Source organism: Mycobacterium sp. 360MFTsu5.1, assembly GCF_000383495.1.
Classification (GTDB): Bacteria; Actinomycetota; Actinomycetes; order Mycobacteriales; family Mycobacteriaceae; genus Mycobacterium; species Mycobacterium mucogenicum_B.
The window spans coordinates 1-57,671 of sequence record NZ_KB911466.1; the positions used below are offsets into that span (position 1 = coordinate 1).

The following is a 57,671-nucleotide window of genomic DNA, read 5'->3' on the forward strand; positions in this document are numbered from 1 at the left end:
ACCACCAGGCCAGAAAAACCGTCGATCGCCCAGTACCGTTTTTCGATGTCGTCGTCGGGAGCGCGCAGCTCCCACAGGTCGCCGATCGCGGCCAGGCGCCGGGCGCCGGCGGCGTTCTCCTGGCGGGTGGCCAGGGTGATCGCGTCGACCGCCGCGGCCGCGGCGTGGGGATCACTCATAGTTTCGCTCATACGTTCGAATATAGACCTGCCCACCGACAAGATCAGCGACTGCTGACATCGCCTCATCGTCGACGGTTAGAGCACCTAAACAGAAGCGCCACAGCAGGATTGGGTTCCACCCCCAGGCGCATGGATCGTCGACGGTTAGGACAACTAGCCAACTCGGTCCGCGAACGCGGGACGCCAAGAGGCAAGCCACGCCACCGGCAACCTGCCAAGGCGCCGCGCCGGACGGCAGGACCGATTAGCCGACCTAACCGTCGGGGATCGACAGGCCGGAGCCGGAGCCCTTGGGGATGGGCCGGAACGATTGCGGAGCCGACCTAACCGCCGAGGGTCCCAGACCCGTCCAGAGAACTTCGGGCGAAGCGACCGGGGCCGCAGGAGCGTCAAAGGACAGCTAGGCCACCTAAGCGTCGACGATCCACCGGCACCGCCACGATGGGACGAGGTAGGACCAACAAACCCGCCCGATTTACCCAGCCCACCTAAGCGTCGACGGTCGCGGGCTCGCGCTCCGCGTTGGTCGTCGCGGCGTGCCCCTCGGCGGTGTGCGGCTTGCTCGGCCACCAGATGCGGTTACCGATCATGGCCATCGCGGCCGGCACCAGCACCGTACGCACCAGGGTGATGTCGATCAGCAGGCCGATGCCGATGGTGAACCCGATCTGCAGCAGGTTGATCACCCGGCCGGTCATGAGCGCGAACATGGTGAGCGCGAAGACGATTCCGGCGGTGGTGATGACGCTGCCGGTGCTGCCGAAGCTGCGCATGATGCCGCGGATCATGCCGTCACCGGACTCCTCACGGATGCGGGCGGCGAACAGCATGCTGTAGTCCGCGCCCACAGCGATGAGCGCCATGAAGGACACCGGGAACACCGACCAGTCGATGTCGACTCCGATGAGGTGCTGCCAGACCAGGACGCTGAATCCGGAGGCGGCGGCGAATGACAGCGTCACCACGGCGACCATGAACACCGGCGCGAGGATGCTACGGAGCAATGCGATCAGCACCAGCAGCACGCCCAGGATCGCGACGACGCCGTAGACCGCGAAGTCGTGCCACACCTGGTCGCGCATGTCGGCCGAGAGCGACGCCAGGCCGGTGCTGGCGAAACGTGCTGTCTGCAAAGAGGTTCCGGCTGCGGCCTCGGTCGCCGCCGGCGCCAGCGCGCGGGAGGCATCGAGGGCCTGGGCACTGTACGGGTTGATCTTCCAGATGACGAGCATTCGCGCGGTCTTGCCGTCGGGGGAGAACAGCAGGTCCTGTGCGGCCCGGAAGGCCGGATCGGAAAAGCCTTGCGGCGGAAGGTAGAAGCCCGAGGCCGGGCCGTCGCCGGTGTGGGTGCTCAAGGTCGTCAGGTAGTCCGTCGCCTGACCGAGCCCGTCGGTCAGCCGCCCGGACATGTTGACCACCTGGTCCACGCCGCCCTTGACCTGATCGAGCCCGAAGGCCAGCCGGGTCATCCCGGCGCTGAGCTGGTCCGCGCCACGTACGAGTTCGGTCAGCTGGGTGCGGGCCTGCGCCGGCGAACCACCGGGCAGGTTCGCGACCATTTTCTGCAACGTGGCCAACGCATCTCGGATGGCCGGCTCGGCGGCTCGCACCTTCTCGACGGTCACCTGCGGGACCGCGGAGAGCCGCTGCGCCTGCAGCAGTGCCCGGCTGACCGCACCATTGGAGATGGCGTCGAGGTCGGCGATGTCCGCGCGGGCCCGGCTGCACACCGGGTTCATCAGGCAGTCGGGGCCGGGTTGCGGGTCGAGTGCGGAGCCGAGAGCCGAACTCACCAGCCGACCGGCGTCGGCGACCTGCGCGTTGCCGTCGATGGCCTGCAGCGCCGCGTCGAGCAATCCGGTGGAGGAGCTGAGATCGGCCAGCGCAGAACGGACGTCAACCGTGCCGTCGGTGAGGGTGGACAACCCGGCGCCGGCGGCCTGGTACCCGTCGAGCACCTGATGGGCGAGCCCGGTGACTTGCCGGATGCCGGAAACCAATTGGGGAATCTGCGTGACGGCGGAGGCGGCACCGTCGCGCAGCTGAGCCGCGCCGGAGTCCAGCCGGTGGATGTCGGGGACGGCCTTGTTGACCTGGTTCTTGGCATCGCCGAGCCGGTTCGCGACGATTCCGGCCTGGTAGCCGATGGTGGTCTGCGGCAACTGTTTTCCGGCCGGCCGGGTCATCGAGCGGACATAGGCGATCTCGGGCATCCCCGACAGGCGACCCGCAACGCGGTCGAGCGCGGCCAGGTCGTCGGTGTTCCGCATGTCATGGTCGGCCGAGACGATCAGGTATTCCGGTGCCGCCTCGTTGACACCCCAATGCGCATAGGTCTTCTCGTATCCGACCGCGCTCTCGGTGTCGTCGAGCTGCATGGAATTTTCGTCGAAGTTCACCCGGAAGGTGGTGAGAACCGCTGCGGAACTGAGCAGCAGCACCAGCGATGCCGTCACCAGGACTCCGGACCGGCGGATCATGGTGGATCCGATGCGGCGCCAGCGTCGGTCGTTGAGGGGACGCGGTTCGGCCAGGCCGCGGCGTCCCAGGATCGACAGCAGGGCGTAGGGCAGGGACATCGACACCGCCAGTCCGACGACGATCGCGATGGCGATCGGTGGGCCGGCGGCCTTGAACATGCCGAGCTCGGTGAATCCCATCGCGGTGGCGGCCGCCGCGATGGTCAGCATCGAGGCGATCAGGATGCCCGAAACCCGCTGCCCGGCTTGCGCTATCGCATCGATGACGGGCACCTGGCTGCGCCGGGCCTCGTGATAGCCGGCGAGGATGAAGATCGCGTAGTCGGTGGCGGCGCCGAGCAGCATCGCCGTCATCAGCGAGATGGTGAAGTTCGAGACGGTGAGGGTGCCGCCCATGCCGAGCAACGACACGATGGGGCGGGCGACGCCGAGGGCGATGCCGATGGTGAGCAGCGGGACCATTGCCGTGGCCAGCGACCGATAGACCATGAGCAGCACCAGCGTGATCAGCAGGACGGACACCGCGGTGATGATCAGCAGGGAAAAGTCCATGGCGCTGAACAGGTCGGCCAATGTCGGCGACGGTCCGGTGAGATACACCCCGACCCCCGGGGGTTTGGGCAGGGCCTGGAGCTGATCGCGGATCGCGATGGTGTTCTTGTGTGCCTTGGTGGACCCGACGTCGCCGGTGCCGGCAAGGACGAGGTTGATCGCCTTGTGGTCGGGGCTGAGTGCGATATCCCGCAGTTGCGGATTGTCGTAGGTGTCGAGCACGTAGGCGACGTTGGTGGTGTCGCGCTGCAAGGTGGCGACGATGTTGCGGTAGAGGGCCTCGTCGGCCGCGTTGATGCCCTTCTCGTCGACCAGCACCACGCTGCCGACGGCCGAGGACCGCGGGACGCCGAAGGCGTCGGACATCTCGCGCAGCGTCTGTGCGGCTTTGATGTTCGCGGGCATGAACGGCGCCGAGTGCTCAGCGACGGTTTGCTCGAGTTGGGGGATGGCGACGTTGAGGATTCCGGCCAGCGCTACCCAGAAGCCGATGACGACCCATGCCCAATTGGCACAGAAACGGCTGGTGGCGGCGAAAAACCTGTTGTTGTGTCCCACCCCGGACCCCCTTGATTCGAGACCGGAACTACACCGTTCGGTCTACTATTGGAGGCAGACGCTAGTAGACCGACTGGTGTACAAACAATGCTGAAGGACAGGGAGTTACGTCACATGAGTGCCCGAGATCGGCTTGTCGTCACAGCCATCGATCTGATTCGGCGCCAGGGCGTTTCAGGTACCGGGCTCAGCCAACTGCTCGAACGCAGCGGAACGGCACGGCGCTCCCTCTACCTGAACTTCCCTGGTGGCAAGGCCGAACTCGTCGCCGACGCGACCGTTGCGGCGGGAAACATGCTGGGCGACGGCATCGACCGCCTGATCGGTGAAAAGGGTCCGGTCGGGGCGGTGCGCGCCTTTGTCGAGATGTGGATTTCGAACCTGACCAGCAGTGACTTCGAAGTCGGCTGCCCGATCATGGCTGCCGCCCTCGGCAGGTCGGAGGCACCTGCCGCGGCCGACGCCGCTGGTGAGGTCTTCCTCGACTGGGAAAGCCGCATCGCGGCCGGCCTGGAAGCGGCCGGCCTGTCACCCGACGATGCCGCACGGCAGGCGACGCTGACCGTCGCGGCGGTGGAGGGCGCCATCGTCATGGCGCAGGCAACCAAGTCGGACGTGCCGCTACGCCGTGTCGAGGCGGCGCTTGTCGAGTCGGTGGAGCAGTACCTGAATTAGGCGGACTTTGCCGGGGCTGTGCCGGACAGGCAGTCGGAAATGAAACCGGCCATGCGCGCGTATGCGCGGCGGCTCTCGGGCAGCCCGGGGAAGATGGCCGGGAACGCGTGGACCTGACTGGGCCACGCCGCGACCTCACACTTGCGCCCGGCCTGGATCAGCCTGTCTTGCATCCGCTCGGCGTCGCACAGCAGTGACTCCGTCTCGGAGGCGACGATCAGCGACGGCGGCATCGCGTCCATCGGACCGGAAACCGGCTCCAATTCGTCGAGATTGCCGGCGGGACAGATGCGTTCGGTGATGACCGGGAAGCCGGCGGCGATCCCGAAGACGTCCGTCGCCGCGGTCGAATGCGCAGTGCGTGCGGCGTTGTCCAATTCCAGCAGAGGCGAAATGCCGACCACCCCTGCGGGACTCGGGAGCCCGTGCTTCGGGGCCTGCTGCGCGGTGGCAAACGCCAGGAATCCGCCGGCCGAGTCGCCGGCGAGGATGACCTTGGCCGGATCGACGCCCTGGCTCAACAAGTGACGGTAAGCGCCCAGGCAGTCCTGGATGGTCGTCGCCAGATCGACCTCGGGGTACTGCCGATATTCGATGTGTACCAACGGCAATCGCGTGACGCGCGAGAGCGCGGCAACGGCGCGCAGGTGGGTGTTCAGGTCACCGAGGACGAACCCGCCGCCGTGGAAATACAGGATGACGCCGTCGGTGATGGGCGCGTCGAGGTCGGACGGCGACACCCATTCGACGGGCAGGCCGTTCCAGTTTTCGGCGACCAGCCGGAAGCCGCGCGGCGGCCGACGACGCTGCAGGCTGGCCAGCTTGTTGACGTTGCGTCCCACGCGCACGATCCGCTGTGACGTCGCCTCGTACTCCGCGGTGGTCAGCGCGCGAATCAGAATGCGGGCCAACAGCAATGACGCGAAGAAGTGAATGATGCGCGCGCGCAGGCTGGCCGGCTCGGCGGCGTGAATGACCGCGCTCACTGTGCCAACTCCACCAGCACCGGCGCGTGGTCGCTGGGCTGCTTGCCTTTTCGTTCCTCGCGGACGATCTCGCCGTGGGTGACGCGTGCCGCGAACTCCGGTGAGCCCAGCACGAAGTCGATGCGCATGCCCTGCTTCTTGGGGAACCGCAGCTGCGTGTAGTCCCAGTAGGTGTAGACGCCCGGACCCGGGGTGAACGGGCGGACCACGTCTGCGAAGCCGGCGTCGTTGATGGCGCGGAACGCCGCGCGTTCCGGCTCGGAGACGTGCGTCGAGTTGGCGAACACCGCCATGTCCCAGACGTCCTCGTCGGTCGGCGCGATGTTCCAGTCACCCATCAAGGCCAGTGGCAGCGACGGATCGTCGGCCAGCCATTTCGCGGAGGTGTCGCGAAGGGCGGCAAGCCAATTCAGCTTGTACGGCAGATGCGGGTCTTCCAATGTCCGGCCGTTGGGCACGTACAGACTCCACAGCCGGACCCCGCCGCAGGTGGCGCCGATGGCGCGGGCCTCGTCGGCGTCCTGCCACTGCGGCTGGCCGTCGAAACCGATCTGCACGTCTTCGAGTCCGACGCGGGATGCGATCGCCACGCCGTTCCACTGGCTGTGCCCGACGTGCGCCACCTCATAGCCGAGCGCCGCGAACGGCATGGTCGGGAACTGCTCGTCCTTGCACTTGGTCTCCTGCATGGCGAGCACGTCGACGTCCGCGCGGGACAGCCAGTCCGTGACCCGGTCGACCCGGGTGCGGATGGAGTTGACGTTCCAGGTGGCGATACGCATGACGCTCCGATCAGACAGGCTCGGGGACTTTCAGTTCCCGACGCAGGGCGGTGAAATCGGTGATGGTCTTGGTGGCGACGTTGGCGACCGGCCGGGCATTGCGGCCGGTGGCCTCGGACTTGGACACCATCACCACGCCGTCGATGTACGGCTGAATGGTGGTGGCGTTCTGCACCGTCGCGACGATCACCAGCTGGAAACCGAACTTGCGGAACGCCTGCAGCGCCTGCGAGGCGAACTGCGGGTCGGACTTGGAGAACGCCTCGTCGAGCATCAGCTGCGCGAAAACCGGCTTGTTGTCGCCGCTTTCGGGGTTGGCCAGGTTGAAGCTGAGCGCCCCGGCCAGGCAGAAGGCCATCAGCTTCTCCTGCTCGCCACCGGAGTTGTCACCGGCATTGCTGTGCGTGCGGATCAGTTCGCCGCTCGCGACGTCCCACTCGGCGCAGTCGAACGTGAACCGGTTTCGCACGTCGAGCGCATCGCGCGTCCAGGCACGGTCCTCGGGGTTGTTGCCGGCCAACCGGTTTCGCAACCGCAGGATGTCGGCGTACTGATCGAGGATCGCTTTCTTGTCGCCCAGCCCCACCTCGGCGATGCGCCGGGAGATCGCTTTGACGATGTCGGTCAGCTCGGAGACGGCGACCATGCTGCGCGGGTTGGCGCGCAGCGTCAGCCGGGTGCCGCGGTTGAATTCCACTGCACCCAAACCGGTGTTGACGCGGTCGATCTGCTCGCTGATACGCCGGGTCTCCTGCTCGGCGACGCGGTGCAGCGTCAGGATCGCATCGGGCGCCTGTTCGGTGATCAGTCGCATCATGCGGTCGTAGGCGTCGGGCAGCTCGCGCTCGTCGATGTGACGGCAGACCGCGACGTAGTCGTAGATGCGCTCGTCGAAGTCGTCCGAGTCGTTCGGAATCGCATCCGGGAACGAGGCGTCGAACGTCGCGACGATGCGGGACAACTCTTCGTAGGAGCGCCGACGGCTCTCGGTGAGCTGGTCGCGTTCGCGGCGGATGGCCGCGAACAGCGCCTCGCGGTGCGGCTCCGGGTTGAGCAGTTCCAGCGGCACCGGGACGTCAGCGGCGTAGCGGCGCAACAGATCTGTGGCCTGCTCCGACACCGCGGCGGGGGAGAGCCGGTCCTGCAGATCCATCAGCTTGGTCCGGCGGGCGTCGAGATCATCGCGCCGGGTCTGGATCGCGCCGCGCCGCGTCATCAGGGTTTGGATGTCGACCCAGCACTCCTCGGCGCGGGCCGACAGCGCCTCGATGTCGGGGTGGTCGGCCAGCAGCAGTTCGTACTGCTCGCGGAGCCGGTCGGCGTGGCCCTCGGCGGTGTCGGTGTCGATCTGGCTCCACTGCGGGAACTGCTCGTAGACGGCCTTGCACGCCGCGGCCCGGTCGCGCCACTGCTGACGTTGCGCCGCAATCTCATCCGCGGCGCGCCGGGCGGTGCTGAAGGCCTCCTCGGCCTCGGTCAGTTCGGCGTGCAACGCTTCCAGCTTGGCGCTGATATCGCCCTGGTAGATGTACTCGGATGGCTTGATCGGGCGCCGGTCGTCCTTGATGGCCAGCCGGTCGGAGTCCTTGTACAGACCCGTGTCGGTGACGGCCCGGCGGAACCGCACGAACACGTCGGGGGTGTCCACGCAGATGTGGTCGCCGGCCGCGGCGATCACGTCGGCGGCCTCGGCGGCACAGGGATGCTTGGGCTTGACCAGGAACAGCTTGCCCGCCAATGTGTTCGGCTCGGCCTCGCGTCCCGAGGCGCCGGCGCGGACGTGGTGCAGCGCCAGCCGTCCGCGCATGTTGGTCTCGTTGACGAACCGCAGCACCTTGGCATAGTGCTGATCGGGCACCAGCAACCGCAGGCCGACCCCGCGCAGCACCTTCTCGACCGCCAGCCGCCAGCGAGAGTGCTCGGGCTGCAGGTCGAAAAGCTCAGCGACATAGGGCAGTTCGGCGGGATCGATGCCGACGCCCGCGCAGATGTGGTCCCGCATCGTCACGGCGGACTCGGGCAGCGCCGAGCCGACGTGCTCGACGCGCTTGAGTTCCTTGGCCGCGTTGTCGCGCAGGATGCGTGCCGACTTCTGTGCGTACTCGGCGTCGGTGGACGCGTCGCGCCCCCACTCCAGCTTGCCCAGCATCTCGGTGGCCTGCCGGGTGAGTTCTTCGCGCAGGTTCCAGAATTCGTCGGCGGTGTCCGGCACTTCGACGCCGAGCGCCGCGACCATCTCCTCATAGGCCGCGCGCCGCCGCGCCACGTCGTCGGCCTGCGCCTCGGCGGCGTTGACCTGGGCCTGCAGCGGACCGACATTCGCCGACGCGCCGTTGATCTGGGCGTTGAGCGAATCACCTTCGGCCTTGGCCAGATTCAGCTGCCGCGTCAGGTCGGCGTTCTCGTTCTCCAGCTGGTCGATGGTCGCGTCGAGTGTCTCGATCTCGGCGGGGCAGTGCCGCAGCCGGACGTGATCGGTGTAGGCCCGCACCATCGGCAGGTCGACCAGGTCGATGATCCCGAGGTCGGTCGACTCGGAGGCATAGCGCACCTGGATGGCCTCGATATCACCGAGGATCTTGCGCTTGCGCTGCGCCACCGCGAGCAATTCGCGGGCCTCGACGAGGGGGTCGATCTGCTTGAGGGCCTCGGGCAGCCGCGCCAGGCTGTCCGGTTCGTCCAGCATGAACTCCCGGACGAACTGCTCAAGCCCACCAACACTTTTCAGTGACTTGGCCTTGCCGAGCAGCTGCTGTGCGGCGTCCGACGCGCGGATGCCGATCGAGGCATACAACTGTGCCAGATACTGCGACTCGACCTTGGTCGTGAACCGCCAGCCGTCGCCCTTGAACACCCCGGCGTCGAACCGGCCCGCGGCCCACCGGTTGCAGACGTCCTCGATGTCCAGGTCGCCGTCGCCGATGACGAACCGGCTCGAGGAATCCGAACGCGATTCTCCCGTCAGCCATTTGAGGACCAGGCCGGTGATGGTGCGGCCGGTGTTGCTGGTGTAGGTGACCGCGACCGCCGACCAGGTGGTGCCCTCGCCACGCAGGTACATGACCTGACTGGTGCCGGCTTCGCTGCGCTGGCCCCAGGCGCCGCGGACGTACTTGTCGACGGTGCGGCGGCCCGCGCTCGAGCCGGCCGCGGTGTTGTCGCCCGACGCGTTGAAGTTGCGCCGGTTGAACGGCAGGAAGCCGAGTGAAATCGCGTCCAGCAGTGATGATTTACCGCTGCCGGAGCCGCCCGCGACCAGTGAGCCGCCGGCGCTGAACGGAATGCTGTGATAACCGTCGAACACGCCCCAGTTGATGATCTGGAGCCGGGACAGGTGAAACTGCTCAGACATCGGCTTCAGTACCTCCGCCGGTGAGTTGTTCGAACTGCTGCTGCAGCTCGGTGATCACCGAGGCCGTCATCACGGCCGTGATGACGGGACTCACGGTGTAGCTGTCCTCGTCGTCACGGCTACGGCGCAGGATGTCCAGGCCCGTCAGCCTGGCGATCGCCGCATCGATGCGGGCGGTGAAAGTGACTGCGTCGCGGTCGGTTTCGTTCAGTACACCGCTGAACATGCCGTGCATCTCGTCGCGGGTGATCAGGAAGCTCTGGTCGCCGCCGGCGCGCATCAGCTGCGCCAGGTGCAGCGCCAGAATCGAGTCGTAGGTGCCCAGGGGCTCGCGGCGCAGCAGCTTGATGCCCTTGGCCGACTCGTAACGGGCCTGCTCGATGAACGCGATGTCCACGCTTTCGGAGATGCGCAACTGCAGGTCGAGTTCGGACAACCGCACCGACAATTCGTTGCGGTACTCCAAGATCCAGCTGTAGACGTCACGGTCGGACTCGCTGCTGATGTAGCGGCGGGTCAGCAGGTGTTGCAGTGCCCAGCAGGCGCGGTCCGGCATGGCGCTGACGTCGCCGTCGAACCGTGGACGGCGCTGCTGCGCCGCCCGGCTGGTGCTGTCGACCTCGGGGAGCGAGGCGAAATCGATGGGGCTGTCAGTCATGCATGGCTCCTGTACTCATGACCGGCTCGGTGAACATCAGAGAGGGCACCTCGATCTCGCGGTCCCGACCGTCGAGCGAGCGGAATCGCACCGACATGGTGTCGTCGCCCGCGTCACCCGGTCCTGCGGGTTGTTTGAGGGCCCACGACCACAACACGATGACGTGGCCCAGGTACGCCGAATCGAGCATCGAGACGGCCTCGGCCAGTGACACCGGGCGGCGCGCGACCGCGGCATTGAGCATCTCGGACATCGCCGGTGCATCGACCTGGGTGGTCAGTGCCGCGAAGGTGGACAGGTCGACGTCGCCCTGTGCCGCTTCGGCAGGTTTGGGTGCCGACAGGTCGCCGATCTTGAAGCTCAGCGCGCCGATCGAGCTGATCGCGTGCCGGGCCAAGGGGACTTCGATGTCCAGCCGGGAGTCGGTCAGCGACGACTTCAGCAGCGTCCGGGCCGCGCCGATGGCCTCGGTGAGCTGGCGGGCCACACCGCGGCTGGACTCCATGGTGCCGAACGCGGTGAATCGCTTGACCCGCTGCGCGCACCGCTGCTGGATGCGTTCGACCTCGTCGATCTGGTGGCCGATCAACTCGAAGAATCCCGCCATCACCTTGCGCAGCGCCGGGTCCAGCTCGGGCAGTGCCGACGCCACGGTGGCGATGTCGTTCTCGAATTCGGCGCGCTGGTCGGGGTCGTTGATCATCCGCAGGAACGCCCGGTGCGAATCGCGGCCCGCGGAATCCCATGCCGCCTGGTAGTCGGCGTACATCTGGCGCTGTCGGTCGCGGTACTCGATGTTCGTGTCGATCGGGTCGTCGAGCGCCTGCGTCGCCTGCTCGATCATGGTGCCGTAGAGGCCGATGTCGGTGATCAGCCGTTCCATCTGCAGCGCGATGGCGCGGGCTTCGTCGTACATGTCGGTGACGTCGGGCTCGGGGCGCAGCCCGGCTTCCAATTCGTCGAGCTCGCGGTGCAGCGCGGCGATCTCGGCTTCGATACCGGCCCGGATGCGGTCGGGGTCATTGCCGGCACGTGTGGCGATCTGACGCATGCGGGACGCGATGCCGGCGATCGAGCCGCCGGTGGCGATGCTGTCGCCACGGCGCATGCCGCGGACGAAGTCGAGGGCGCGACGGGCGTCCTGCGTCAGATAACAGACGTTGCGTTCGGCGCCCGCCCGGGTTTCGGCCACCCGGTGCACCCAGCCCTGGCTGGCCCACGACTTGATCAGGGCCAGGCCCGACTGTCCGAGCTGGTCATCGGTCTCGCCGAGCGTCGCCAGATCGCGCTCCAGCCGAACCACCAGATCGGTCTCGGCGATCATGCCTTCACTGAGGTGCCGCTCCATCAACGTGGCGTAGACGCCGAGGTTGTTGGTGGCCAGCAGTCGGACTGCGCGCGAGCCCTGAACGTCACGGTTGAGTTCGAGCAACTCGGCGGCCGACAGCGCCGCATTCTCTTGCACCCGCAACCCCTGACCAGCCTGACACTTCGGTGCGTTCCACCGACGGTCCAAGATACTTGGCGAAGCGCCGGCCGGCATCGGCGGTCGTGCCCCGCGGAGTCCCGGAAGACGATTGCTGGTATTGCCCGGGACGTCCGGTCCCACATGTTGTCTCACTATGTGGACGCCGGCCGGTGCCTCGGCAGGCCGCCGGACGGACGGCGGCAGCAATTGCGTCGACGCGCCGGTGCGGCCCCTGTCGGATTTGCCCCGAGCGGGTACGAGGCGTCCCGGTCGAGATCACATCGCCGCCTCGGCTCGTGTGAGATTCCCATCACGATCAACACGCGATGTGGTCCCGGTCACGACGTCGAAAATGCGCCTGAGCATTACTAATCGGAATATATCCGGCTGGTTCGCCCGTTGATCCCGGGTCGCGTCAAGGGCTCTGTCGGCGGCGTAAATGGGTTTGCCGACTGGCCATTTGCCGGGAAGGTTAGCGGGGCTATGAACAGCGCTTTACCGGCTAATACGCAAACAGGTTTGGAGTGGCCTGTGGGTCACATGTCGTCGCTACCGATTCGTTACGACTTCGTCAAAAACTCTGGATTAACTCGGTTACTCGTCGGTAAATTACTCGCCGGTAAGCAAGCCGACCCCGAGGAGTCACTTCATGAATGTTGCGGTTCGTCGCCATACCAAGGCGGGTATCTGCGCAGCGACCACGGCGGCCATCGTGGCCGGCCCACTGTTGCCGTCGGTGCCTGCCGCCGCCAAGCTGCCGACGCTTCCGTCGGTGAGCACAGCCGCGGTTCAGCTGACCGCGGCCTACAACCCGCTGCAGCCCTGGCTCGACGCGTTCAACACCGCGTCGGAGAACGCGCAGCGAATCGGCGCGGTCGTCTCCGAAGCGCCGGCGGTGTTGCTGCAGCAGTTCCTGGCGAACCAGATCAGCCATGTCGGGGCCATCCTGCAGAACCCCGGCAACATCGGCGCGGTGATCCAGGACGTCGGGCAGAACGTGAAGTCGGCGATCACCGCCGCCACGCTGCTGGGGACCAAGCCGGAGGACTGGACCATCGCCGGTTCGAACGACGTCTGGCACGGCCTGGTCGCGCAGATGCTCCCGAACATGCTTCCGACGGCCGGCAACCCGCAGGCGTCCGCGATCGTCACGCAGGTGGTCAACGTGCTGGCGTCACCGCTCAGTGGTGTGCTGATGGGTTTGGTTGGCCCCGGCATCAGCCCGGTGGTGGCGCTGGTCAACAGCATCACCAAGATCGCGACCTCGCTCGCCGCGGGTAATGCGATGGCCGCGGCGCAAGCTGCCATCAACATCCCGGCCGCCATGGTCAACGGCTTCCTCAACGGTGCCAATCTCAACCTGGATGTGCTGGCGCCGCTGATCACCAAGACCATGCCGGCCGGCAACGAGCTGCAGAAACTCAACATCCAGTTCGGTGGGCTGTTCACCGCCGGCGTGACGGGCATGGACATGACCGGCATCGGTGGCTCGATTCTGAACTCCCTGGGCCTGACTGCCGAAACGGTGCTCGCCCCGGGATTTCCGTTGGAGATCACCGGCCAGGGCATCGGGCCGATCGGTGCGCTCGTCAACCTCAGCCACCTGCTGGCCAAGGCCATCGGCTGGAGCGGCACCGGCAATCCGTTGGCCCCCAAGACCGCCGCCGATCCGGCTGCGGCAACCCAGGTTTCGGTGACCAAGGCGGCCACGGACAACTCGATCACCTCCATCCCGCAGACGTCGGTGGCGGTGACGCAGGTGAAGGCCACCGCGGCACAGGCACCGGAGACGGCCGAGAAGCCGGCTACGCCGGCCAAGTCGGAGACGTCTGCTACCCCGGCAACTCCGGCCACGCCGGCAACTCCGGCGACCCCCGCCACCCCGGCCACTGCGGAGACGCCGGCGACCCCGGCAACTCCGGCCACGCCCGCCACGCCGGCGACCCCGGCCACCCCGGCGAAGCCCGACAACCAGAAGCCGGATGACCACAAGACGGACTCGACCAAGTCGGACACCAAGTCGGAGACGAAGTCGGAGGCGACGAAGTCCGAATCGAAGAAGCCGAGCAAGCAGAAGTCGGAGAAGCCGAAGCCTGTGAAGAAGCCGGCACCGGCGAAATCCACTGCAGGCCAAGGTGGTTCGGCCCACGGCGCCGACGGCGGGGCCGGCTCGCACGCCTCGGGCGCGTCGAGCTAGTAGGTCAACGATCGGTGGGCCTCCCTGCTCGGGGGAGGCCCGCCGAGCGCTTCGTCCTGCCCACATCAATCCCAATCAACTCGGAAAGAGGGAGTCGTTCTCATGGATTCAGCAGTCCGTCGTCATACCAGGGCGGGTATCTGCGCAGCGACCACGGCGGCCATCGTGGCCGGCCCATTGCTGGTGCAGGCACCTGCCGCCACTCACCTGCCGGCGCTGCCGTCGGTCAGCACCGCTGCGGTGCAGTTGACCGCGGCATACAACCCGCTGCAGCCGTGGCAGGACGCGTTCAAGACCGCCGCGGCGAATGCGGGACGCCTCGGTGACGCCATCTCCGAGGCCCCGGCGGTACTGCTGCAGCAGTTCCTGGTCAACCAGATCAACCACGTCGGCGAGGTGCTGAAGAACCCCGGCAACATCGGCACGGTTTTGGGCCAGATCGGGCACAACGTGCAGTCGGCGATCACCGCCGCGACGCTGCTTGGCACCGACCCCGGCAACAACTCGCAGTCCGTCGACTCGAACGATGGTTTCCACTTCATCCTGCTTCAGGTGATTCCGAAGCTGCTTCCGACGGCCTCGAACGCCGTGGCCAACCGGGTCGTGCAGGAAGTGTTCAACTTTCTGGCATCGCCGCTGAGCGGGGTCCTGATCGGCCTGGCAGGACCCGCGATCAGCCCGGCGGTGGCACTGGCGAACAGTCTCACCAGCATCGGCGCGTCCCTGTCGCAAGGCGACGCGGCGAAAGCGCTGCAGACCGCGATCAACATCCCGGCTGCCATGGTCAACGGCGTCCTCAACGGCGCCAACCTCAACCTGGACCTCGTGGCCAAGCTGATCAACAAGACCATTCCCCTGAGTGACAATGCCGTCGTCAAGGCGCTCAACATCCAGTTCGGTGGACTGTTCACCGCCGGATCGACTGGCTGGGACCAGAAGGGCCTGGGTGGCTCGATCCTGAACTCACTCGGGCAGACCGTCTACGCCGACATCATCGGGACGGACCTGCAGATCGACGGTCTGGGCATCGGGCCCATCGGCGCCATGGTGTCGCTCGGCCGCATCCTCGCCAAGGCAATCGGCTGGAGTGGCACCGGTAATCCGTTGGCCCCCAAGGCTGCTGTCGATCCGGCTGCTGCGACGCAGGTATCGGTGACCAAGGCCGCCACGGACAACTCGATCACCTCGATCCCGCAGCCCGCGCTGGCCGTGACACCGGTGAAGACGACCGTCTCCGAGGCATCGGAGACGCCCGCGAAGCCTGCTGCGCCGGCCAAGTCGGAGACGACGCCCGCTATTCCGGCTACGCCTGCTACGCCGGCCACCGCCGAGACGCCGGCGACCCCGGCTACTCCGGCGACCCCGGCTACTCCGGCGACCCCGGCTACTCCGGCGACGCCCGCCACTCCGGCGACACCCGCCACCCCGACGAAGGCTGACAACCAGAAGTCGGACGATGCCAAGCCGGATACGACCAAGCCGGATTCGACCAAGCCGGATTCGACGAAGTTCGACTCGACCAAGTCCGAGACGAAGAAGCCCGAGAAGAAGCCGACGAAGCCGAAGGCCGAGAAGCCGAAGCCCGTGAAGAAGCCGGCCCCGGCGAAATCGACTGCAGGCCAGGGTGGTTCGGACCACAGCGGGGCTGACGCAGCCTAGCCGGTACCTGCCGAGGCCACGGTTTCCCGGGCGCCGACGATGTCGCGCGAGAAACCGTGGTCTTCGGCGTTACAGGAGCACGTACCGCGACCGGTGATGCAACCGGAAACCGATCGATTCGGCCAGCGCGATCGCCGGCGCGTTGTCGTCGGGAACCCGTATGTAGGCGTGCGTCGCACCGCGGCCGGCGGCCCAGGACATCAGCTCGGCGCAGACGGCGCGGCCCAGTCCGCGCCGGCGTTCCGACTCGAGCACGGCGATGTCCGACAACCCGGCCCACACCCTGCCGTCGGGTGCTGTGGTCACGGCGACGCGCCCGACCGCCGCGTCGGCCACCGTGGCGAACGCCACGTCGCCGTCGACGACGGCAGTGAGGACCTCGACAGGCACGTCCTGCGCGTGAATCTGCCGCCACCGGGCATCGGGGCGCGCGGGCAGTTCGGCAGCCGCGCCGCCCGGCAATTCAACGGTCAGAACGCGATTGGGCTCGACGCCCTCGGAACGGACCGGCAGCAGCCGCTCCGGCAGCGCCACCCACGGTTGTAGTCCGCGTGCGGCGTACCAGTCGGCGATCGCCGGCAGGGCCGTCAAGTCTGACGAAAAGAGCAGCGGCACAGCCGAGTTGGTTCGCATATCGGTGCCGCCGGCTCGCAGCAGCCAGCCGTCGACCCAGAGCTGCTCGGTACCCGGCCAGGCCAGCGCGGCGGCATGTTCGACCGCGCGTATCTCTGAATTGCGCACCGGGGCATGGGACAGCTCGCGCACCGACATCACCGCGGCGGGGCTGATCTCGACGCGCTCACCCGATTTGGTGCGTACGACGACGACCGGGGTGAGTGCCTCGAGGTGACCGACGACGTCGGTGACGGCCTCAGACCCGGGACCGGCCTCCGGTTCGGCCAACCGGTAGCGCAACGAGACGCGGCTACCGACCGAGGGCATCAGTGCCCGAACGGGTCGTCGACCTCGCCCGGCATCCAGCTCAGCCCCGGCACGCCCCACTTGTTCGACTTGATCATCCGCTTGGCGGCCCGCGCGTTGCGGCCGATCAGGCAGTCGAGGTACAGGAAGCCGTCGAGGTGGCCGGTCTCGTGCTGCAGCATGCGGGCGAACAGGCCGGTGCCTTCCAGCTCGACCGGCTTGCCGTCGGCGTCCAGGCCGGTGACCTTCGCCCACGTGGCGCGGCCGGTCGGGAACGACTCACCGGGAACCGACAGGCAGCCCTCGTCGTCGTAGTCCGGGTCGGGCATGGTCTCGGGGATTTCCGACGTCTCGAGGACCGGGTTGATCACCACGCCGCGACGCCGCGCGGTCTGGCCGCGGTCGTCGGCGCAGTCGTAGACGAACAACCGCAGCCCGACGCCGATCTGGTTTGCAGCCAGGCCCACGCCGTTGGCCTTGTCCATCGTTTCGTACATGTCGTCGATCAGCTCGGCGAGATCGGAAGGAAGCGACCCGTCGGCGCCGACGGCCACCGGAGTGGTCGCGGTGTGCAGGACAGGGTCACCGACGATGCAGATTGGACGGACAGCCATGACGAGCAATCTTAGTGACCCGACTCGCGGGTAACGATCACGGCTCAATACCGTCGGTCATGGTTGAATGTTCGCCGAACCACTTGCTGCGTCCCAGATCCGTTGTGACGCACGAAACAGGCTGGCATATACCGAGATCAGAGAAAGGGTCCAGGGGCGAAATGGACGGCGCTATGGCGCGTACTGAGCGATCCGGGGACGACTCTGAGCTCGCCGACGGGTTGACCCGCCGCGAACACGACATTCTTGGTTTCGAACGTCAGTGGTGGAAATTCGCGGGTTCCAAAGAGGACGCCATCAAGGAACTGTTCTCGATGTCGGCGACCCGGTACTACCAGGTGCTCAACGCACTGGTCGACCGGCCTGAGGCGCTGGCCGCGGACCCGATGCTGGTCAAGCGACTGCGCCGGCAGCGGGCCAGCCGACAGAAGGCCAAGGCCGCGCGTCGTCTCGGTTTCGAAATCACCTAGCTTTTCTGCCCTGAGGGTCTGCCTCGATAAGGTGGGGAGCAATGAATCAGCGAGAGTCCTCCGGACTGCCCCTGCGCGCCATGGTCATGGTGCTGTTGTTCCTTGGTGTCGTGTTCCTGCTGGTGGCGTTCCAGTCGCTGAGTTCGGACAGCAGCTCCGACTCGAACTCGTCGAGCAGCTCCGCCAGCGCGACATCGGCCACGGCCACCACGACGTCGACGACGCCCGCGCCGGCCAAGGCCGACGTCAAGGTCTTCAACATCTCCGAGGTTGCCGGCGCTGCGAAGGGCGTCGCTGACAAGCTGCACGAGGCGCAGTGGAACGTCACCGAGACCGACAACCTCAGCGTGGACGCCCCGCCGCCCGCGACGACCGTGTATTTCGGTGACGCCGCAGGGGAGAAGGAGGCCGCCGAAGCGGTCGGCAAAATCCTCGACGCACCCGTCGAACCACGCATCCCGGCGCTCAATGACAAGGGACCAGGCGTGATCGTTCTGGTGACCGGTTAGGCTCTCCGGCATGCCGATCTCAGCCCCGATTCGCTTCCTTGCCGCCGCTGCGGTCATCGCTCCTGTCGTCGCTGCATGTGCCCCTCCCGGACAGGTCCCCTCGTCCGTGCCCGGCACCACCCCCGCGGTGTGGACCGGCGTCGAGCACGCCCCGCAGGGCCACGGTGAAAAGGCCGGCGAGAAGGCGGCCCCGCAGGCCGCCCCGATCGGCGAGAAGCTGGTCACCGAGCTGAAGACCCCCGAGGGCACCACGGTCGCGACCGCCGAGTTCCTGTTCAACGGTGGCTTCGCCACGCTGACGGTCAAGACCACCTCCGGCGGCGTGCTGACCCCCGGATTCCACGGCCTGCACATCCACTCGGCCGGCAAGTGTGAGCCGAACTCGGTCGCGCCTGCCGGTGGCGCCCCCGGCGACTTCCTGTCCGCCGGTGGACACTTCCAGGCTCCGGGCCACACCGGCTACCCGATGAGTGGCGACCTCGCCTCCCTGCAGGTCAAGGCCGACGGCACCGGCTCGCTGGTGACCACCACCGACGCCTTCACCGCCGAGCAGCTGCTCGCCGGCAACAAGACCGCGCTGATCATCCACGAGAAGGCCGACAACTTCGGCAACATCCCGGCTGACCGGTACCAGCAGATCCAGGGCGCCGCTCCGGGTGCGGACGAGGCTTCGATGAACACCGGTGACTCCGGCAAGCGCGTGGCGTGCGGTGTCATCGCTGCCGGGTAGCGCGGACAGCCACACCCCACCGCGAATCGATTTCGCCGGGTCGCCTCGGCCGACCCTCGGCGTCGAATGGGAGTTCGCCCTCGTCGATGCCCGCACGCGTGACCTCAGCAACGAGGCCGCCGCGGTCATCGCCGAGATCGGCGAGACGCCGCATGTGCACAAGGAATTGCTGCGCAACACCGTTGAGGTCGTCACCGGCGTGTGCGACACCGTCGGCGAGGCCATGGACGATCTGCGGTCCACGCTCGGCCCGGTACGCCGGATCGTGCGCGACCGCGGCATGGAGCTGTTCTGCGCCGGCACCCACCCGTTCGCGGAGTGGGAGAGCCAGCAGCTCACCGAAGGCCAGCGCTACGCCGAGCTGATCAAACGGACCCAGTGGTGGGGCCGCCAGATGCTGATCTGGGGCGTGCACGTGCACGTCGGGATCTCGTCGGCGCACAAGGTGATGCCGATCATCACGTCGCTGCTCAACCAGTACCCGCATCTGCTGGCGCTGTCGGCGTCGTCGCCGTACTGGGACGGTGAGGACACCGGCTACGCCAGCAACCGGGCCATGATGTTCCAGCAACTGCCGACCGCGGGTCTGCCGTTCCACTTCCAGAAGTGGTCGCACTTCGAGCGCTTCGTCTACGACCAGCGCAAGACCGGCATCATCGACCACATGAACGAAATCCGTTGGGACATCCGGCCGTCGCCGCATCTCGGCACGATCGAGGTCCGGATTTTCGACGGCGTGTCGAACATCGCCGAACTCGGTGCGCTGGTTGCGCTGACACACTGCCTGATCGTCGACCTGGACCGCCGACTGGACGCCGGTGAGCAGCTGCCGACCATGCCGCCCTGGCATGTGCAGGAAAACAAGTGGCGCGCAGCGCGTTACGGCCTGGACGCCGAGATCATCCTGGATGCCGACAGCAACGAGCGGCTGGTCACCGAAGATCTCGACGACCTGCTGAACCGGCTGGAACCCGTTGCGGCATCGCTGAATTGCGCCGACGAGCTGGCCCGGGTCGCCGATATCTACACCCTCGGCGGCTCCTATCAACGGCAGCGCCGGGTCGCCGAGGAAACCGACGGGGACCTGCTGCAGGTCGTCGACGCGCTGGTCTCGGAGCTGGAGTTGTAGCCGTGCCCATCACGCCGATGTTCCCGCTGGAATCCGCGCTACTGCCCGGCGACGAACTGCCGCTGCGCATCTTCGAGCCGCGGTACGGCGAACTGGTGCGGGACTGCATGGCCGCCGCGGAGCAGGTGTTCGGCGTGGTGCTGATCTCGGCCGGCCGCGAGGTCGGCGGCGGCGACGCCCGGTGCTCGGTCGGCGCGCTCGCCCGCATCGACCGGTGCCAGCCGCAGGGCGTCGGTCGGTACATGCTGAGCTGCAGCGTGACCGACCGCATCCGAATCGTGCAGTGGCACAACGACGATCCGTACCCGCGGGCCGAGATCGAGCGGTGGCCCGACGAGCCGGGGCCCGTGGTCACGGAGGCGTCCATCGTGGCGGTCGAGGACCGGATCATCGCAGTGTTCGAACGCATCGCGTCGGCTCAGGGCGCGCGCCTGCGGGACCGGGACTCGATCCTGGCGCGAACCGTCAAACCCGACGTGGGACAACGGCTGTACGCGCTGGCCGCGTTACTGCCGATCGGCCAGGCCGACAAGTATTCGGTGCTGGCTGCGCCGAATGCCGCGGCCCGGCTGGACGCGCTCGAGGAAGCGGTCGAGAGCCTCAAGGCGATGGTGGAATTCCAGCTGTCCGAGGACTAGTACGGGCAGTTCCGTGCAGGCAGGGTGGTGCGGCACCGCTTATCCTGGACACAGCATGTTGTGCTACGGGGAGGGTTCACGATGACGGGTTGGCAGGGGAGCGGTTACAACGGTCCCAACCCAGGTGGGGGCGCGGGCAGGTCGTCCGACGAAGAAGAGACGGCGATTCACCAGACCACCCCACCGGCCGCGCCCGGATGGCCCCCGCAGACGCCGCCGCCGTTGAGTCAGCCGCCCGCAGGCCAGGCGCAGACACCAGCATGGGGCCAGCCCGCCGCGCCGCAGACCGGCGGCTGGGGCCAGGCGCCGAGCGCACCAACCGGGGCGCCGCAGGGGTGGGGGACCCCGCAGACAGCACCAGGTGCCGGCCAGGGGTGGCCGGGAGCGCCGGCCGGTGGCTACGGCGCGCAGCCGTTCGTCACCCCGCCGAAGAAGAACAAGGTGCCGCTGATCATCGCCGCCATCGTCGTGGTGCTCGTCGTGCTCGGTGGTGGCATCTACTACGTCTACGACTCATTCGGCTCGGGCGACAGCGGTGGCTCGAGTTCCGCCAGCGAGGTCGTCAAGGGCTACCTGGAAGCGCTGTCGAACGGTAACGCCGACATGGCACTGTCCTTCAGCAACGACCAACCGGCGTCGAAGGAGTTCCTCTCGAGCGACGTGCTGAAGAAACAGACTGCCGAATGGCCGATCAGTGACATCCGCATCCTGAACGAAGACAAGACCATGGAGTCGATCGGCCGCGCCGACGTCCACGTGGCAGCCAAGTTCGGCGACAAGAACTCCGACGCCACGATCCACGTCAAGAAGGAAGGCGGCAAGTGGCAGCTGGCCCACGCCGCCGTCAAGGTCGACCTGTCGTCGTTGAGCAGCTCCAACAATGCCGCAGACAAGACGATGACGGTGTTCGGCAAGGAGATCGGCGAGGAATCGGCGATCTACGTGTTTCCCGGCTTCCTGGAACTCGGCAGCACCAGTCCGTACGTGACGGTCACCAACAGCAAGCCGTTGCTGCTCGACGCCATTGAGGGATATTCGGCGAGCGCCTACCTGCAGCCGAAGTTCGCGCTCAACGATTCCGGCACCAAGACCATCGCCAAGCTGCTGGACGCGGCGTACGGCAGCTGCTCGTCGTCGCGTTCACTCGTCCCACCGGCACCCTGCCCGGTGAAGATCAGCGACCGGGAACTGGTCGACGGCACCGTGACCTGGAGCCAGCCCGACATGAGCGCCGTCAAGATCGGCGATCTGGACGAATACCGCATGGAAGTACGGATTTCCGGCGAGGTGCACTACGAGGTCAGCGGCCAGGGCCGCCGCGGCGGGACCACGCGTGGCACGGTGACCTCGTACGTCACCGGCACCACCGCGGACGTCAGCGGCGAGCAGGTGAAGATCAAGTTCAACTGAGCTTGGCGTCGACGAACTCGCTACCGATGTCCGGCATCTCGCTCGCGAGTTCGGGCTTGTAGCGGGCGGTGACCTCGGCGGAGGTCTCGACCGTGGTCTGCCAGCCGTGGCGCGTCAGCCAATCGGCGACGTCTTCGCGCGGCTCGATGTAGAACAGCTCGGAGACATCGGTGACCTGCTGACCGGCCTTGGCGGCCTCCTCGCGGATCGCATCCATCCGGGCTTTGCGGATGCGCTGGTTCTCGTCGCTGAAATAGTCCGTGCCGAAGCCTTCCACCGCGGCCCGACTGCCCGGCGCGCTGAGCTCGTGCAGTCTCGCGAACAACAGATCCTGGGCCTCGGCGGGCAGGTACGGCAGCAGCCCCTCGGCGAGCCAGGCCGTCGGCTCGCTGGGGTTGAAGCCGTTCTGCCGCAAGGCTTCTGGCCAATCCTGCCGGAGATCGACCGGGACCGCGACGTGCCGGGCGACCGGTTGAATGCCGTGGGCCGCCAGGGTTTCCTCCTTGAACGCCAACACTTTCGGCTGGTCGATCTCGAAAACCACGGTGCCGTCGGGCCAGGACAGTCGCCAGGCCCGTGCGTCCAGTCCCGCGGCCAGGATCACCACCTGGCGGATGCCGTCGGCGCCGGCCGAAGCGAAGAACTCGTCGAACCACTTGGTGCGGGCCGCGGCGTACGCCGACACCATGCGAATGCGCGTAGCCTGCGCGGGGCCGGGATCGGCGGCGGTGAACGGCGACGACCAGCCGCGCGCGACCGCCGCATCCACGAAGATCTGCGCGCACGGATCGTCGAACAACGGCTTGTCCGAACGGGATTCGGCGGCCCGGGCGGCGGCCACACCCAGCGCGGTGGCACCCACGCTCTCGGTGATGTCCCAGGAGTCGTCGTCAGTTCGCGCCATAGTCGTCCAATTCGTCGCGGATCAGCAGGTCGTCGCGGAAACTCTGCTCACGATAAGCCAGCTGGCCCACGCGGTTGGCGACCACCGGCGCGGTGATCAGGGTGAACAAGCCGGCCAGGATCAGCATGCCGACGTCGGCCTGCCCGCGCAGCCGCAGCGCGGCGCCGATCAGCACCAGCAGCAGTCCGAGCACCTGGGGTTTGGAGGCGGAGTGCATCCGCGTCAAGGTGTCGGGGAAGCGAACGACACCGATGGCGGCGGTCAGCGCCAGTGCCGAACCGAAGAGCACCAAAGCACCTGCGACAGCATCGAAGATGTTCATCGTGGCGGCTCGGCTTCGGTATCGGTATCGCGGACGCGGAACCGGGCCACGCTGACCGAGCCCACGAACGTGATCAGCGCCAGCGCCGTCAAGCTGTAGGTCGCCGTGGTGTCGAGGCTGTACGCCGCCCAGGTGCCGATGCCGCACATGGTGACGGCGACGAACGTGTCCAGCGCGACCAGCCGGTCCAGGGTGCCGGGACCGGCCAGCAGCCGGAACACCGTGATGGCCGCGGCCGCGACCAGCATCACGGCGGCGATGATCCAGATGGCGTTCATGCGGGGTCCACTTCCACCGGCTGCCAATGGGATTCACGTTCGAACGAGGCGATCATCAGCCGCTCCACCTCCGCGATCTGGCGGTAGAACTGCTGCACCGCACGTTCGGACCCCACGTCGAGCACGTGGACGTAGATCATCCGGCGGGCCTGATCGATCTCCAGCACGATCGACCCGGGGATGAGATTGATGACGTTGACCGCCATCGCGAGCACGAGATCCGACTTGAGGGCGAGCCGGGCCCGCAGCACCGCGGTCAGTGGCGGGGGACCGGGCCTGATCGCCAGCCACGCGACCTGTACCGAGGACAGCACCAGGTAGTAGGCGACCTTGAGCACCAGCCACGCCAGCGACAGCGGATGCAGCCGGCCCGCCACCGGCACCTGCGGCAACGGCAGCAGCACCGTGATCAGCAGGCCGACGGCGAGCCCGCCGAGGATGTTGGCGGCGGAGATGTTGCCCCACAACAGAATCCACACGGCCATCAGCCAGACCAGGATGCCCACGCGCGGTAACCACTGCCTCATGGCGTCAACACCACCGAGATGTACTGGCCACGGTCGGTGACCTGGTCGGCGGCGCGCTCCGCGAACCCGAAGATGGGCCCCGCGAACACCGTCAGGGCGAGCCCCACCGCGATGAGCACCGCGGTCGGCGCCAGCATGCTGACAGGCATCCGGCCGACGTCCGGCCGGTCGTCGACCGCCACGTTCGCCACCGGTTCCAACAGGCCGGCCGGGGCTGCCGTGGACAGCATGCCCTCCGGTGCGTCGGCGCGGGCGCGCCAGAACGCGAGCGTCCACACCCGCGCCATCACGTACAGCGTCAGCAGGCTGGTGACGACCGAACCGGCGACCAGTGCCCACGCGAGGACCGACGCGCTCGTCGCTCCCGCCTGCAGCAACGCCACCTTGCCGATGAACCCCGAGAACGGCGGAATGCCACCGAGATTCAGGGCCGGGATGATGAACACGAACGCCAGCAGCGGGCTGGCCGCCGCGAGTCCGCCGAGGCGCTGCAGCGTCGAGGCGCCGGCCTGCCGCTCGATCAGACCCACCACGAGGAAGAGCGTGGTCTGCACGACGATGTGGTGGGCCACGTAGTAGATGGCGCCGGCCATGCCGATCCGGTTGGACACCGCGATGCCGAACACCAGGTAACCGATATGGCTGACGAGGGTGAAGGACAGCAGCCGCTTGATGTCGCTCTGGGCCATGGCGCCGAAGATGCCGATCAGCATGGTCAGCAGTGCCGCGACCATCAGCACGCCGTCCAGTGCGCCGCCCGGGAACAGCAGGGTGTGGGCCCGGATGATCGCGTACACACCGACTTTGGTGAGCAGGCCGGCGAACACGGCGGTGACCGGTGCCGGTGCGGTGGGGTAGGAGTCGGGCAGCCACGCCGACAGCGGGAACACCGCCGCCTTGATGCCGAACGCCACCAGCAGCACCGCGAACAGCGCGGCGCGGGTGCCCGGCGTGATGCCGTCGAGCCGGTTCGCCAGCTCGGCCAGGTTCAGGGTGCCGGTGGCCGCGTAGATCAGGGCGATGCCGATCAGGAAGATCACCGACGACACCATCGACACCATGACGTAGCCGATGCCGGCGCGGACCCGCTCCTCGCTGGCGCCGACGGTCAGCAGCACGAAGCTCGCGGCCAGCAGCACCTCGAAGCCGACGAACAGGTTGAACAGATCGCCCGCGAGGAACGCGATGCACACGCCCGCCGACAGCACCAGGTAGGTCGGCAGGAAGATCGACACCGGCTGTTCGTCACCGCCGTCGCGGATCCCCTGCCCGATGGCGTACCAGACGACCGCCAGCAGCACGATCGCGGACACCACGAGCATGAGGGCCGAGAGCCGATCGACCACAAGGACGATGCCGAGCGGTCCCATCCCGGGTTCGGTCTGGCCCCAGCCGCCGACGTGGACGGCGACGGTACCGCTGTGGTCGACGACGTAGACCAGCGCCGCGCAGACCGCCGTCATCGCGGCGAGCGCCACGAGCGCGATGATCTGCTGCAGCCGGGGCCGGCGACCCGCGAACAACGTCGCGGCGGCACCGAGGATCGGGATCAGGGCGGGCAGCGGCGCCAGCACCGCACCCGTCGTCACGCCTGCTCCACCGGGTCGGCGGGCAGTGCGTCGAGTTCGGCGGGGGCGTCGGCGTCGGTGACGACGGCCGGCTCGCTCCGGTCCTCTTCGACCGCCGGGGCGTCGGTGGACGACAGCTGCACCAGGCGGCTGTCCTCGGGGTCGTTGCCCACCTCTTCGACCGTGGTCAGGCGGTAGGCCCGGTAGATCAGCGCCAGCACGAACGCGGCGACACCCATCGTGATGACGATGGAGGTCAGGACCATGCCCTGCGCCAGCGGATCGGCGATCCCCGTCTGGCCGTGGCTGGTGCGGCCGCGCACCGGCGGATTACCGGAGTCGCCACCCATCACCAGGATCAGCAGGTTCACCGCGTTGCCGATCAGCAACAGGCCCAACAGCATTCGGGTCAGGTTGCGCTCCAGCAGCAGGTACACCCCGGTGCCGGTGAGACCGCCGATGAGCACGAGCGGTACGAGATAGGTCGTCATCGGGCGGCCGCCTCACGTGGTGCGTACAACTCTTCGTCGACTTTCGCGCCGAGACTGCGCAGGATGTCCAGCACCAGGCCCACGACGATGAGGTACACGCCGAGGTCGAAGAACAGCGCCGTCACCACCTTCACCGAACCCAGCAGGGGCAGCGTGAATTTCACCACCGCGCTGGATAGCACGGGCGCACCCAGCAGCAGCGAGGCCGTCGCCGTCCCGGCGGACAGGGTCAGGCCGGCGCCCAGAATCTTCCCGGCGTCCAGCGGCAGCGTCTCGCCCAATTCGTAACGGCCGCCGGCCAGGTACCGCAGCACCAGCGCCAGACCGGCCGTCAGCCCGCCGGCGAAACCACCGCCGGGCGTGTTGTGTCCGGCGAAGAAGAAGTACACCGACAGCACCATGATGAGCGGGAAGATCATGCGGGTCGCGACTTCGAGCACCAGGGACCGGTGCCGAGGATCGCGTAGGTCGCTGCCCCGTAGCCACGTGATGTCGGGTGTCGGCCGGAAATCCTTGGGCACGCGCGGCGCCGATCCGAAACGCCTGTGCCGGAACACCATTGACGCCACACCCGTCGCGGCGACCAGCAGCACCGAGATTTCGCCGAGGGTGTCCCAGGCCCGGATGTCCACGAGCAGCACGTTGACGGTGTTGGCGCCGTGTCCGCGGTAGTACGCCGCGTCGGGCAGCAGCTCGGCCAGCGGCCGGGTGTGCCGGGCTGCCATGGCGTAGACCGCCAGCGCCGTCACCGATGTCCCGACCGCGGTGGCCAGCAGGGCGCGGGGGAGCCGGTGCCGCTTCATGTGGATGGCGTCGGATTCGGCGGGCAGGGTACGCAGCACCAGCAGGAAGACCACCAAAGTCAGTGTCTCGACCAGGAATTGGGTCAACGCCAGGTCCGGAGCCCCGTAGAAGATGTAGAGCGTGCCGCAGCCGTAGCCGGTGACACCGACGACCAGCACGGCCGCCAACCGGTTTCGCATCACCGTCGCGCTGATCGCCGCCGCCAGCACGATGAGGCCGACGACCACCTGCAGCGGCGAGTTCCACAACTTCAGATCGGGCTGGTCCCGCGGGCCCAGGAGCAGCACCGCGATGGGCAGCAGGGCGAGGGTGGACAGGATCATCGCCTGGGTCGTGGGGATCGAGCCGCGCTGGGTGAACGCCGTCAGCCGCACGGCGAAGCGGTCCGCGCCGCGGATGGCCGCGTCGTAGATCCGGTCGGCGTTGCCGAGCGGTAGATAGGGCACCCGGATTCGCTCGAGGCGGTGCCGCAGGACGAACGCCGCCGAGCCGGCCGCGACGATCACGGCTGACAGCAGCAGCGGCATGTTGACGCCGTGCCACAGCGCCAGGTGGTACCCGGTGCTGCCCGGCATGGTCGCGGTGTAGTCGGCGATGGCGTGGTCCAGTGCGTTCGGCAGCAGCCCGAACCCGAGGCCGACGACGGCCAGGATGCCCGGCGGCACCAGGAAACCGACGCTGGGCCGGTGCATCTCGGCGACACGAACCGTCGGCTCGTCCCTGCCCTTGCGGGCGAACGCCCCGTACAGGAACCGCAGGCTGTAGATCATGGTGAACACCGACCCGAACGCCACGGTCGCCAGCACGAACGGCGCCGAGGCCCCCAACGTCGGGCTGTGCCAGAGGGTTTCGAAATCGGCTTCCTTCGCGACGAAGCCGAGGAACGGCGGCAGCCCGGCCATGCTGGCGGCCGCGGCGACGGCGATGCCCAGCAACACGGGGCTGCGTCGGCCGAGCCAGGCCAGCTTCCGGATATCGCGGGTGCCGGTGGCGTGGTCGATGATGCCGACCACCATGAACAGCGCGGCCTTGAACATGGCGTGCGCGCACAGCATGGCGAGGCCGGCCAGCATCAGATCGCCACCGCCGGCCCCGACCATCACCGTGATCAACCCCAGCTGGCTCACCGTGCCGAAGGCCAGGATCAGCTTGAGGTCGTACTCGCGCACGGCGCGCCAACCGGCCAGCAGCAGCGTCGCCAGGCCCAGCGCGACGACCGTCGGCCGCCAGGGCTGGTGGTCGGCGAAACCGGGTGTCATGCGGGCGATGAGGTAGACGCCGGCCTTCACCATGGCCGCGGCGTGCAGATAGGCGCTGACGGGCGTCGGCGCCGCCATGGCGCCCGGCAGCCAGAAATGCATGGGCACGATGGCCGACTTGGACAGTGCGCCGATCAGCACCAGCACGACGGCGACGGACGAGGTGGTGCCCGTCGGCGCGTTGGCGACGAGGTCCGACAACCGGTAGGTGCCGGCGAGGGTGCCCAGCATGATGATGCCGGTCAGCATCGCCAGGCCGCCGAAGGTCGTGACCAGCAGGGCCTGGGTGGCGGCGCGCCGGCTGGCGGCGCGTTCGGCGTAGTGGCCGACGAGCAGGAACGACAGGACGGTCGTCAGCTCCCAGAACAGATACAGCAGCAGTGTGTTGTCGCTGCAGACCAGCCCGAACATGGCACCCGAGAACGCCACCAGCTCGGCGGCGAAGCTGGGCAGCCGCTTCTCGGTGTGCCCGTCGGCGTGGTGGAAGTACTCGGCGCAGTACAGGAGCACCAGCGTGCCGACCCCCAGCACCAGCACCGACATGATCGCCGCCAGGGAATCCAGCCGCAGCGTGATGTCCATGGACAGCTGCGGTACCCAGTCGATGTGCAGCGTCTGCTCGCCGGTCCCGGGCCAGTTCGACGCCAGCCAGATCAGTGAGCCCGCGGGCGCCAGTGCCAGCGGATAAAACGCCCGCCGTCCCCAGCGTCGTACCAACAGTGGAGCGAGCACGGTGGCGATCGCGTGTACGTACAGAACGGTGAGCATGGGCCTCCGGCAGGCGTCGGGGGGCGGTCCGTTGGGGGCGAGCGTAGCGACGGGAGAGGGTCCGGCCAGCTTACGGGGCGGCTGTGACTGCGGTGGTCCGACGGTTCTCGCAGGCCACAGCCCCGCCACCGGGTGCGCAATGCACCGACTCCTACACTTTTCACTTATGGTGACGAACGCGACGGGGCGCCGATGAGTCTTCCGGGAATCGGATCGGTGTCATTGTCGGGCTTCGCCCACCCCTGGTTGCTCCTGACCGCACTGCTGCCCATCGCGCTGGTGGCCGCGTATCTCGCGGCGCAGCGCAACCGCAGCGCCCGCCTTCGCAGCTATGCCGGCGACCAGCCGCGCACCGACGTCGTACCGCTGCAGCCGACCCGCTGGCGGCACCTGCCGATGGTGTTCTCGGTGGCCGCGCTGCTGTCCCTGACCGTCGCGCTGGCCGCGCCCACCCACGAGATCAAGACCCCGCGCAACCGCGCGGTGATCATGCTGGTGATGGACGTGTCGCGGTCCATGGAGGCCGACGATGTCTCGCCGAGCCGGCTGGCCGCGGCGAAAGATGCCGCCAAGCAGTTCGCGAAGAAGCTGACCCCCGGGGTGAACCTGGGTCTGGTCACGTTCTCCGGCAACACCAACCTGCTGGTGTCGCCGACCCCCGACCACAACGCGACCATCACCGCGCTGGACCACCTCACCGTCGACGACGGCACCGCGACGGGCGACGGCATCTTCGCGGCCCTGCGCGCGATCTCGACCCTGGCGGACGTGCTCGGTGGCAGTGGCAACACCGACAAGCCGCCGAAACGCATCGTGTTGCTGTCCGACGGCGCGGAGAACCGGCCGGGCAACCCGGACAGCCCGCACGGCGCCTACACCGCGGCGCGGACCGCCAAGGAGTCGGACACCCCGATCTCGACCATCGCGTTCGGGACCAAGGGCGGCAAGATCAAGGTCGACAACCAGAGCGTCAACGTCCCGGTCAACGACACCACGATGAAGCGGGTCGCCGAGCTGTCCGGCGGGCAGATGTACACGGCCGCCAAGATCGAGGACCTGAACAAGAGCTACGACGCCATTCAGCAGCAGATCGGCTACGAGATCATCCGCGGACCCGGTGGGACCGCATGGTTGCGCCTCGGCGTGTTCGCCCTGACGTGTGCGGTGATCTCCGCGCTGGTGATCAACCGGCGGCTGCCGACGTAACCGCTCGCGCGTAGCGGGTCCGTCCGGTTGAATACGACTCGTGGACAACGAAATTCGGATCGTCAGCGCCAGCCGTGACATCGCCGCCCCGGCGGCGCGGATCTTCGAGCTGATCGCCGACCCCGCACAGCAGCCGCGCTGGGACGGCAACGACAACCTGGCGGAGGCGGCCGCCGGCCAACGCGTCCGCGCCGTGGGGGACGTTTTCGTCATGGGCCTGACGGTCGGCGCCATCCGGGAGAACCACGTCGTCGAATTCGACGAGGGCCGGCGCATCGCGTGGAAGCCGTCCGAACCGGGACTGCCGCAGCCGGGGCACCTGTGGCGCTGGGAGCTCGAGCCCATCGACGACGGGCACACCCGCGTCACCCACACCTACGACTGGACCGCACTGACCGACGAGAAGCGGCTCAACCGCGCCCGGCAGACGTCGCCCGACTGGCTGCAGGCGTCATTGGCGCGGCTCGCCGCGCTGGCCGAGGAGCAGTGACTACTGCTTGGGCGTGATGGTGGCCTTGAAGGTGCCGTCACCCTGGTTCAGCCAAGTGATGGTGCCCTTCTGGAACTCGCTGATCCAGCCACCCTTGGGCGCGTCCGGGCCGCCCGCGGTCTGGCTCTCGTCTGTCGTGGGGAACCCCAGCTCGCCGGCGGCGCCCCCCTTCTCGGTGTACTCGCGGAGGATCTCGCCCTGCACCAGGTGGGTCCCGGTCGTCGGCGAGGAGAAGATGGTGCCCTTCGCGAACGCCTGCACCGTCCCGTCACCGACCTTCTGCGGCTGGGCGGTCGGCTGGCCGAGGGCAGCTTCGCCGCCGGCTTTCTGATAGGCCTCGGCGATGGGGCCGTCGAGGGTGACTTCGCCCACGCCCGGCACGTTCGTGGTCGTCGGCGAGCCGGCGATCGCCGACGACACGGCGCTCGAGGCGGAACTGGCCGCAGAACTGGCTGCGGACGATCCCGCGCTGGCTCCGGAGCTGGCGGCCGACGTAGCGTTGGATCCGATCTCCTTGGCCTGTGAGCAGGCAATCAGGGCAGCGCTGCTGACGGCAGCGATGCCGATGGTGGCGGCGGTACGGCGTAAGAGTTGTTCGGTGTTCACGAGGACCTCGTTCCCCGTGTAACGGCTTGCGAAAACGATTATTTGCCAGCGGTAACGGAATCCCAGCGTTGGGCCAGATGTCCCAGCAATGAAATGGCCCGATCGGTATGCTGTGAATAGCGAATCGGCATTACGATCGCGATGCCCGTTTCTTCGTAGCTACGGCTGTCGGGGCGAACGGAATGGACAAAAGGAGAATCGGTATGACCACCGTTCGGAACTCGACCCGCAAGAAGATGGTGGCCGGCCTCGCCGTGACCGCCGGACTCGCGATGGGCCTGCTGTCTTCCTGTGGCGAGAAGGCCAAGGAAGAGCCGACCACCACCACGAGCACCACCACCACGACGTCGGCACCCGCCTCGTCGTCGCCGGTGACGCCGAGCGAGAAGGGCGGGCCCACCAAGGGTGGCAACTCGTTCTCCCCGTCGGTCAAGGCCCCGGGACCGCAGACCGCGTTGCCGGGCAACGTCATCACAGCTCCCCACTAGAACGGGAGTTCCATCCCAGTAAGTCGCCGATGCGCCGTACGGCGCATCGGCGCAGTACTGGTGGCAGCCGGGCTGACGGCGCTGGCGTCGGCCGGCCCGCCTGCTGAACGGGGTGGCCGACTGGCCCTGTCCGGTCCGCTGGCCCATCTGCTCTCGGCGTCGGTCGACCTCGGCCCGTCGGCAGCATCCCACGTCGAACTCACCGCTGCGCTGACACGTGCCACGCGGCCCGATGGGCTGATCCAATGGGCAAGTGCCGCAGGGCTTTCGGTGCAATGGCGGCCCGGCGACGACTGGGCCACGGTCGAAGGCGACGCCCGTGCCATGGCGCGGGCGTTGCGCGTCGATGTCCGCGACTACCGCGGGCGCCGCGGGCAGACCTTCTACGCCGCGACCAGTCAGCCTGAGCTGCCGCCGTCGCTGGTGCCCGAGTTGAGCGGATTCGGCAGGCTCCTCGGCTTCACGCCATTTCGGGAGTCGCGGCCGCTGATCATGCCGCGCGACGTCCCCGCCGGTGGTCTCACGGCCCAGGATCTGCGCCGCGCCTACAACGTCTTTCCGCTGTCCGATCAGGGATATACGGGCAAGGGCCGCACCATCGTCATCTTCGGTTTCGACGGTTTCGATCAATCCGATCTCGACATGTTTGCCGACCTGAGCCAGTTGCCGCGCTTCACCCCCATCGTGGTGGGTGACATGCCATCCGAACGCACCGGCGAAACCACGATGGATCTGCAGATGGCCCACGCCATCGCGCCCGATGCCCAAACCGTCTACGTCAATGCCCGGCCGACGGTGTCCGGCGACGGCGCCTACCGCAAGATCGGCGAGATGATGGCCGACGCCGACCGGCGCTTCCCCGGCGCCGAGTGGAGCCTGTCGATCGGCTGGGGCTGCGACAAGATGCTCACGGCTGCCGATCTGGCGCCGGTGCGCTCGGCGCTGGCGCGGGCGCACCGCAGCGGCACCACCGCCTTCGACGCCAGTGGCGACCTGGCGGGCCTGGAATGCAAAGGCGGGCAGGACTGGTCGGCACCGCCGAGCATCGACGACATCGGACTGGACTCGGTGGCGTCGGTACCCGAGATGACGGCCGTCGGCGGCACCACGCTGTCCACCGATGAACACGGCCAGTGGCTGGGTGAACTGGCCTGGTTCGACGTGCCGCTGACGCACGGCAGTGGGGGCGGGGTGTCCGCGCTGTTCGACCGGCCGGCATGGCAACGGGGTGTGCCATCGGACCGCGGCCGCAACAAGCGGCTCGTCCCCGACGTCTCGGCGGTCGCGGATTTCTTCACCGGAGCCCGCATGGTGTTCGGCGGCGAGACGGTGCTGGCCGGTGGCACGTCCATGTCCGCGCCGATCTGGGCCGGGATGGCCGCGGTGATCGACCAGTACCTGCTGGATCATGGCGGACGACTGCTCGGCGACCTGAACCCGTTGTTGTACCGCCTCGAGCGGGCCGGCCGACTCCCGGCGTTCCACGATGTCACCGTCGGGGGTAACGCGATAGCGATGGCCGGCCCCGGCTTCGACTCCGTCACCGGCCTGGGCACGCCCGATGTCGACAAGCTGGCGCGCAGCCTGCTCGTGGCGCAGGGGACGACCGGATGAGCGGCATCGGACTGGTGAGCACACTGTTCCCACAGCTGCCGGCACGTACCCACCGGTCGTTCCAGATCGGGGTGGTCGCCTTCGTCGCCTGGCTCGCGGGCGCCGCGGCGCTGCGACTTCCGGGTTTGTTCATCTCGACTGTGGCCGTCGGGATTCCGCTGCTGTTCGCGCTGTACGTCCGACAGCTGGACTACCGGGGTCCGGCGAAGGTCCGGTTGCTCGTGAGCGCGGGCCTGGGCATGGCGTTCGGCGTGGCGTTCGCCTTCGGGTCCGGGGCTGTCGTCGCACGCGCCTACGGCGTCCCGCTCGAAAGTGGCGTTGCCGCAGTGCATCTGCGGACGTTGGAGGCCGGGCTCTCGGCGGTGGAGGCCCTGGTCGTCATCGCGCCCACCCTGCTCCTCCGGGTATTCAGTCCCGGTGACCGAAAGGCGTTGTACGGCTACGTCATCGGCGCGGCCGGCGCGCTCGGCGTGACGGCCGCGACGACCATGGTCCGGATGTTCGCCCAGCTGGATTCGGGGCTCGTCGACCATGACCAGCCGTTGGCGGATTTCCTCATCGAGGCCGTGATCCGTGGCATCGCCATGCCCGCCACCGCGGCCGCCGCTGCCGGCATGCTCGGTGCCGCACTGTGGTTCCGGCCCCGCGGCAACCGGATCTGGTGGCGGGTACTGCTGATCGCGGTCGTGCCGGTACTGGCGCACGTGTGGCTCGGCGACGAGGATTCGGCCGACATCTCGCAGTGGGCGAAGCTGGCCTGGCACGTCGCGTTCGCGGTGCTGGGGGTGCTGCTGCTCCGGCTGGTCCTGCGGATGACATTGCGGCACGAAGAATCCGGCGACGACGCGGTCCACACCGAGCGAGCGCTGTCCGCGCCGCGGCTGGTCGGGATCTGGACCGCGGTCGTCGTCGTGCTCGCCCTCGGGCTGGTCGGCGTCGCCGCCGCGACGACCCAACCGGTGGCGCGGTATCAGTGCCCGCCCAATTGCGGTCACCCGCTGATGGGGAAGCCCGTGGTGATCAACCCGCGATTCACCGCTCCAGACGGCGCATTCAGCGTCTCCTATCCGGCGCCGGGTACCGCCTACTCGGTGACGATGGACGATGTCGGCGTGACGGCCCAATACACCGGTGGCACCGGCGGGATCATGCGGCTGTGGGGGGAACCGGCGCGCGGCCGTGACGCCAAGGACATCACCATGACGTTGCTGTTGGACAAGTTCCCGGACTCCCGGGTGGCCTACGAGATACCCAACACGTTGGTGGGATACCACCCGGGTTACGGCGTCGCGGCCGACGACTGGCCGGACGGACAGAACGTCGTCGCGTCACGGACCCGCATCCTGGTCATGGTGGCCGTGAAGGACGACCTCGCATTGGTCGCCGCCGCGGCCGGACCGTTCAGCGAATTCGGTCCCGGGTCCGGCCCGCCGACCGGGGCCAGCCTGGAGCTGGCCGCGGATATGGGCAAGTACGTCAACAGTTTTCGGTGGCGGGGCGAACCGCCGCGCTGACGGCGACCGGCTCGCGCGCCGGCCGCTGGACCAGATGATCCCTCGGAGTGAAGCGGTTGGTTCGACGGCGGAAATCGGCAGTGCCGCGCGGCCGGAAGCCGGCATAGTTCTGTTGGGCCGCGGGGGTCGGTTCGACCGCGGCGAAGCCGAAGTCGCGGGCGTAGGACACTGCCGCGGCGACGTAGTCCGCCTGCGACTCCCGCATCTGTTCGACCGAGTTGTGGCGCAGGCCGATGTCAGGGCCGTGCACCAGGTAGCAGTTCGGGAAGCCGTGGACGGATGTCCCCAGATAGGCGCCGGGCTCGCCGTCCCAGCTCTCGGCCATGGAAACGCCCTCGGTGCCGAACACTCGGTCCGCCAGGGCGTCGGTGTCGACGACGACGTGGGTTGCCGTCTGTTCGCCGCTCGCGGTCGTGATGTGCCAGCGTTGCCGGTCCGTCTGCCAGTGCAATGCCATCGCGTCGTCGATGTCGTGTTCGACCAGAACGACGTCGTCGACCGCGGCCTGGTGCAGCCGAACCACCGCCGCGAGGGCTCCTGGGCCGGTGCCCACGATCGCGACGTGGTGGTGGGGTAGAGGCTGGTTCATCGGTGGTCGGCTGCCTTCGGTCGATATGATGTAAACGCTGCTCACATTTATATGGGGCAATGTAAACAGTGTCAACATTTGTGAGACGGGACGCATGATGACGTCGAAAGTGACGTACCACCACGGCGATCTGCGGACCGCGCTGGTGCAGTCGGCGCTGGCGCTGCTGGAAGAGGAGGGCGCCGCGGCGTTGTCGATGCGCGCCGTCGCCCGGCACGCCGGGGTCACCGCGGCCGCCCCCTACCGGCATTACCAGGACCGTGACGCGCTGATGTCCGCCGTCGCGGCCGTCGGTTATCGCGAACTGGCTCAGGACCTCGTGGCCGTCAGCCCGTCACCGTCGACGGCCGACGAGATCGCCGACGTCGCCATCGCCTACGTCCAGTTCGCGCTGCGGCGTCCCGCCCTCTTCCGGACGATGTTCAGCGAGCAGGGCGATGCCGGCAGCTCCGAGCGGACCGACGCCGTCGCGGCGATCTCGGCCTACCTGCACGCGAACGTCGCCCGCGTGTTCCCGGATGCCGACGCCGACGCGTTGAGCGACGCCGTCTGGGCGCTGGTGCACGGCCTGGCGTTCCTGTTCCTGGACGGCAAGTTCGACAGCACCGACTCCGGTGAGCTGGAACGCCGCGTCCGGGCCGCGATGCGCGCCGTCGTGGGTCTGGCAGGGTCCTAGCGGCCCTCGGCGAACTCCCGAAGTGATTGCACCTGAACGGGATCCAGTGACGGCCGCACCGTCTCACGGGCCTTGGCCACGTCGGCCGCGGTGACATCGGCGGCGTCGATGGACCGGCGCATCGCGGTCAGCGCCGCCTCGCGCAGCAGGGCGACGCAATCGGCGGCGCTGTAGCCGTCGAGCTCACCCGCCAGCTCGCCGAGGTCGACCTCGGGCGTCAGGGGGATGGATTTGCTTGCGGTACGCAGGATGTCGCGACGGGCGTCGGCGTCGGGCGGCTCGACGAACACCAGCTTCTCCAGTCGGCCCGGTCTCAGCAGCGCGGGATCGATCAGATCCGGCCGGTTGGTGGCACCCACCACCACGACGTCGCGCAGCGGGTTGATGCCGTCCAGCTCGGTGAGCAATGCGGCCACCACGCGGTCGGTGACGCCGGAATCGAAGCTCTGCCCGCGGCGCGGCGCCAGCGCGTCCATCTCGTCAAGGAACACCAGTGACGGCGCGGAATCGCGTGCGCGCTGGAACAATTCGCGCACCGCACGCTCCGACGAGCCGACCCATTTGTCCATCAACTCGGCGCCCTTGACGGCATGCACCGACAACCGGCCCGAGCTGGCCAATGCCCGCACCAGGAACGTCTTGCCGCACCCGGGCGGCCCGTAGAGCAGCACCCCGCGCGGCGGTTCCACGCCCAACCGCTCGAAGGTGTCCGGGTGCTGCAGCGGCCACAGGACCGCTTCGGTCAGCGCCTGTTTCGTCGCCACCATGTCGCCGACGTCGTCGAGGGTCACCGACCCGACCGCGACCTCCTCGGTCGCCGACCGCGACAGCGGCCGGATCACCGACAGCGCGCCGGTCAGATCATCCTGGGTCAGCGCCGGTTCGGCACCGTCGGCGCTGGCTCGGGCGGCCGCCCGCAGCGCGGCCTCACGCACCAGGGCCGCCAGATCGGCGACGACGAATCCCGGTGTGCGCTGGGCGATCTCATCGAGATTGAGCTCCTTGGCGGGAACCGACCGCAGCAGGACCTCCAGCAGCGCCTTGCGGGTGGCCGCGTCGGGCAGGGTGAGTCCCAGCTCGCGGTCGCAGAGATCGGGCGCGCGCAGGCGCGCGTCCACACCGTCGGGCACAGCCGATGTCGCGATGAATGCCACACCGCGGCTGGCGACGGCCTTGCGGAGCTCGGTGAGGATCAGCGTGGCCACGGGCTCGGCGACGGCGGGCAGCAGTGCGTCGATGTCGGTGATGAGCAGGACGCCACCGCCGTCGCGCACTGAACTCACCGCAGCCGCGACACCGGCCAGCCGGTCCTCCGCACGCAGTGCCCCGACCTCCGGCCCGTCGAGCTCGACAAGTCGACGCGATGCGCACACCGTGCGCACCATGGCGGCCTTCCCGACGCCCGCGGGCCCGGTCACCAGGACGCCCAGATTGGCGGTGGCGCCCAACGTTTCGAGCAACTTGGGCTCGTCCAGGGCCAGCTTGAGCCACTCGGTCAGGCGGGTCACCTGGGCGGTCATGCCCTTGAGATCGTCGATCGAAAAAGCTTGGGCATCAACGGTTTCAGCGGGGGAGATCACCGGCTGTGCGGCTGCGGTGGCCGCGACGACGGTCGCGTCGCTCCAGCTGACCACCGAATTCGGTTGCACACTGACCGGGCCGGCGGGGTCGACGCCCGTCACGGTGAGCAGTTCCGAGGTCCAGGTGATGCCGACCTGGGTGGCCAGCGCCGCGGTCGCCGCGGACGTCGAGGTGCCCGGCCCGAGATCGCGCGGCAGCAGCGACACCGTGTCGCCGACCGTCATCACCTTGCCCAGCAATGCCATTCGCAACGTCGCCGGCGATATCGAGCTGCTGGCCAGCCGCGAACCGCTGACGGTCACGGAGCGGGCGCCGTACACCCTCGCGGGACACACCAGCACCGGCGCGTCGGCCCGGATGCCGGCATTGGACAGCGTCACGTCGTCGAGCAGTGCGGTGCCCGGGGGCGTCCCGGCGGCGGCCACGCCGACCACCGCGCAGGTGGTGCGCGTGCCGGTCAGCGACACCGCATCCCACTCGCGGATGCCCAGGGCGGCAATCGCTTCCGGGTGCAGCATCACCACGCCGCGACGGGCGTCGAGTGCGGAAGTGTTGAGCCGTGCGGTGAGCCGCAATTGGCCCGGTGGGGGTTCAGGTGACGCCGCGTCCCGCACGCCCTGCGTCATCGACGCGGACCCGGCCTACGCAACCGCAGTCGGGCCGTGGACCGGCGCTGTCCGCGGTCGGTGCGACGCGGCTGCGCACGACGGATGGCGCGGCGTGCCTGTCGCTGTTCCTTGGGTTTGTCATCCCAGACTTCGGGGTGCGCACGCAGCCAGGCCTTGGTCCGGATGGCGAACGGGATGTGCAGCACGTAGGCGACGATGATCACCAGGATCACGATGTAGCCGTACATCACCGACGCGGCCACCAGGATGGCCAGCAGCGCCAACAGCGGCAACGCCATGTTCGGCGGGATGGCGAAGGTGTGCACCTTGCGCATCGGCACGGTGCTGACCACCAGCAGCGAGACACCGATCAGCCAGATGCAGATGAACACCTGACCCCAGTGCGAATCCCACCACGGGCCGGGGAACTGCATCTTGGCCGCCAGTGGGCCGATGGCGCCGATCGCGCCGGCCGGGGCCGGCATACCGGTGAAGAACTCCTTCTCGAACGCCGGGCCCTCCACGTCGAGCATGGCGTTGAAGCGGGCCAGGCGCAGCACGATGCACACCGCGTACAGCAGCACCACGATCCAGGCCAGCGGCGAGGTGTTGTGCTCCAGCAGCGTCGCGTACACGATGAACGCCGGTGCCACACCGAAGTTCACGGCGTCGGCCAGCGAGTCGATCTCGGCGCCCATCTTGGACGTGGCGTTGAGCATCCGGGCCGCGCGGCCGTCGAGCGCGTCGAGGATCGCGGCACCGGCCAGCAGCGCCATGGCCTCGGTGGGCCGGTGGTCGAGCGCGTACTTGACCGCCGTCAGACCCAGGCAGATGGCCGCGACCGTCAGGGCGCTGGGGACCAGCTTCCGCAGGCTCACCTGCGGAGTCTTGATCCGGGGTTTCATGCCGGCGATCCGGTGGTCGGGAGTTCTGCCAGCACGGTCTCGCCGCCGATGGCGCGCTGCCCGATCTCGACGCCGATCACCGAGCCCTTGGGCAGGTAGGTGTCCAGGCGGGAGCCGAACCGGATCAGGCCGTACGTCTCGCCGAGCGCCAGGTGCGCACCCGGGTGCGTGTTGCACACGATGCGGCGGGCCAGCAGACCGGCGAGCTGCACCGCGACGACGTCATGGCCGTCGGCGGTGCGCAGCCAGATGCTGTTGCGCTCGTTGTCCTCGCTGGCCTCGGCCTTGTCGGCGGACAGGAACTGGCCCGGCTTGTGCTTGACGGTGATCACCTCACCGGCCACCGGCGCGCGCTGCACATGCGCGTCGAACAGGGACAGGAAGATGCTGATCCGCGGCAGCGGCTCGTCGGACAGGTTCAGCTCGGCGGGCGGGACGGCCTCGTCGATCAGCGTCACCTGGCCGTCGGCCGGCGCGACGACGACGCCGGGCCGGCTCGGTGGTGTCCGCGGCGGATGCCGGAAGAACCCGGCGCACGCGGCGGCCGCGGTGAGACCGGCCGCCCGGACCCAGCGCTTGCGGTGGCCGATGGCGGCGACACCGAGGGCACCGCCGACGAACGGCAGCCCGGCCGGGTGGATCGGGGGAACGGTGGAACGGACCAGGTCGACGAAACGTGACAGTTCGGACTCTGGAGTGTCAGCTGGGGGACGCGCAGGTCTGGCCATGGGGACTCGATTCTACGGTTTGCGGGGCTCTAACTGAGATCCCAGACGGGCACGGGCGATCCAGCCGGTAATTCGACCACGTCCTCGCCGATGTCCAGCAGGCAGTTTGCCGTCGCCAGCCACCGCAGGTGGTGCGACGCCGGCGGGCCGTAGCTGCTCACCTGCTCATCGGTGCCGAGCACGCCGCGGCGGAACTGGCGTTTCCCGGCGGGGGAGGTCAGCTTCTCGGTGAGGGTCGCCGAGCGGCGCGGCCTCTCGGATGGCAGCCCCATCGCGGCGCGCAGTGGCGGCCGGATGAACACCTCGAACGACACCAGCGCCGAGACCGGGTTGCCCGGCAGCGTCACGATTGCGGTGCCGTTCGCAGTGCCTCCCAAGCGGCCGGCTCCTTGCGGCATGCCGGGCTGCATGGCGACCTTGACGAACTCGACACCGCCGGCGGTGCCGGCAATCGGGTCGACGTCGGAGAGCGCCTCTTTCACCACCTCGTAGGCGCCGGCGCTGACGCCGCCGGTGGTGACGATCAGGTCGACGTCTCTGGCGTGACCGGCCAGGGTCTCCCGGAACAGCGCGACGTCATCGGAGGTCGCCGGGGCGGTCGTGACGTCGGCTCCGGCGTCACGCAGCGCGGCGGCCAGCATCACGGCGTTGGACTCGTAGATCTGGCCCGGCTGCAGCGGTGTGCCCGGTTTGACCAGCTCCGTTCCGGTGGACAGCACCAGGACCCGTTGCCGCGGAATCACTTTCAGCTCGGCCAGGCCCAGGGCGGCGGCCAGGCCCAGGGCCGCGGGCGACAGCACCTCGCCGGCGGGCAACACCGTCATCCCGGCGGTGACGTCCTCGCCGGCGCGGCGGATGCTCCGGCCTTCGGGGACCGCCGAGTAGATCGACACGACGTCGGTCGCCCCGTCGGTGGCCTCGACCTGGACCACCGCGGTGGCCCCGGCCGGCAGCATGGCGCCGGTCATGATGCGGTGCGCGGTGCCGGGCGCCAAGGTCAGCAGGTCGGTGCGGCCGGCCGGAATATCTTCGGCGACAGGCAGTTTCACCGGGTTGTCGGCGGAGGCGGTGGCCACGTCGGCGGCCAGGACGGCGTAACCGTCCATCGCCGAGTTGTCGAAACCGGGCAGCGACAGCGGCGCCACCACGTCCTCGGCAAGGGCGAGCCCGAGGGCGTCGGCCAGCGGTACGGCGACGGCCGGCCGGGTGCTGATCAACCCGGCGACGACCTGCTGATGTTCCTCGACGGTCCGCATAGCGCTAGATGGTGAAGGTGACGCCGGTGAGCTCTTCGGACACCGTCCACAACCGCCGCTGGATGCCGGCGTCGTGCGACTGGGCACTCGACTGCACCAGCACCGGGTGGCCGACCAGCTGCCGGATACCGGACGGGCCGTAATACTCGCCGCCCCGCGCGTCGGGGTCGACGGCAGCCCGCAGCGTGGCCAGCGCGCCGACCTCGGGGCTGTTGGCGACCAGTCCGCTGATCTGGTTGAAGCCGGGCAGGCCGGAGCCGGGGATGTGGCGCATCAGCTCGGTGTTGGAGATGCCCGGATGGGCCGCGACCGAGATGGTTTCGGCGTTCGTGGCCACGAGCCGGCGTTGCAGCTCATAGGCGAACATCAGGTTGGCCAGCTTCGACTGACCGTAGGCGGCGACCCGGTTGTAGCGGCGCTTCTCCCACTGCAGGTCGGTGAAGTCGATCTTCCCGAGGATGCGGTGCGCGATGCTGCCGAGCGTCACCACCCGCGAGCCCGGGACGGACAGCAGGTTCTCGATCAGCAGGCCCGTGAGCGCGAAGGCGCCGAGATGGTTGGTGCCGAACTGCAATTCGAAGCCGTCGGCCGTGGTCTGCTTGGGCGGATACATCACGCCGGCGTTGTTGATCAGCAGGTCGATCCGCGGATAGGCCGCGCGCAGGTCGTCGGCCGCCGCGCGGACCGAGGCCAGGGAACCCAGGTCCAGCTTCTGCACGACGACGTCCGCGTTCGGGGTGCTCGCCCGCAGCCGCACGGCGGCGTCGTCACCCTTGGCGGTGTCGCGCACCGCCATCACCACGCGAGCGCCCTTGCCCGCCAATACCCGTGCCGTCTCGTAACCCAGCCCGGTGTTGGAGCCGGTGACGATCGCCACCCGCCCTGTCTGGTCCGGCACATCGTTGGCGGTCCATTTGGTGGTCATGGCCGAAGACACTACCGAGCGGACCGCCTGAGTTGCGCGGGAGCGGCGGGCGTTTACTGTCGGCACCATGGCAATCGGCGGGGTCCTCTTCGACATCGATGGTGTCCTGGTGACCTCGTGGCGTCCGATCGACGGTGCGGCCGAGACCTTGCGGGCGCTGGAGGAGCACCAGATCGCCCGCTCGTTCCTGACCAACACCACCACGCGGACCCGGGAGCAGATTGCCGAATTGCTTTGTGCGGCAGGCATTGACGTCGCCGCCGACGAGGTCGTCACCGCCGCGGTGCTGACGGCCGACTACGTGCGCGACCGCTATCCCGGCGCCCGATGTTTCCTGGTGAACAGCGGCCAGATCGGTGCCGACATGCCCGGTGTCGATCTGGTGTACGCCTCCGACTTCGCTGGATCGCAGCAGCCCGACACGCCCGATGTGGTGCTGCTCGGTGGCGCGGGACCCGAATACACGCATCTGACCCTCAGCTGGGTCTATGACTGGATGGCCCGCGGCGTCCCCGTGGTCGCCATGCACCGCAGCAACGCGTGGAACACCGCCGACGGCCTGCGGGTGGACACCGGGCTCTATCTGGCCGGGCTGGAACAGACCACCGGCTATCAGGGCACCGCCGTCGGCAAGCCCGCACCCGCTGGGTTCTTCACCGCGGCCGCGCGGCTCGGCGTCGAACCCGAAGAGATGTACATGGTCGGCGACGACCTCAACAACGACGTGCTCGCAGCCCAGGTCGTCGGCATGACGGGCGTGCTGGTGCGCACCGGCAAGTTCCGCCAGGACACGCTGGACCGTTGGGCCGCAGACGAATTCGCGATGCAGCCGAACTACGTGGTGGACTCCGTCGCTGATCTGCCGGAGCTGCTCGGGCTTTAGGGGTCAGGCCGTCAGCTCGCGCTGCATGTTGCGGATCGCGGCGATGCGGTCCTGCAGCTGTTCGCGGGTCGCGGCCGCCACCGGGGGACCGGGGTGCCGGCGCCGCAGCTCGTTGTGAATCCAGCCGTGCGGCCGGCCCGTGCGGTGATGGAACGCAGCAACCAGCAGGTTCAGCTCCTTGCGGAGCTCGCGGAGCTGGCCGTGCGTGGTCATGGGGGGAGGCGGTGCGCCCGTGGCGGCGGCCTTGGCGCTGCGCTTCTGGAGCTGCTCGTCCTGGCGCTTGCTCAGCAGATCCCGCATCTGACTGGGGTCGAGCAGACCCGGGATGCCCAGGTAGTCGGCTTCCTCGTCACTGCCGGTCTCCGTCGCGGTACCGAACGACGAGCCGTCGAAGATCACCTGATCCAGCTCGGCGTCCGACCCGAGCATCTCGAAGCCGTTCTCCAGCTCCGACTTCTCGTCTTCCTTCTTCTGCGCCTGCTCGAGCAGTTCGTCGTCGAGCCCGTCGGACACGCGGTGCGGCTTACCGAGCACGTGGTTGCGCTCACGCTCGAGCTCGCTGGCCAGCTCCAGCAGATTCGGCACCGACGGCAGGAAGATGCTGGCCGTCTCACCCTTGCGGCGCAGGCGCACGAACCGGCCGATGGCCTGCGCGAAGAACAGGGGAGTCGACGCACTCGTGGCGTACACGCCGACCGCGAGCCGTGGCACGTCGACACCCTCGGACACCATGCGGACCGCGACGAGCCAGCGGCTGGTGCCCTCGGAGAACTGTGAGATGCGGGCCGACGCCGTCGGGTCATCCGACAGGATGACCGTCGCCTCCTCACCGGTGATGGTGTGCAGCAACTTGGCGTAGGCGCGGGCCGTCGTCTGGTCGGTGGCGATGATCATGCCGCCGGCGTCCGGGATGCTCTGCCGCAACTGGCCCAGCCGCTTGTTGGCCGCCGCGATCACCGCGGGCATCCATTCACCCTCGGGGTTCAGTGCGGTGCGCCAGGCCCGGGCGGTCTGCTCGGCGGTGAGCGGTTCGCCGAGTCGAGCCGCGTGCTCCTCGCCGGCACTGTCGCGCCAGCGGGCCTCACCGGAGTAGGCCATGAACACCACCGGGCGCACCACGCCGTCGGCGAGCGCGTCGGAGTAGCCGTAGGTGTGGTCGGCCACCGACTGCTGATGGCCGCTGCCGTCGGGCTCGTACTGCACGAACGGGATGGGGCTGTCGTCCGACCGGAACGGGGTCCCGGTCAGGCAGAGGCGCCGCGTCGCGTCGTCGTAGGCCTCGCGGATGGCCTCGCCCCAGCTCTTCGCGTCGCCGCCGTGGTGGACCTCGTCGAAGATCACCAGCGTCTTGTGGTTCTCGGTGCGCACCCGGTGCTTGGTCGGGTGGCTCGCGACCTGGGCGTAGGTGACGACGATGCCGTGGTAGTCCGAGGACGTCTGGCCCGTCGAGTTGCTGAACTTGGGGTCCAGCGCCATGCCGACGCGCGCGGCGGCTTCCGCCCACTGCGTCTTGAGGTGCTCGGTCGGGACGACGACCACAACCTGGTCGACGGTGCGCTCCGTCAGCAACTCGCCGGCGATCCGCAGGGCGAAGGTCGTTTTGCCTGCGCCCGGCGTTGCGACCGCCAGAAAATCACGTGGCTTGGCGGTCAGATACCGCACCAAAGCCCGACGCTGCCAGCCCCGCAAAGCCTGGGTGCTGGGCGCTGCATAAGCCCGCACCCGAAGACTCCTCCTTGGTCGAAGGGCAGTCTAGGGCAACGGGTTTGGCGGATGCACATTTGCCCGGCGTGTCCTGGCGCTCGGCTCGTCGGTGTCGCCGGCCGACGTGGTGATCAGGCGCGTCACCGCGTCGCAGACGATCGCCTTGCGCTGGGCGTGGTCGTCGATGCCGATCACGGCGAGCAGTGTGGGGCTGAGGTTGTGCCACATCGACGCGATGGTGAGGACCAGGGTGAACAGCACCGGCGCGGGAAGTTCACCGGTGAGCTTGCCCTCGGCCTGGGCGGCGGCGATGGACGCGATCTGCTCGTGCATCGTCTCGCCGGGAAAGCCCGCGGCGGAGTCGTCGGCCCGTTCGAGTCGGTGCCAGGCGATCAGCCGGCCGACTTCGGGCTGGCCGGCGTAGACGTCGATCAGGTGCGCGGCATAGCCGGGCAGGTCGTCGGCGACCACCGGGCTGTCGGCGAAGAACCGCTGTGTCATCGAAGCCCAGACGGCGTCGAACAGCTGATCTTTGCTGCCGAAGTAGTGATAGATCTGCGCCTTGTTGGCGCCGGCGTTGGCGGCGATGCGATCAACCCGGGCCCCGGCGATGCCGTACTGGGCGAATTCGGTGGTCGCCGCGCAGAGCAGCCGCGCGCGAGTGGCGTCGGAATCCCGCGGGTGGCCCATTTCGGGGATTTTAGCTTCTTGGTCGGCGTTTGCTAACTAACTAATTAGTTGACAGTGGAGTGAGGCCTGCCTAACGTTCGGCATCGGGTGGGATGTGGATCACAGGAGGTGGTGTGGTCGCTGAGCCCTGTCAGCAGCGGTTGGCCGTGCCGCCACCGGAGCTCGTCGGTCGCGGCGAACAGCTTTCGAGGTTGATGGCCGCGATCAGCGATACCCCGCGCGGGCGCACCGTAGTGGTCTCCGGTGCCGCCGGGTCCGGCAAGACCGCGCTGCTCGACGCCGCCTGCCGCCACGCCTGCGAGGTCGGTTTCCGGGTGCTGTCGATCGCCGGGACGCCGGGTGAATCCGACACCCCGTTCGCCGGTGTGCACCAGCTCATCCACGCGCTCGGGTGTTGGGGCGGCGAGGCCGAGCAGTACCACCGCATCATCGACGAGGCGCTGCGATCGCCGAGCGGGGAGCAACTCGACACCGTCCGGGTCGCCATGGCCCTGCTCGAACTTCTCGGCGCCGTCGAGCGGCAGCAATCGGTCCTGGTCTGCATCGATGACGGGCAGTGGCTCGACGCACCGTCGCGCACCGCGATGATGTTCGCGGCCCGCCGCAGCGCAGGGCGGTCCCTGACCGTCGTGCTGGCGATCCCGGCCACGGCCGGAAAGATCCTCAGCGGTGGCGGCCGCGCTGTCGAGATCGAACTGTCGCCGCTCGAGCGCGCCGATGCCGCGGTGCTGCTCGACCGGCAGCCGGTCGTACCGCGCGGGTTGCGGCGCGAGCAGGTGCTGACCGCGGCCGCGGGTAACCCGGCGGCCGTCATCGCCTTCGCCGAGACCGCCGCGGCCGACGACGTCACGGTGGGTCCCGCCGCCGAACCCTTGGCGCTGCCCGCCGCCAGCCTCGGTATCTACAGCCGCCGCCTGGCGCTGCTGCCCGGGACGACGCGGGCCGCGCTGCTGGTGCTCGCGGCGGCATCCGACCAGGATCTGCGGCAGCTGATGCCCGCGGCGCTGGCGGACCCCGAGATTCTCGCGCCGGCCGAGGTCGCCGGGATCGTCCGCGTGACGTCGAGCGGGGTGCGGTTTCTGGACCCGCTGATCCGGTCGGCGGCGTATCACCGGGCGCCGGCGACGGCCCGCTCGGCGGCGCATCTCCGACTGGCCGACGCCCTGACGGCGCTGCCGCACCGGCAGGTCTGGCATCGCGCGCACGCGGCGCTCAAACCCGACGATGCGCTGGCGGCGCAGCTGGCCGACACCTGCGACGAGGTGCTGCGCCGGGACGGCTATCTGGCCGCCGCGGTGACCATGCAGCGCGCCGCGATGCTGACCACCGATGCCGGTGAGCACGCCCGGCATCTGGTCCGGGCGGCGCCGCTGGCCCGCAACGCCGGTGACCCGCACTGGGCCGCGGCGCTCAGCCGGTGTGCGCTCGACGGCGTCGATGACGTCATCTCCCGGGTGCGTGCCCACACCGAGTTGGGGTCGGCGCGGTGCTGGCATGCCGACAATCAGCGGGTTCTGGACATGCTGCTCGAGTCGGCCGGACTGGCGATCGATATCGCCCCCGCGATCGCCTGGGAGTCGCTCCGGGTGGCCGCGACAGTGAGTTTCATCGCCGACGACGCCGCGGGGCGATGCGGCGTCACCCGTCTGCTACGGCAGTTGGAGGACGGCGCGCCACCGGGGAATGTGTCTGCGCTCGCCGACCGGCTGTGGATCCGCACCGCCACCGATCCGCACCTGGCCCATCTGCAGTTGCCGGAGATCATCGCGCTGTCCGGTCGGGTCGGCGACGCCGTCGGGCTCACCGCCGTCGGTGCGTCGGCCTGGCTCGCCGGGGAACCCGACCTCGCGGTGCGCTGCCTGCGCGGCGCACACACCGGAGCGCTGGCACCGCGCTTCGGCGGCTTGGCGTCGACCGCCCTGTGCTGGGCTTTCGTGGAGTCGGGCCGCTGGGACGAGGCCGTCGACGCGGCGGCCACCATGAGCTCGTCGGCGGTCGTCGCCGGCGTTCCCGTCGTCGCCCGCATCGCGGATCTGGTGATCGCCACGGTCGCGGCCCGACGCGGTCAGATCGCCACCAGCCGCGAGCGACTCAAGTCGGCCGCCGCGTTGGCCGACTTCCGGGACCGGCCCGCGCTGGCGGCGTGGATACACCACGTCGCGGGGTCGATCGCGCTGGCCGAGAACCAGGACACGACCGCGTACGCCGAATTGGCGGAACTGTTCGACGAATCCGGATTGCCGGTGCACGCGTATGCGTCGTATCTGGCGCTGCCGGACTACGCCGAGGCCGCGGTGTCGACGGGCCGGATCGGCCAAGCCCGCGATCAACTGGCCCGAATCCTGAGTCATCTGCCCAGGTCCGTGTCACCGCGGTTGACCCAGCTGGTCGCGCACGCGGACGCCGTCCTCAATCCGGACACCGCCGGGGCGCGCTATTTCGAGGCCCTCGCCGATCCGGCCGGCAACCGCTGGCCGTTCGAGCGGGCGCGGCTGCGGATCAGCTACGCCGGCTGGCTGCGCCGGCACCGACGCCGCCGGGACTGCCAGCATCAGTTGGCCGCGGCCCTGACCGTCATGCAGGACCTCGGCGCGGCGCCGTGGGTCGACCTGTGTACCCGGGAACTGCGGGCGGCCGGGGTGCGTCCGCAGTCGTCATCGGTGCAGACCGGCGCATTGAGCTCGCAGGAACACAACGTGGTCTACCTCGTGAGCGAGGGGTACACCAATCCGCAGATCGCGACGATCTTGAACCTGTCGGTGCGAACGGTGTCCAACCACCTGTATCGATCGTTTCCCAAGCTCGGTGTCACGAGCCGTCATCAGATCCATGATGTGGCGCGCCCCGCGACCTGGACGAGCGATCGTCCCTGACGGCCGCAAATGAAAAGTCGGCGGCGACGGAAAATCCGCCGCCGCCGACCGGTGTTACTCGTCAGGCCGCGCTGTGCGACTTCGACTTGGTCTTCGAGCCGGTGTGAGAGCCCTTGTCACTGCCGCCCTTGGTGCTGCCACCCTTGGCGCCCGAGTCCGATCCGGAGGCCGAACCCGAGGTTGAACCCGAGCCCGAGGTCGAACCCGCACCTGCACTCGAACCCGAGTCGGAGCCCGCCTTGCCCTGATTGCCCTTGCGACCGGGGGTGGTCGTCTTGGTGCCATCGCTGCCCGAGGACGAGGACGAGGACGACGACGAGGACGAACCGGAGCCCGAGCTGTTGGAGCTGGAGCTGGAGCTGGAACCCGTCTTGGTGTCACCGGCCTTGGTGTCACCCGACTTGCTGTCGCCGGACTTGCCGTCACCGGCCGAGGTCGAGCCCGTCGTGCCGTCGGTGCTCGAGCCCGTCGACGTGCCGGTCTTGGTGGTGCCCTCGGTGTTCGAGCTGCCGGCCGTGCCGTCGCTCGATGTTCCGGTGGTATCGCCCGTCGGGCTGCCGGCCTTGGTGGTGCCCTCGGTTGCCGAACCGGTCGACTCGCTCGTCGACCCGGCCGTCTTGGTCTTGTCGGTGCTCGCGGTGTCGGTCGTCACGGCCTTGGTCGTCGCGGCGGTGCTCAGCGTCACCGTCGCGGCCGTGGTGGAGGGCAGGGCGGTGATGTCGGAGGCGGCCTTGGTGGTGGTCGTCGCGGCCGTCGCAGCCGGCTTGGCCGGGGTGATGTCGTTGAGGATCGACTTCACGACGGCGACGATCGCCTGCACCGTGCCGGCGATCGTGGTGCCGCCGGGGACGGTTGCCCCGCCGCCGAACAGGCCGCCGCCATAGATGTTGAAGCCGGGGATGTTGATTCCCAGCAGCGCACCGAGGTTGGGTCCGTAGCCACCGTTGAGCAGGCCGTCGATGACGGTGGCCGGCGCCTGGATGACGGCGGTCGCCAGCTTGCCGAGGTCGCCGGCCTTCACCGCGTTGATGACGTTCTGGGTGGCGGTGCCCATCGCGCCCAGGGTGCTGGCGACCGGTCCGATGAGGCCGACGCCGAGCTCGAGCAGGATGTTCGGCAGATCGTTGGCGATGTTGATGACGCTCTTCAGCGGCTGCGAAATCAGGTTGCCCAGGGCCTTCGGCAGGGGCCCGATCGGGTTGATCGCGGCGAAGATGGGCAGCACGATCGCCAGCTGGAGGTTGTTGAGCGCGCCCTCGACGTTGGCCTTGCCGAGGTCGTTGAAGGCGGCCCCGAGGTAGCCGGGCACCTCTTTGGTCAGCGCCGTGACCACGGCCTTGCCGCTCTCGCCGAGGGCGTTGACCAGACCGCCGATGGTGCCGACCTGGTTGGTCAGCACCTGGCGCAGGATCGGGAACAGGCCCAGCTCCATATAGGACTTGAGGTCGGCCTGCAGGTTTGCGGTGGCCGTCCCCAACACCTGGCCGTACAGGTCGAACGGACTGCTGGTCAGGTTGACGGCGGCGGTCGACATCGCGTGACTGATGGACGGGAGCGACGGCATGTGCGCCAGTGGTTGGACGGGAGTGACTGCGATGGCTCCTGCCGTCAGCAGTGTGGCTCCGGAAAGGACGGACGATCGAACGGCGGCGTGCAAGATGGGTTTCCTCTCATTCGCTGCGGCCGGACGGTGGCGGCAGCGTCTACCTGACTTTTCCGTCGGTTCGATCACGGATCGAACAAATATTGACGGCAACGCACATCATGGGATGTTTGTGTTACTGGCCGGTAGAGACAAATGACTCAATGTGCACGGCTCGAGAGGAACGCCGGTCCCAGCCCGATCGCCGGGCGCTATTCCACGAAGAAGTTGTCGTGCTTGATGAACCACTCACGACGTTCGTCGTCGGTCATGTCGGCGAGTTGGCCGAACCCTTCGAAATAGGCCTCCCGGGGAGCGCCCGGGGCGAACAACATCAGAACCGACGCGGACTCGTCGGCCTCGTTGCGGAAACCGTGGATGCCGCCCGGCGGGACGTAGAGGAAGTCGTTGGGGCCGGCCTCGACCCAGTCGGTGCCGTCGTAGAGCGTCATGGTGCCGGACAGCACGAAGAACGCCTCGGACATGGCGCGGTGGAAATGCGGGCCCGGGCCGCCGCCGTGCGGCGCGATGTCGACGCGGTACAGGCCGTAGTCGCCCGCGGTCTTCTTGTGGTTCGCCAGGTAGTGGTACTGGATCACGCCGTGCGCGTCGTAATCGGGCGGCTCGTCACCGCGTCGCAGCGTGGCGCTGACTTCCGGCTGATCGGATGTGTACCGGGCCGGGGGATAAGGCGGTACTACCAACGACATGATCGACTCCTGGTGGCCATCGAGCATCGGCTCCTCGACTCTCAACCATAGGGTGGCCCGCCGTTCACGTGGTTCGCGGCGAACTCACAGGCTCCGGACACTCGGTGTTCAGAGTTCCGGCCTAGCGTCCGTCCGGTGATAACCAGACGCGCCTTCCTGGCTGCTGGGGCGGCGGCCGCCGGTTCGCTGGCATTGGCCGCGCCGAGCGCCGCAGCGCAGGATCCGAGCGCCGTCGCCGGCCAGTACGCGCGCCGGGTACCGACCCAGTGGGGGATGGCGCTGCCCGGGATCGTCACCTCGGTCCCCGCGGGCGGGCGCCAGATCGCCCTGACGTTCGACGCCTGCCGCGGCGGTGTCGACGAGGCGCTGCTCGACACGTTGCAGCGCAACAACGTGCCCGCGGTGCTCTTCTTCAACTCCCGGTGGATCGACCAGCACCCGGACCGGGCCGCGCAGCTGGCCGCCAACCCGCTGTTCGAGATCGGCAACCACGGCACCCGTCATGTGCCGCTGTCGGTGACCGGTCGTGCCGCTTATGGCATCGCCGGCACACGGTCGGCCGCCGAGGTCGTCGACGAGGTGTGGGGCAACCAGCTGAAGCTCACCGCGTTGACCGGCCGGGCGCCCACCTGGTTCCGGCCGGGCACCGCCCACTACGACGACGTGGCCGTGCAGATCGTGCGCGACCTCGGGTTGCAGCCGCTCGGCTTCAGCGTCAACGGCGACTGCGGCGCCACCTTGCCGGCCGCCCGGGTGCGCGCGAATGTCGTTGGTGCGCAGCCCGGTTCTGTCGTCATCTCCCACATGAACCATCCGGGCTCGGGTACCGCAGCCGGCTACGCCGGGGCCATCGCCGATATGCGGGCGGCCGGGTGGGAGTTCGTGCGGCCCGCCTAGCATCGGTGCGGTGGAGAAGTTTGACGAGGGCATGCGGGCCGCGCGGCTTCTGGATGCTCAGGACAAAGCAGCGGAACTGTTCGTCGCCATCGAGGAACGCGGGCTGATCCGGCCCGGCGTCGGCGAGCGTCAGGTGACCGACGAGATCCGTGATCTGGCGGCCGAAATCCTCGGCGTCACGCGGCACTGGCACAAGCGGATCGTGCACGGCGGCGAGAACACGCTCGCGACCGCGCGGGAGAACCCGCCCGACCGGGTGATCGCCGACGACGACATCGTGTTCGTCGACCTCGGCCCGCTCTTCGAGGAGTGGGAAGCCGACTTCGGCCGCACCTTCGTGCTCGGTGACGATCCGCGAAAGCTGGCCTTGCGCAACGACTTACCCAAAGTGTGGGAAGCGGCGCGGGCACACTTCGAGTCGACCCCGGATATCACCGGCGCGCAGCTGTTCGACCACGTCGTCGAGCTGAGTCGCGCCGCCGGCTGGGAATTCGGCGGTGCGATCGCCGGACACCTCGTGGGGGAGTTCCCGCATGAGAAGATTCGTGGCCACGAGATCGACTCCTATGTGGCGCCCGGCTCGGACCTGCCGATGCGGCGCCTGGATTCCCAAGGGCGGCAATGCCATTGGATTCTCGAAGTGCACCTCGTCGAACCGGGCCGGCAGTTCGGCGGGTTCCAGGAGGAGTTGTTGGATCTACGGAGGTGACGGCATCCGGCCGTCCTGAATAGCCGAATGCGGTGTGGCGCCGATTGGCACCACACCGCATTCGCTGTCTGTGGCTAGATCAGGACTCCGGAGCCGCCGGCCGGGTTGCCGGTGCCTCCGGAACCGCTGGCGCCGCTGCTGCCCGTAGCGCCGTCGGTGCCGTCGTGCGTGCCGTGCCCGCCGTTGGCGCCGCCCGAACCGCCCGCGCCGCCCGCACCACCGGCGGGACCGTTGCCGCCGGCGCCGGTGATCGAACCGGTGCCGCCGTTACCGCCATTGCCACTGGTACCGCCGGTGCCGCCGGCCCCACCGTTGCCGCCGTTGCCCCACTGGGTCACGTTGTCGTTGTAGCCCTTGCCGCCGTCGCCACCAGTGCCGCCGGCACCACCGATGCCACCGTTACCGCCGACACCACCGACGTTGTCGCCAGTGGAGCCGCCATTACCGCCGGCGCCCGCGGCGCCGCCGTGGCCACCCACACCGCCGGTCGCACCGGCGTTGCCGTTGATGAACGGGGTGCCGTTCGCGCCGGTCTGGCCGTCGCCGCCGAGGCCACCATTGCCGCCGACGCCACCGTTACCGCCGGCACCGTCGATGCCGTTGGCGGAGAATCCGCCGGCGCCACCGTTACCGCCCGCGCCGCCTGCGCCGCCCGTGCCACCGAAGCCGCCGCCGCCGCTGATACCGGCCGCGTTGTTGGACCCGAAGGCCGGAAGCCCGCCGACGCCGCCGGACCCGCCGGTGCCGCCGGTGCCGCCGGTGCCGCCTGCGCCGCCGACGCCCGAGATCGTGCCGCCGGCTCCACCGGCGCCACCGTTACCGCCGGCACCGCCGCTGGTGCCGGACAGGCCGGTGCCCCCCAACGTCGCCCCGATGGTCCCGTCGGCGCCGTTGCCACCGGTACCGCCGGCGCCACCCGCGCCGCCGTTGCCGGTCAGGCCACCCGCACCGCCGGCACCGCCGTCGCCACCGCGGCCGGCGGTACCCAGGATGGTGAGGGCATCAAAGCCGTTGCCGCCCTTGCCGCCGTCGCCGCCATTGCCGCCGAAGCCGTTGGCTGCCTGGTTGGCGCCGGCGCCGTTGAAGCCGCCGGCCCCAGCGCTGCCTGCGGCGCCGCCGGTACCGCCCGTGCCGCCGTTGCGCTGGATCGACGAAATGCCGTCCGACCCGGCACCACCGGTGCCGCCGTTTCCGGCCCAGCCACCCTTGCCGCCGTTTCCGACGGTGCCGTGGGCTGCCGCGCCGCCCTTGCCGCCAGCGCCGCCGTTACCACCCGCACCGCCGGAACCACCGGTGTTGCCGCCGAGGACACCCGAGCCGCCGCTGCCGCCGTTACCGGCGTTGCCGCCGACACCGCCGTTGCCGCCGTTACCGGCGTTCGTGCCACCGGCACCACCGATGCCGCCGGCACCGCCGTGGCCGCCATTGGGTCCGTTCTCACCAAGTGCGGCAAGACCATCGGCGCCATTACCGCCCTTGCCGCCGGCACCGCCGTTGCCGCCGTTGCCGTCGGATCCGCCGGAACCACCGTTACCGCCGGCACCGCCGTTACCCGCGACGCCGACTGCGGTGATGGTGTTGAACCCGTTACCGCCCTTACCGCCGTTGCCGCCGTTGCCACCCGCACCACTGGCGGCCTGGTTGACGCCCGCGCCGTTGAAGCCACCGGCACCCGAGGTGCCGGCGTTGCCGCCGTCACCGCCCTTGCCGCCGTCGGGGATCAGTGACGAGCTGCCGTCGGAGCCGTCGCCGCCGTTGCTGCCGTTACCGGCCGCACCGCCCTTGCCCCCGCTACCGACGGTGCCGTGAGCGGCCGCGCCGCCCTTGCCGCCGACGCCGCCGTTACCGCCGTTGCCGCCCTTGCCGCCGCCGCCGAGGGCTCCGCCACCGAGCACGCCCGAGCCGCCGCTGCCGCCGTCACCACCCGCGCCGCCGGTTCCGCCACTGCCGCCGTTACCGGCGTTCGTGCCACCGGCACCACCGATGCCACCGGCACCGCCGTGGCCGCCGTTGGGGCCGTTCTCGCCAAGCGCCGCAAGGCCATCGGCACCGCTACCGCCGATGCCGCCCGCGCCACCACTACCACCGTTGCCGTTGGATCCGCCGGAACCGCCGTTACCGCCGGCGCCACCGTTGCCTGCCACGCCGATCGCGGTGATGGTGTTGAACCCGTTGCCGCCCTTGCCGCCGTTGCCGCCGTTGCCACCCGCGCCATTCGCGGCCTGGCTTACTCCGGCGCCGTTGAAGCCGCCGACGCCCGAGGTGCCGGCATTGCCACCGTTGCCGCCCTTGCCGCCATCGGGGATCAGCGACGAGCTGCCGTCGGAGCCATTGCCACCGTTGCCGCCGTTACCGGCTGCGCCACCGGTGCCACCGGCACCGACGGTGCCGTGGGCGGCCGCGCCGCCCTTGCCGCCGCCGCCGCCGTTACCGCCGCTGCCGCCGTTGCCGCCGCCGCCGAGGGCTCCGCCACCGAGGACACCCGAACCGCCGCTGCCGCCGTTGCCGGCGGCGCCACCGGCGCCACCCCTGCCGCCGTTGCCGGACTGGGTGCCGCCCGCACCGCCGTTGCCGCCGGCGCCGCCGTGGCCGCCGTTGGGGCCGTTCTCCCCAAGTGCGGCAAGGCCATTGGCACCGTTACCACCGGTGCCGCCCGCGCCGCCGGAACCGCCGTTGCCTGCAGTTCCACCGGAGCCGCCGTTGCCGCCGGCGCCGCCGTTGCCCGCGACGCCGATCGCGGTGATGGTGTCGAATCCGTTGCCGCCCTTACCGCCGTTGCCGCCGGTGGCACTGGCGTTGCCCGTCGCGGCCTGCTTCTTGCCGCTGCCGTTGAAGCCGCCGGCACCCGCGGTACCGGCGTTGCCGCCGTCACCGCCCTTGCCGCCGTCCGGGATCAACGAGGAACTGCCGTCGGAGCCGTTGCCGCCGTTGCCGGCGTATCCGGCAGCGCCACCGGTGCCGCCGGCGCCGACCGTGCCGATGAACCCGACCTTCTTGCCACCCTTGCCGCCGACGCCGCCGTTACCGCCGTTGCCGCCGTTTCCACCGCCGCCGAGGGCTCCGCCGCCGAGGACGCCCGAGCCGCCGTTGCCGCCGTTGCCGGCCTTGCCGCCGGCGCCACCGCGTCCGCCGATGCCGAAGATGTGGCCGCCATTGCCGCCGATGCCGCCATTGGCGCCGGTCTGGCCGTTGCCGCCGTTCTGGCCCAGCGCGGCAAGGCCATCGGCGCCGCTGGCACCGTCGCCGCCCTTGCCGCCGGCGCCGCCGTGACCGATCCCGCCGGCGTTGCCGCCGTTGCCGCCGTTCGTCGGCGTGAAGATGCCGAAGCCCGAGTAGCCGGCGCCGCCCGCGCCGCCGTTGCCGAAGCCGCGGGCGTTGCCGCCGTTGCCGCCATCCACACCGGGAAGGCCGCTCGAGTAGCCCTTACCGCCGTCGCCGAACCACAGACCGCCGTTGCCGCCGTTGGGGTTGATCAGGTTGCCGTTGGCGCCGTTGCCGATCAGGTACTGGCCGGCCAACAGATTGATGCCGGTGTCGACCACGAAGCCGATGGGGCTGTTGATCCAGGCCTGCACGCCGAAGTGCACGTTCTGGTAAATCCAGTTGGCGACGATCACCGTCGGGTCGACGAACGTGGGCAGCGCCAGCGGGCCGACTGCGGCCAGCGGGTTGACCGCGGCGAGCGGGTTGACCGCGGCCTCCGGTGCGGGCGCTGCCTGCGGGTTGGCCGCCGCCTGCGGGTTGACCGCGCCCAGGGGGTGGGCCGCGGCCGGCGGGGCGGTCGCAGCCACGGAGTGCGCGGCGCTCGGGTGCAACCGCTTGTTGGCGACGACGCCGTACTCGACCTGGCGTCGCACCCAGGCCATCACGGCCCAGACGCCGGGCATCTGGTCGGGGTGGGTCGGTGCGTCGGGGGTCAGCATGGTGCCCAGGCCGACGGCGGACAGGAGGCCGGTGATCGGGTTGAACGGCCTGCTGGTGGGGGCGGTGACGACAGCCCCGGTTCCCGGGGTTGCCGCGCCGGACGAGGTGGACGGGTCACTCGGAGCCGACGGGGTCGTGGCGCCGGCCGGGGTGGTCGTGGTGTGCGGCGCCGTCGGCTTGGTGCCAGGTTCGGTGGCTTTGGTTCCGCCGGTGACCACACCGGCAGTCGACCGCGGACCGCGTGCGGGGCGGGTACCTGGGGTGCCCGTGTTGGAGCCGCCGGTGGAGGCGCTCGGGGTGCCGTCAGAGGTGCTGGCGTGCTTGGGCGGCTTGGTGCCCGGAGTGGGCTTCACCTTGGGGCCCTTCGCCAGGTCGTTGAGTGCTTTCCTGGCTTCTTCGGCGTACTGGCGCATCCGGTCCTGCGCCTGTTGGCGCGGGGTGCGCGGCGTATCGGACGGGGTGCCGGACGACGGTGTCTCACCGGTCTCGGTCGACGGCTTCGTGGACGGCTTCGTCGGCTTGGGCTTGCTCGGGTTCTTGGTCTTGCTGTCCGTGGTCTTGGTGGCACCGGAGTTGCCCGACTTGGAGCCGCTGTCGCCGGTGGAGCTCTCGGTGTTGACGAGCCGGATGTCCGCGGTCACCGACTGCATAGTCGGAGAATCGGGCCCCAGCAGCAGCATCACACCGGCGCTGGCGAATGCCGCACTGGTCAAGCCCGCAGCCGCGAGCGGCCCGGCCGCACTCCACCAGCTGTTCGTCCCCACTGCCCTGTGCTTGCCCACGATCCTCCTCGCGCGTCGGGTGTGAGATGCAACACCCCCGTCAATAAACGTGGGGAGACTAACACCCGTAATCGCAAGCTGTGAACATCTTGAGGAAAGTGTGCGGCCGTTCATATCGCGGACCGCCGGTACCGACATTGTTCCGGAAAAGGCATTCTCACCTGGGGAAAGTCGGCTGTCGTGCATATTTTGAAAATATTCGGGTGCCCGGGTCGCGGGTCCGCGCTGCGGCGGCCGAGGGGCTGGCGGTGTAAGGGTCTCGAATATTTTTAGAACACGTTCATTTCTGTAGTGCACAACCGATTTGGCATCTTCAGGCAGGTACGGGGCCTGTGTGGCGGCGCTGGTTTGGGTGTATCCGGGGTGCTGCGGTCCCGTGTTTCAGGATTCGAGAAGGGTCCATCGGGCCGGCATCGACGAACGCTCGGCCGCGACGCTGTCAGCAAATGAAAGATGCACGCCGGCGACATTACGCAATTACTCAATGCCGTAAATACGTTGGCGATGCGGAAATTTGCCACACCGGTTGTATTTGCGGCGATCTTGGGCTGGGGCCGGCGACGATTCCGTTGAAAATCAATTCACCCGGTAAATATCGACGACCTGCGATGTGTGTGAATACTGCTGGCAATTAATCACTTTGGCAAATTTTCGACGGTCGGACGCTGCATTGCGAGACATCTTGTGAACCTGCGGCAGGTCGCGCTCTCGCATACGCGTAATCGAGTAGCGATATTTGCCGAATTGCTTCGCATTCGCCCGGATGCTGTCTACTCTCTA

The 57,671-nt window shown here is 68.7% G+C and carries 46 protein-coding genes and 1 pseudogene; 19 read left to right on the forward strand and 28 right to left on the reverse strand.

The window, feature by feature from the left end:
- Positions 1-191, reverse strand: a pseudogene (locus H289_RS32985) (HNH endonuclease signature motif containing protein); the annotation flags it as partial.
- 479 nt (positions 192-670) lie between these two features.
- Positions 671-3,772, reverse strand: a complete 3,102-nt coding sequence (locus H289_RS0112220; RefSeq protein ID WP_020101083.1) for an MMPL family transporter — start codon at positions 3,770-3,772, stop codon at positions 671-673.
- 87 nt (positions 3,773-3,859) lie between these two features.
- Between H289_RS0112220 and H289_RS0112225 the strand changes: the two genes are divergently transcribed.
- On the forward strand, positions 3,860-4,447 hold the full coding sequence (locus tag H289_RS0112225; protein WP_231388005.1) for a TetR/AcrR family transcriptional regulator: 588 nt from the start codon (positions 3,860-3,862) through the stop codon (positions 4,445-4,447).
- Here the strand turns inward: H289_RS0112225 and H289_RS30400 are convergent.
- Genes H289_RS30400 through H289_RS0112250 form a run of 5 tightly spaced genes read right to left on the reverse strand, consistent with a single transcriptional unit; the run spans position 4,444 to position 11,690 of the window.
- Complete coding sequence (locus H289_RS30400) at positions 4,444-5,433, reverse strand: alpha/beta hydrolase (RefSeq protein ID WP_020101085.1); 990 nt, start codon at positions 5,431-5,433, stop codon at positions 4,444-4,446. The genes H289_RS0112225 and H289_RS30400 overlap by 4 nt on opposite strands.
- Positions 5,430-6,215 (reverse strand): exodeoxyribonuclease III, encoded by a 786-nt coding sequence (locus H289_RS0112235; RefSeq protein ID WP_020101086.1) that lies wholly within the window; start codon positions 6,213-6,215, stop codon positions 5,430-5,432. Before H289_RS0112235 ends, H289_RS30400 begins: the two co-directional genes overlap by 4 nt.
- 10 nt (positions 6,216-6,225) lie before the next feature.
- Positions 6,226-9,567 carry an ATP-binding protein gene (locus H289_RS0112240; protein ID WP_020101087.1) on the reverse strand — a complete coding sequence of 1,114 codons (3,342 nt, stop codon included), beginning with the start codon at positions 9,565-9,567 and terminating at the stop codon, positions 6,226-6,228.
- Positions 9,560-10,225 carry a DUF4194 domain-containing protein gene (locus H289_RS0112245; RefSeq protein ID WP_020101088.1) on the reverse strand — a complete coding sequence of 222 codons (666 nt, stop codon included), beginning with the start codon at positions 10,223-10,225 and terminating at the stop codon, positions 9,560-9,562. The genes H289_RS0112240 and H289_RS0112245 overlap by 8 nt, the downstream gene beginning before the upstream one ends.
- Positions 10,218-11,690 (reverse strand): DUF3375 domain-containing protein, encoded by a 1,473-nt coding sequence (locus tag H289_RS0112250; RefSeq protein ID WP_020101089.1) that lies wholly within the window; start codon positions 11,688-11,690, stop codon positions 10,218-10,220. The genes H289_RS0112245 and H289_RS0112250 overlap by 8 nt, the downstream gene beginning before the upstream one ends.
- A 652-nt stretch (positions 11,691-12,342) precedes the next feature.
- Between H289_RS0112250 and gjpA (H289_RS0112255) the strand changes: the two genes are divergently transcribed.
- Together gjpA (H289_RS0112255) and gjpA (H289_RS0112260) are read left to right on the forward strand one after the other, a co-directional pair.
- A complete protein-coding gene (gene gjpA / locus H289_RS0112255; RefSeq protein ID WP_020101090.1) occupies positions 12,343-13,890 on the forward strand; it encodes an outer membrane porin GjpA in 1,548 nt (515 codons plus the stop codon).
- Between the two features lie 102 nt (positions 13,891-13,992).
- Positions 13,993-15,549, forward strand: a complete 1,557-nt coding sequence (gene gjpA / locus H289_RS0112260) for an outer membrane porin GjpA (protein WP_081633393.1) — start codon at positions 13,993-13,995, stop codon at positions 15,547-15,549.
- Between the two features lie 69 nt (positions 15,550-15,618).
- Here the strand turns inward: gjpA (H289_RS0112260) and H289_RS0112265 are convergent, their stop codons facing one another.
- Both H289_RS0112265 and H289_RS0112270 read right to left on the reverse strand, forming a co-directional pair.
- Positions 15,619-16,491 carry an N-acetylglutamate synthase, CG3035 family gene (locus H289_RS0112265; RefSeq protein ID WP_020101092.1) on the reverse strand — a complete coding sequence of 291 codons (873 nt, stop codon included), beginning with the start codon at positions 16,489-16,491 and terminating at the stop codon, positions 15,619-15,621.
- The gene (locus H289_RS0112270) at positions 16,491-17,084 is read right to left on the reverse strand and encodes a peptide deformylase (protein WP_020101093.1); all 594 of its coding nucleotides are present in this window, start codon (positions 17,082-17,084) and stop codon (positions 16,491-16,493) included. Before H289_RS0112270 ends, H289_RS0112265 begins: the two co-directional genes overlap by 1 nt.
- Positions 17,085-17,245: 161 nt before the next feature.
- Here H289_RS0112270 and napA point away from each other — a divergent pair, with 161 nt between their 5' ends.
- The 6 genes from napA (at position 17,246) to H289_RS30405 (ending at position 21,970) form a co-directional block, all read left to right on the forward strand.
- Positions 17,246-17,554 (forward strand): nucleoid-associated protein NapA, encoded by a 309-nt coding sequence (napA, locus tag H289_RS0112275; protein ID WP_029105136.1) that lies wholly within the window; start codon positions 17,246-17,248, stop codon positions 17,552-17,554.
- Between the two features lie 41 nt (positions 17,555-17,595).
- The gene (locus tag H289_RS0112280; protein WP_020101095.1) at positions 17,596-18,063 is read left to right on the forward strand and encodes a LytR C-terminal domain-containing protein; all 468 of its coding nucleotides are present in this window, start codon (positions 17,596-17,598) and stop codon (positions 18,061-18,063) included.
- Positions 18,064-18,073: 10 nt separating this feature from the next.
- Positions 18,074-18,793: a superoxide dismutase[Cu-Zn] gene (gene sodC, locus H289_RS0112285; protein ID WP_029105137.1), complete on the forward strand. Its 720-nt coding sequence runs from the start codon at positions 18,074-18,076 to the stop codon at positions 18,791-18,793.
- A complete protein-coding gene (locus H289_RS0112290; RefSeq protein ID WP_020101097.1) occupies positions 18,774-19,922 on the forward strand; it encodes a glutamate--cysteine ligase in 1,149 nt (382 codons plus the stop codon). The genes sodC and H289_RS0112290 overlap by 20 nt, the downstream gene beginning before the upstream one ends.
- Positions 19,923-19,924: 2 nt before the next feature.
- Positions 19,925-20,560: an LON peptidase substrate-binding domain-containing protein gene (locus H289_RS0112295; protein WP_020101098.1), complete on the forward strand. Its 636-nt coding sequence runs from the start codon at positions 19,925-19,927 to the stop codon at positions 20,558-20,560.
- A gap of 81 nt (positions 20,561-20,641) precedes the next feature.
- Positions 20,642-21,970: a DUF4878 domain-containing protein gene (locus H289_RS30405; protein ID WP_081633394.1), complete on the forward strand. Its 1,329-nt coding sequence runs from the start codon at positions 20,642-20,644 to the stop codon at positions 21,968-21,970.
- On the opposite strand, the gene H289_RS0112305 is transcribed toward H289_RS30405, so the two are convergent.
- From H289_RS0112305 to H289_RS0112335, 7 genes are read right to left on the reverse strand one after another with little or no spacing between them, the layout of a single operon-like run.
- A complete protein-coding gene (locus H289_RS0112305; RefSeq protein ID WP_020101100.1) occupies positions 21,963-22,874 on the reverse strand; it encodes a class I SAM-dependent methyltransferase in 912 nt (303 codons plus the stop codon). The genes H289_RS30405 and H289_RS0112305 overlap by 8 nt on opposite strands.
- Complete coding sequence (gene mnhG, locus H289_RS0112310; protein ID WP_020101101.1) at positions 22,861-23,196, reverse strand: monovalent cation/H(+) antiporter subunit G; 336 nt, start codon at positions 23,194-23,196, stop codon at positions 22,861-22,863. Before mnhG ends, H289_RS0112305 begins: the two co-directional genes overlap by 14 nt.
- A complete protein-coding gene (locus H289_RS0112315; protein ID WP_020101102.1) occupies positions 23,193-23,474 on the reverse strand; it encodes a monovalent cation/H+ antiporter complex subunit F in 282 nt (93 codons plus the stop codon). Before H289_RS0112315 ends, mnhG begins: the two co-directional genes overlap by 4 nt.
- Positions 23,471-24,001, reverse strand: coding sequence for a Na+/H+ antiporter subunit E (locus H289_RS0112320; protein WP_029105139.1), 531 nt, complete (start codon positions 23,999-24,001; stop codon positions 23,471-23,473). The genes H289_RS0112315 and H289_RS0112320 overlap by 4 nt, the downstream gene beginning before the upstream one ends.
- On the reverse strand, positions 23,998-25,590 hold the full coding sequence (locus H289_RS0112325; protein ID WP_020101104.1) for a Na+/H+ antiporter subunit D: 1,593 nt from the start codon (positions 25,588-25,590) through the stop codon (positions 23,998-24,000). Before H289_RS0112325 ends, H289_RS0112320 begins: the two co-directional genes overlap by 4 nt.
- Positions 25,587-26,060 carry a Na(+)/H(+) antiporter subunit C gene (locus H289_RS0112330; protein ID WP_020101105.1) on the reverse strand — a complete coding sequence of 158 codons (474 nt, stop codon included), beginning with the start codon at positions 26,058-26,060 and terminating at the stop codon, positions 25,587-25,589. The genes H289_RS0112325 and H289_RS0112330 overlap by 4 nt, the downstream gene beginning before the upstream one ends.
- Complete coding sequence (locus tag H289_RS0112335) at positions 26,057-28,891, reverse strand: Na+/H+ antiporter subunit A (RefSeq protein WP_020101106.1); 2,835 nt, start codon at positions 28,889-28,891, stop codon at positions 26,057-26,059. Before H289_RS0112335 ends, H289_RS0112330 begins: the two co-directional genes overlap by 4 nt.
- Positions 28,892-29,083: 192 nt before the next feature.
- Between H289_RS0112335 and H289_RS0112340 the strand changes: the two genes are divergently transcribed.
- Positions 29,084-30,097 carry a VWA domain-containing protein gene (locus tag H289_RS0112340; RefSeq protein ID WP_036420481.1) on the forward strand — a complete coding sequence of 338 codons (1,014 nt, stop codon included), beginning with the start codon at positions 29,084-29,086 and terminating at the stop codon, positions 30,095-30,097.
- 40 nt (positions 30,098-30,137) lie between these two features.
- Positions 30,138-30,587, forward strand: coding sequence for an SRPBCC family protein (locus H289_RS0112345; protein WP_020101108.1), 450 nt, complete (start codon positions 30,138-30,140; stop codon positions 30,585-30,587).
- Here H289_RS0112345 and H289_RS34005 read toward each other — a convergent pair whose 3' ends face one another.
- The gene (locus H289_RS34005; protein WP_020101109.1) at positions 30,588-31,193 is read right to left on the reverse strand and encodes an LGFP repeat-containing protein; all 606 of its coding nucleotides are present in this window, start codon (positions 31,191-31,193) and stop codon (positions 30,588-30,590) included. It abuts the gene before it with no gap.
- A gap of 203 nt (positions 31,194-31,396) precedes the next feature.
- On the opposite strand from H289_RS34005, the gene H289_RS0112355 reads away from it, so the two are divergent.
- Genes H289_RS0112355 through H289_RS32390 form a run of 3 tightly spaced genes read left to right on the forward strand, consistent with a single transcriptional unit; the run spans position 31,397 to position 34,809 of the window.
- Positions 31,397-31,681, forward strand: coding sequence for a hypothetical protein (locus H289_RS0112355; protein WP_020101110.1), 285 nt, complete (start codon positions 31,397-31,399; stop codon positions 31,679-31,681).
- Positions 31,682-31,741: 60 nt separating this feature from the next.
- Positions 31,742-33,295, forward strand: a complete 1,554-nt coding sequence (locus H289_RS0112360) for a S53 family peptidase (protein ID WP_020101111.1) — start codon at positions 31,742-31,744, stop codon at positions 33,293-33,295.
- Positions 33,292-34,809 (forward strand): hypothetical protein, encoded by a 1,518-nt coding sequence (locus tag H289_RS32390; protein WP_020101112.1) that lies wholly within the window; start codon positions 33,292-33,294, stop codon positions 34,807-34,809. Before H289_RS0112360 ends, H289_RS32390 begins: the two co-directional genes overlap by 4 nt.
- On the opposite strand, the gene H289_RS0112370 is transcribed toward H289_RS32390, so the two are convergent.
- Positions 34,772-35,398 (reverse strand): NAD(P)/FAD-dependent oxidoreductase, encoded by a 627-nt coding sequence (locus H289_RS0112370; RefSeq protein ID WP_020101113.1) that lies wholly within the window; start codon positions 35,396-35,398, stop codon positions 34,772-34,774. The genes H289_RS32390 and H289_RS0112370 overlap by 38 nt on opposite strands.
- A gap of 94 nt (positions 35,399-35,492) precedes the next feature.
- On the opposite strand from H289_RS0112370, the gene H289_RS0112375 reads away from it, so the two are divergent.
- A complete protein-coding gene (locus tag H289_RS0112375) occupies positions 35,493-36,074 on the forward strand; it encodes a TetR/AcrR family transcriptional regulator (RefSeq protein WP_020101114.1) in 582 nt (193 codons plus the stop codon).
- On the opposite strand, the gene H289_RS0112380 is transcribed toward H289_RS0112375, so the two are convergent.
- The 5 genes from H289_RS0112380 to H289_RS0112400 are packed head-to-tail and all read right to left on the reverse strand — an operon-like array spanning position 36,071 to position 42,077.
- Positions 36,071-38,281: an AAA family ATPase gene (locus tag H289_RS0112380; RefSeq protein WP_020101115.1), complete on the reverse strand. Its 2,211-nt coding sequence runs from the start codon at positions 38,279-38,281 to the stop codon at positions 36,071-36,073. The genes H289_RS0112375 and H289_RS0112380 overlap by 4 nt on opposite strands.
- Positions 38,278-39,168 (reverse strand): CDP-diacylglycerol--serine O-phosphatidyltransferase, encoded by an 891-nt coding sequence (gene pssA, locus H289_RS0112385; protein WP_020101116.1) that lies wholly within the window; start codon positions 39,166-39,168, stop codon positions 38,278-38,280. The genes H289_RS0112380 and pssA overlap by 4 nt, the downstream gene beginning before the upstream one ends.
- Positions 39,165-39,896, reverse strand: coding sequence for a phosphatidylserine decarboxylase (locus tag H289_RS0112390; protein WP_020101117.1), 732 nt, complete (start codon positions 39,894-39,896; stop codon positions 39,165-39,167). Before H289_RS0112390 ends, pssA begins: the two co-directional genes overlap by 4 nt.
- A gap of 29 nt (positions 39,897-39,925) precedes the next feature.
- Entirely contained in the window at positions 39,926-41,152 is a 1,227-nt protein-coding gene (gene moeA / locus H289_RS0112395) for a molybdopterin molybdotransferase MoeA (RefSeq protein ID WP_020101118.1), read from the reverse strand.
- Positions 41,153-41,156: 4 nt separating this feature from the next.
- Complete coding sequence (locus H289_RS0112400; RefSeq protein ID WP_020101119.1) at positions 41,157-42,077, reverse strand: SDR family NAD(P)-dependent oxidoreductase; 921 nt, start codon at positions 42,075-42,077, stop codon at positions 41,157-41,159.
- A 67-nt stretch (positions 42,078-42,144) separates the two neighbouring features.
- Between H289_RS0112400 and H289_RS0112405 the strand changes: the two genes are divergently transcribed.
- Entirely contained in the window at positions 42,145-42,960 is an 816-nt protein-coding gene (locus H289_RS0112405; RefSeq protein ID WP_020101120.1) for an HAD-IIA family hydrolase, read from the forward strand.
- A gap of 3 nt (positions 42,961-42,963) precedes the next feature.
- Here the strand turns inward: H289_RS0112405 and H289_RS0112410 are convergent, their stop codons facing one another.
- Complete coding sequence (locus H289_RS0112410; protein ID WP_029105144.1) at positions 42,964-44,682, reverse strand: DEAD/DEAH box helicase; 1,719 nt, start codon at positions 44,680-44,682, stop codon at positions 42,964-42,966.
- Positions 44,683-44,712: 30 nt separating this feature from the next.
- The gene (locus H289_RS30410) at positions 44,713-45,354 is read right to left on the reverse strand and encodes a TetR/AcrR family transcriptional regulator (RefSeq protein WP_020101122.1); all 642 of its coding nucleotides are present in this window, start codon (positions 45,352-45,354) and stop codon (positions 44,713-44,715) included.
- 113 nt (positions 45,355-45,467) lie between these two features.
- On the opposite strand from H289_RS30410, the gene H289_RS0112420 reads away from it, so the two are divergent.
- Positions 45,468-48,227 (forward strand): helix-turn-helix transcriptional regulator, encoded by a 2,760-nt coding sequence (locus H289_RS0112420; protein WP_020101123.1) that lies wholly within the window; start codon positions 45,468-45,470, stop codon positions 48,225-48,227.
- 61 nt (positions 48,228-48,288) lie between these two features.
- On the opposite strand, the gene H289_RS0112425 is transcribed toward H289_RS0112420, so the two are convergent.
- Together H289_RS0112425 and H289_RS0112430 are read right to left on the reverse strand one after the other, a co-directional pair.
- Positions 48,289-49,791 (reverse strand): hypothetical protein, encoded by a 1,503-nt coding sequence (locus H289_RS0112425; RefSeq protein ID WP_020101124.1) that lies wholly within the window; start codon positions 49,789-49,791, stop codon positions 48,289-48,291.
- A 290-nt stretch (positions 49,792-50,081) separates the two neighbouring features.
- A complete protein-coding gene (locus H289_RS0112430) occupies positions 50,082-50,579 on the reverse strand; it encodes a cupin domain-containing protein (protein ID WP_029105145.1) in 498 nt (165 codons plus the stop codon).
- Between the two features lie 135 nt (positions 50,580-50,714).
- On the opposite strand from H289_RS0112430, the gene H289_RS0112435 reads away from it, so the two are divergent.
- Complete coding sequence (locus tag H289_RS0112435) at positions 50,715-51,476, forward strand: polysaccharide deacetylase family protein (RefSeq protein ID WP_029105146.1); 762 nt, start codon at positions 50,715-50,717, stop codon at positions 51,474-51,476.
- A 31-nt stretch (positions 51,477-51,507) separates the two neighbouring features.
- Positions 51,508-52,185 (forward strand): M24 family metallopeptidase, encoded by a 678-nt coding sequence (locus H289_RS0112440; RefSeq protein ID WP_036420525.1) that lies wholly within the window; start codon positions 51,508-51,510, stop codon positions 52,183-52,185.
- Positions 52,186-52,259: 74 nt separating this feature from the next.
- Here H289_RS0112440 and H289_RS33870 read toward each other — a convergent pair whose 3' ends face one another.
- Positions 52,260-56,891, reverse strand: coding sequence for a PGRS repeat-containing protein (locus H289_RS33870; RefSeq protein WP_155944123.1), 4,632 nt, complete (start codon positions 56,889-56,891; stop codon positions 52,260-52,262).
- Positions 56,892-57,671 lie beyond the last annotated feature (780 nt).

Excerpts from the sequence above, each read along its gene's own strand:
- H289_RS0112225 (WP_231388005.1), top strand. The coding sequence starts at position 3,860 with ATGCTGAAGGACAGGGAGTTACGTCACATGAGTGCCCGAGATCGGCTT.
- H289_RS0112235 (WP_020101086.1), bottom strand. The coding sequence starts at position 6,215 with ATGCGTATCGCCACCTGGAACGTCAACTCCATCCGCACCCGGGTCGAC.
- H289_RS0112240 (WP_020101087.1), bottom strand. The coding sequence starts at position 9,567 with ATGTCTGAGCAGTTTCACCTGTCCCGGCTCCAGATCATCAACTGGGGC.
- H289_RS0112245 (WP_020101088.1), bottom strand. The coding sequence starts at position 10,225 with ATGACTGACAGCCCCATCGATTTCGCCTCGCTCCCCGAGGTCGACAGC.
- gjpA (WP_020101090.1), top strand. The coding sequence starts at position 12,343 with ATGAATGTTGCGGTTCGTCGCCATACCAAGGCGGGTATCTGCGCAGCG.
- gjpA (WP_081633393.1), top strand. The coding sequence starts at position 13,993 with ATGGATTCAGCAGTCCGTCGTCATACCAGGGCGGGTATCTGCGCAGCG.
- H289_RS0112265 (WP_020101092.1), bottom strand. The coding sequence starts at position 16,491 with ATGCCCTCGGTCGGTAGCCGCGTCTCGTTGCGCTACCGGTTGGCCGAA.
- H289_RS0112270 (WP_020101093.1), bottom strand. The coding sequence starts at position 17,084 with ATGGCTGTCCGTCCAATCTGCATCGTCGGTGACCCTGTCCTGCACACC.
- napA (WP_029105136.1), top strand. The coding sequence starts at position 17,246 with ATGGACGGCGCTATGGCGCGTACTGAGCGATCCGGGGACGACTCTGAG.
- H289_RS0112280 (WP_020101095.1), top strand. The coding sequence starts at position 17,596 with ATGAATCAGCGAGAGTCCTCCGGACTGCCCCTGCGCGCCATGGTCATG.
- sodC (WP_029105137.1), top strand. The coding sequence starts at position 18,074 with ATGCCGATCTCAGCCCCGATTCGCTTCCTTGCCGCCGCTGCGGTCATC.
- H289_RS30405 (WP_081633394.1), top strand. The coding sequence starts at position 20,642 with ATGACGGGTTGGCAGGGGAGCGGTTACAACGGTCCCAACCCAGGTGGG.
- H289_RS0112305 (WP_020101100.1), bottom strand. The coding sequence starts at position 22,874 with ATGGCGCGAACTGACGACGACTCCTGGGACATCACCGAGAGCGTGGGT.
- mnhG (WP_020101101.1), bottom strand. The coding sequence starts at position 23,196 with ATGAACATCTTCGATGCTGTCGCAGGTGCTTTGGTGCTCTTCGGTTCG.
- H289_RS0112315 (WP_020101102.1), bottom strand. The coding sequence starts at position 23,474 with ATGAACGCCATCTGGATCATCGCCGCCGTGATGCTGGTCGCGGCCGCG.
- H289_RS0112320 (WP_029105139.1), bottom strand. The coding sequence starts at position 24,001 with ATGAGGCAGTGGTTACCGCGCGTGGGCATCCTGGTCTGGCTGATGGCC.
- H289_RS0112330 (WP_020101105.1), bottom strand. The coding sequence starts at position 26,060 with ATGACGACCTATCTCGTACCGCTCGTGCTCATCGGCGGTCTCACCGGC.
- H289_RS0112335 (WP_020101106.1), bottom strand. The coding sequence starts at position 28,891 with ATGCTCACCGTTCTGTACGTACACGCGATCGCCACCGTGCTCGCTCCA.
- H289_RS0112340 (WP_036420481.1), top strand. The coding sequence starts at position 29,084 with ATGAGTCTTCCGGGAATCGGATCGGTGTCATTGTCGGGCTTCGCCCAC.
- H289_RS0112355 (WP_020101110.1), top strand. The coding sequence starts at position 31,397 with ATGACCACCGTTCGGAACTCGACCCGCAAGAAGATGGTGGCCGGCCTC.
- H289_RS32390 (WP_020101112.1), top strand. The coding sequence starts at position 33,292 with ATGAGCGGCATCGGACTGGTGAGCACACTGTTCCCACAGCTGCCGGCA.
- H289_RS0112370 (WP_020101113.1), bottom strand. The coding sequence starts at position 35,398 with ATGAACCAGCCTCTACCCCACCACCACGTCGCGATCGTGGGCACCGGC.
- H289_RS0112375 (WP_020101114.1), top strand. The coding sequence starts at position 35,493 with ATGATGACGTCGAAAGTGACGTACCACCACGGCGATCTGCGGACCGCG.
- H289_RS0112380 (WP_020101115.1), bottom strand. The coding sequence starts at position 38,281 with ATGACGCAGGGCGTGCGGGACGCGGCGTCACCTGAACCCCCACCGGGC.
- pssA (WP_020101116.1), bottom strand. The coding sequence starts at position 39,168 with ATGAAACCCCGGATCAAGACTCCGCAGGTGAGCCTGCGGAAGCTGGTC.
- H289_RS0112390 (WP_020101117.1), bottom strand. The coding sequence starts at position 39,896 with ATGGCCAGACCTGCGCGTCCCCCAGCTGACACTCCAGAGTCCGAACTG.
- moeA (WP_020101118.1), bottom strand. The coding sequence starts at position 41,152 with ATGCGGACCGTCGAGGAACATCAGCAGGTCGTCGCCGGGTTGATCAGC.
- H289_RS0112400 (WP_020101119.1), bottom strand. The coding sequence starts at position 42,077 with ATGACCACCAAATGGACCGCCAACGATGTGCCGGACCAGACAGGGCGG.
- H289_RS0112405 (WP_020101120.1), top strand. The coding sequence starts at position 42,145 with ATGGCAATCGGCGGGGTCCTCTTCGACATCGATGGTGTCCTGGTGACC.
- H289_RS30410 (WP_020101122.1), bottom strand. The coding sequence starts at position 45,354 with ATGGGCCACCCGCGGGATTCCGACGCCACTCGCGCGCGGCTGCTCTGC.
- H289_RS0112425 (WP_020101124.1), bottom strand. The coding sequence starts at position 49,791 with ATGCCGTCGCTCCCGTCCATCAGTCACGCGATGTCGACCGCCGCCGTC.
- H289_RS0112430 (WP_029105145.1), bottom strand. The coding sequence starts at position 50,579 with ATGTCGTTGGTAGTACCGCCTTATCCCCCGGCCCGGTACACATCCGAT.
- H289_RS0112440 (WP_036420525.1), top strand. The coding sequence starts at position 51,508 with ATGCGGGCCGCGCGGCTTCTGGATGCTCAGGACAAAGCAGCGGAACTG.